Below are 56526 nucleotides of genomic sequence, written 5' to 3' on the forward strand. Positions count from 1 at the left end.
TCAAGGTTTACGTCCTCGACCAGTACCGGATGCCGGTTCCCGTCGGGGTTCCCGGTGAGCTGTACCTGGGCGGAGTCGGGTTGGGCCGAGGCTACCTGCGCCGGCCGGAGCTGACCGTGCGGCGGTTCGTGCCCGACCCCTTCGACCCGGCCGGAGTGCTGTTCCGCACCGGCGACCGGGGCCGCTGGCGCGAGGACGGGGTGCTGGAGTTCTTCGGACGCCTCGACGACCAGGTGAAACTGCGCGGTGTCCGGATCGAGCTGGGTGAGGTCGAGGCCGCCCTGACCGCACACCCCGCCGTCGCGGCGGCAGCAGCGTCTGTTGTGGACGACCGGCTGGTGGCCCATGTGGTTCCGGACGAGGAGACCGCGGGACCCGTGCGGCGATATCTGCGAGTGCGGGCGGACGGCGTGCGGCAGTGCGTTCTTCCGGACGGGACCGCCGTGTTCCAGCTGAACGACGCGGAAACCGCCTACCAGTACGACGAGGTGTTCGTGCGGGAGACGTACCTGCGCCACGGCATCGCGCTTCCCGAGGCCCCGGTGGTCGTGGACGCTGGCGCGAATATCGGGTTGTTCATGGTGTACGTGCACCGGCACTGCCGGGGCGCGGTCGTGCACGCCGTGGAGCCGATGCCCGGCCCGTGCGCGGTGCTACGACTCAACGCCGAGTTGTACGGCTCGACGGAGGTGGCACAGGCCGCGCTGGGGGCGCAACGGGGCGAGGCCGAGTTCACCTACTACCCGGGCGTGTCCATGTTGTCCGGCCGGCACGCCGACGCCGTCGGCGACCGAGCTCGGATGCGGGCGGTGGCACTGCGCACCGCCGGAGACGATGCGCCCGAGCCGACGGCCCTGGAGAACGTGCTGGACGCCCGGACCGTCGCCGAGCGGATCAAGGTTCCGGTCACCACGCTGTCGGATCTGGTCGTCGAGCACGGGATCGAGCGAATCGATCTGCTCAAGGTGGACGTCGAGCGCGCCGAGGTGGACGTGCTGGCCGGCCTGTCCGCGGCACACTGGCCCCGGGTCCGTCAGGTGGTCGCCGAGGTGGATGGCGATGAGCGGGTCGACGCCGTGCGGAAACAGCTGACCGAAGCGGGCTTCGTGATCGAGGTCGAAGCCGCCGTCGAGGCCGGACTGCACATGGTCTTCGCCGTCCGGCCCGACGATCCGGTGATCGACGGGCGCCGACCCGACCGGGTCCCCGCGTCGCGGGAACGTCTGGCCGCTCTGCTGCGTGCGGACCTCGCGCGGCGGGTTCCGTCATCCGTGGTGCCCTCGGCGTTCGTGTTCGTGGACCAGATTCCGCTGACGAAGAACGGCAAGGTGGACCGGCGCGCGCTGGTCGCCGCCAAACCCACTGAAACGCAACGGGTCACGCCGCGGACTCCCACCGAGGAGCGCGTGCTGCGAATCTGGCAGGAACTGCTGGACGGCCCGGCCGGGGTGACCGACGACTTCTTCGAGTCCGGCGGTCACTCGCTGCTCGCGGCCCGTCTGCTGACCATGCTGGAGCGGGAGTTCGAGCTTCGGCTGCCGCTGGCGGAGTTCCTGTCGTCGCCGACCGTGGCCCAGCTCGCTGCCCTGGTGGAAGGTCACAGCGAGGGCGGGGCGAAGGACAGCGCCGACTGCCTGGTGCTGCTGCGCTCGGCGACGTCGACAGAACCCGCGGTGCTGCTGTGCCATGCCTTGGGCGGCAGCATCCTTGTCTATCGCGATGTGCTGCGCCGGTTGCCCGCGGGGCCGGCGGTGTTCGGCCTGCAGGCAGTTGGTCTGGCTGACGGGGCCGAGCCCCACGACGACGTGGCCGCGATGGCGGCACACTATGCCGACGCGGTCGGCACCATGGTGGCGGGACCGGTCCGGCCGGTGGGCTGGTCGGCCGGTGGCGTTGTCGCGCTGGAGGTCGCCCGGCTGCTGGCCGAGCGGGGGATGCAAGTTTACCCGCCCCTGCTGATCGACAGCTATCCGGTCGCCGAGCCCACCGGAACGGCCCAGCGCGCAGCCGACTTCGTGAGTTCGGTTGTCGGACAACATGTTCCGCCGCCACCGTCGGCCAACGTGGTCGAGTGGATCCGCGAAACCGCCGGCGTCACCGAGGATGACAGTGGTGCGCTCCTGCGCCGGTGGCGGGTGTACGACGCGACCGCCTCCGCCGTCGAGGCGCATCGGCCGAGGTACGCCGGTCCGGTGACCCTACTGCGCCCGGAGCGGCCGGGCCGGCTCGACACCGGTTCCGACAACGGATGGAGCAGCCACATCGACGGTCCGGTCGAGGTGTGTCCGGTACCCGGCGATCACTTCTCCGCGCTGGACGCCCTTCCCGGCACCATGCGTTGACCGGCCAGCGGGCGTGGACCGACCCAGCCAGGCCCGCTGGCCGGCGTCGTTACCGCCGAGCGACCAGCCGCGCGATGCCGCTGACGGTCGGCGCCGAGTAGAAAGCCCGGAGCGGCAGGCGGATCCCGAGCCGGCTGGACATCCGTTCCTGGACCTGCGCGCTCAGCAGCGAGCTGCCCCCGAGTTCGAAGAAACTCTGGTCGCGTCCGATCTCGGCATGTCCCAGCACCTCGCGCCAGACATCCGCGATGCGCGCCTCCAGGCCGGGCAGTGGCGGCTCCGCCATGCCTCGTGCCGCGCTCACCAGCCGGGCCAGCGTCGCGCCGTCCGGTCCGGGTAGGACGGCGACGTGTACGGCGTCGACCGGCACGTCGACCACGGCGGCCGCCGCCGCGGCGACCTCGTCCCGGAGTTCCGGCCGGCCGGTGAACGCGACCAGCAATGTGGGAATGGTCGCGTCCTCGGTGAGGGATCGGCCAACGGCCGGATTGGCCGGGTCAAGCCCGATCAGCAGGTGCGGGGCGTCGATGGCCTGCGCCACGAGCAGCGAGCCTAGCCCCCGTTCGGTTGAGATTGGCCGGAAACCGCGCGCGGCGGCAGCGGCCGACGTGGGGGAACCGGTGTTCATGCCGACGCCGCTCCACTGGCTCCAGGCCAGCGAACGCACGCGGCAGCCCGCCGCGGACCACTGCAGGGCGAGTCCGTCGAGGAACCCGTTCGCCGCCGCGTACGCCCCGAAGGCCGAACCCCCGAACCAGCCGTTGACCGAGGAGAACAGCACGACCTCGACGCCGGGACGCTCCGCCACCAGGGCACCCAGGGACAGCGCGCCCTGCACTTTCGCGCGCAGCGCCGCGCGGAACGTGTCGGGTGAGGTACGGGCGACCAGATGTGCGTCGAGGTCGTCCCATTGCTCGCGGACCGAAGCCCCCGCGAGATGGAAGATGCCGGTCAGCCGCCGACCCCAGTGACGTTCCGCGTCGGCGACCGCTGACCGCAACAGCGTCGCGTCCGCGGCGTCGCAGCGCACGTAGCGGACGTCCTCGCTGTCGGCCGGCCCGTCGGACGACCGACCGGTCAGCAGGATCTTCGCGCTATAGGCGACGGCCAGTTGGTGCGCGAGCAGTCGACCGAGACCACCGCCGCCTCCGGTGATGAGCAGCAGGCCGCCTGGACCGAACGCGGGTGCGACCGACTCGGGCACGGGTGCGGGGGCGAGGACGGGCACGCTGCGCTTCCCGTCGCGGTAACAGGCGACGACATCCTCGCCCCATCCGCTGGCAGGGTCCTCGGCATCGGTGAGCAACAGCCTGCTCGACCGCACCGGCCGTTCGTCGGCGATCGTGCGGACCAGGCCGGTCAGCGCGCCGCCGACGGGGGTGTCCGGCCGGCCCAGCACCAGCAGATCCACATCGGAGAGGCCGGCGCCGGCCAGGGCCTGAACCAGACCGACCAGGGAGACCAGCGGCTCCTCCGCGGTGCCGCCGTCGGTCAGGGCCACCGCGTGCACGACGGTGTCGATCCGGCCGTGCTCGGCGATCGCCTGGGCGAGAACGGCCGGATACGGAGAATCGGGCCGTGCGACGACGACCGGTCCGGTCGCCTGCGCGGTGAACTTCGCGGCGACGACCTCGGCGGCGACCACCACGAGCACCCCGGCCGGACCGGCCGCCGGCTCGGGCTTCGCGACCCAGGACGGTGTGAAGAACCAGGGGGGCAGCGTCCGAGGGCCTTCCTCGGCGATCTCCAGTTCCCGCAGCAGGACGTCGAAGTCCCCGGCGCGATAGCGCGCGGCGAGCTTGGCCCGCTGGATCTTGCCAGACGTCGTACGCGGGAACTCCGCGGCGGAGATCGGCAGCACGGCGCGCGGGTCGAGCCCGGTGCGCGTCGCCACCGCAACGCGCACGGACCGCACGGTGTCGCGCTGGTCGTGACCTGGTGAGTCGGGCACATAGAACAACACCAGCTGATCCGTGCCGCGGTCGGCATCGAACACCCCGCAGGCGGCGGCCGAGGCAGGCGCCACTCCGGGCGTCGTGCACACCACCGCCTCGATGTCGTGGCTGAGGTGGTTGACCCCGTTGACGATGATCAAGTCCTTCGCGCGTCCGGCGATAAACAGCCCGCCCTGCCAGAAGAAGGCCAAATCACCGGTCCTGAACCACCCGTCGGGCGTGCGCGTCTCGCGGTTCGCCTCAGGATTCGCGTAGTAGCTGGACAACATGGTCGTGCCGGTGATCTCCAGCGCGCCGATCCGTCCTTCCGGTACCAGCTCGCCACTCGGGTCGACCACACGCATGCGCACGCCGGGCATCGGCCCGCCGACATCGGTCAACCGGACCGTCTGGTCCCCGCCGAACCGCAGATCCCCGCCCAGGGAGTCTTTCGCGACCTCGGCGACGCCGCGGGCCCGGACCACTCCGGACATTCGGGTATGGGTCACGGTCGACGACGTCTCGGACATTCCCCACGACGGCACCATCGCGTCATCCGGCAGGCCGTACGGAGCCAGCAACCGAAGAAACGTGTGCACGGTGTCCGGGTTGACCGGCTCGCCCGCGTTGTAGATGGTGCGCAGGCAGCTCAGGTCCCAGGCCCCCCGCGCGATGTCGTCCCGGTATTCGAGCAGCAGCGTGAAGGCGAAGTTCGGCGCGGCGAGATTCGTGATCCGGTAGCGGTCGATCCAGTCGAGCCAGGCCAACGGGCGGGCCGCGAACATGTCCGGTGTCGCGTTCACCTGTTCGCACGCCAGGAAGACATCGCGGACGTGCGCCATCACACAGCCCATCACGTGGTCCATGGGCATCGAGCACAAGGTGACCTCGTCCGGGCCGAGCTGATTCACCGTGATGTCGCCGAAGGTCCGTGCGACGATCGAGGAGTTGTTGTGCTGGACGCACTTGGGCATCCCGGTGCTGCCGGAGGTGAGCAGGTTGAGCACCGGGACGTCGGCGCCGGACTCGAAAAGAACCGCCGGTTCCGTGGGAGACAGCTGCCGCACCTCGACGACGTCGGCCTCGGCGCCCCATGCTTCGGTGAGTGAACCAGCCAGCGCCGGCACGTCGGTCGCGATGAGCGGTCGTCCGAGAAACTCCCAGATGTTGTGCAGCTTCTCGGCATTGGGGCCGCTGTCGGGATTCGCGACGGCCGCGACCGGCGTCGGAATGAGCCCGCCCAGGACGCACGCCCAGAAAGTGATCACGAACTCGCGATTGGCGACGAACTGGAACACGACCTCGTTGCCCGGCCGCGCCCCCCATGCCTGGAGGCCACCGAGGACCTGCCGGGCGGCGTCGAGGAGTTCCGGATAGCCAAGGCGATCAGCGTCGCCGTTGGGTAGCAGAAAGGTGATTCCCTTGTGCGGCGCGAGGAGTGCGGCCCGCTCGAGCGCCGCGCCTACGGTGCGCGGGAAGTCCGCCGGCAGCTCGGCCGCACCGCCGTCCAGGAACGCAAGCGGCCGTTGGGTGGAGTCATCGCCATCGGATGGCGCAGGCGCGGAAGCGGGAATCGGTTCCGCTGAAATGGAAACGGTGTTGGTCAGCTCATCGAGATGCCGGCCCTGCAGCGGCCGGGGCCGCCTCCAGGGAACGGCTGTCGCAGAGGCAACCCCATTGATTCGGGTGACCGCAGCTTCCGCAAGTCGTGCGGCGTCAACGTGCGACATACCACCCCCCAATTCCGGCGCTCGCTACGTTTCGTGGCAACCCAGCCAAAATCTGAGAATAACGGGAAGTAGTCCGAGGTGCTACCCTCTGGAGTCATGTCGACCGGGGGAGGCACGTTGTCGCGCCGCGGGGATTTTCGGCTCTTCTGGTCCAGCCAGACCATCTCCAGTCTCGGTTCGTCGTTCACCACGTTCGCGCTGCCGCTGTTGGTGTTCAAGCTGACCGGTTCGGCGGTGGGCCTTGCGCTGACGACGGTGACCGGTTTCCTGCCATACCTCGTGTTCGGTCTGGTGATCGGCGCCTGGGTCGACCGGTTGGACCGCCGGAAGACCATGATCTGCGCCGATCTCGGCCGCCTGGTGTTGATCGGCACGATTCCAGCCTTCGCCTGGCTCGGCATTCTGCATCTGCCATGGGTCTATCTGGCCGCCTTCCTCAACACCACGCTGTGGATCATCTGCACTGCCGCGGAATCGGCGGCGATACCAAGCCTGGTGAGCAAACCGGGACTCATGGCGGCCAACGGACGGCTGCAGGGCAGCTACGCCGCCGCGCAGGTGCTCGGCCCGCTGCTCGCGGGCGCACTCATCGGCAATGGCATACCGGTGACGGCCGTTTTCCTTGCCGACTCGGTATCGTTCGGCATCTCCGCGGCGATCATGGCGTTCGTGCGGACGCCGTTCAACCCCGAGCGCGCGGCTCGCCGCGGCTCCAGGGTCCTGGCGGACGTGCGAGCCGGCTTGGCCTATGTGTTCGCGAATCCGGTGCTGCGTGGCGTGGCGCTGGTGGCGGCCCTGTTCAACCTGCTCGGCGCGACGACCTGGTCGCAGCTGGTGTTGTTCGCGCATACCCGGCTGAACGCCAGCGACAGCCGGATCAGTCTGTTGTTCGCGGGAGCTTCGGCGGGTACCGCGCTGCTGCTGTTGGCGGCGGGCCGGCTGAACCGCCGGTTCTCCTTCCTCAGTATGACCCTCGGCGCCCTGGTGGTATGGAGCTGTCTCGTCCTTGTGCTCGCGCTGTCCACCGACTTCTGGATCGCCGCCGGGGCGTGGGCGGCGGCCGCGGGACTGCCGTCGCTCTATGCGGTCCGCACTCTGGCGCTGCGGCAGGAGATCGTGCCCGAGTACTTCCTGGCCCGGGTGCAGACCGTCGCGCAGGTGCTGGCCTGGTCGGCCCAGCCGCTGGGCGCGTTGCTCGGCGCCTGGGCGATTCAGGTGACGGGTCACATCGCGATCGTGTACGCCGTCTGCGCGAGTCTCGTGTTGCTCGTGGCGTTGATCTACTGGCGTCCGCTCGGGCGTGCGGCGCGAAGGATCCAGACCCAGGGTTCAGCCGACCTGGACGAGCAGCCCACTGTCCAGCAGACCGGGGGAACGGGACAGCCCAGCAGTGGCTAATACGTATTAGCGCTGCGCTTGTCTGAAATCGGACAAAATTTCGCGGTCGCCGTGAGTGCCCGGGTCAGACGGCTGTACCCCGAACAGGCCGACCGCATTGGCGTCGACTGGAATCGCCGCGACTACGCTGCCGACGATTTCGCCGGCGGGACCCCGGTCAATCAAGCACTATCTGCCGCGAACACCTGTCTCTACGGCGCCGTGCATGCGGTCGTCGTCGCCCTCGGCTGCGCGCCCGGACTCGGGTTCGTCCACACCGGACACATTCGATCGTTCGTGTTTGACATCGCAGACCTCTACAAGGCCGAACTGACCATCCCCGTCGCGTTCGATATCGCGGCTGCGGAATACGCCGACATCGGCGCCGAGACCCAGCGCGCGTTTCGTGACCGCCTACGCGGCAACACCTTCCTCGACCGCTGTGTCCGCGACGTCAAGCACCTGCTTACACCCGCTGATGCCGAACCAGAGAGGAGGACGAGAGCGATGCGGATGTCGTCCAGTTATGGGACTACGACGGCACTCCATTGCCAAGCGGGACATCGTATGAGGAACAATCGTGACGGTGATCGTGGTTGCCGCCTGCCCGGTGGGACTCCGCAGCCATCTCACACGCTGGATGCTGGAAGCCTCCCCGGGCGTCTTCGTGGGAACGATCAATCAACGCGTACGCGCACTCATGTGGATGCGCGTTTTCGACACGGTCAAAACCGGACGCGCCATCATGGTCTACCACGCGTCGAACGAGCAGGGGCTCGCGTTTCGCAGGTGCTCCCCGTGCAAGCGGGGGGATTCCAGTCAAGGAGGCGATCTAGTAATCGTAATTATTCGATTACCTCTGTCAAGCAGGCGTGCTTGATCGAAGTTTCCTCCTTGGTGCGCTCCAGAAATTCGCTCGCTATCTGCTGCGCAGTCTCGGAAATATAGCTCCCCTTTCGACTTGACGACCACTAACAGGCCACGGGCACGAAGTGTTCGTGACGCGTGTCGAACCGTGCCGAGTGCGACTCCGTATTCCAAGGAGAACCGTTGTTCGGCCGGAAGTGCCTTCCGGGACGCGAAGCTGATCGGCAAGGACGAGTCGCTCCGGCTGGTCCAGCGTGCCTCACGCGTGGGCGCCGGCTGGGCGATCACCGTCGATCTTCCGGCGACCCGCAAGGCCATGGATGTGATCAAGCATCGGGATGCGCTGGCGGTGGACGAGGTGCAGCTGATCGTTGAGCGAGTGCGGGGGAGCGGCGGACACGCCGGGCGAGTGTTCCTCTGGGTCGCTGACGTGGATCCCTACTCCGGTCCGCCGCGCCGGACGCCGTTGCTCGACGTCGAGTGGTGGGACGCCTGGCGGGCAGTGCCGTTCGGCCGAGATGCCCGGCAGCGCCGGATCGATCTTCCGTTGGTGTGGACCTCCCTCCTGATCGGAGCGATTCCCCGACAGGGCAAGACAATGGCGGCGCGCCTCGCCGCTGCAGGCCTGATCCTGGACCCACACACGCGGCTGTATGTAGTCGACGGCAAGGGCGGTAAGGACTGGAAGGCCGTCGAAAATGTGGCGCACCGGTTCGTCTACGGCGACAAGCTGCACCATGTCGAGCAGGTGCGTGACTACCTCGTTGAGCTGGTTGCGGAAGTGCAGGCTCGGTATGCGCGGATGTCCGCTTTGGACGACGAGATCCGCCCCGAATCGAAGATCACTCCGGCGATCTCGCGAGACCTCGGATTGAACATGCCGATCACGGCTGTGGTGATCGATGAGGTCCAGGTCTTCTTGGAGAACCCCGAAAAGATTCTGGTGGGCGGGAAGAAGACGACGCTCGGTGAGTACATTGTGGACCTTCTCGCGTACCTCGCCTGTAAGGGGCCGGCGGCCGGGATCGTGGTCGTTCTTGCCACGCAGCGACCGGACTCACAGACGATCCCCTCGCGGCTTCGGTCGGTGCTGGGCTCGCGGTTCGCGTTGCGGGTGATGGACTGGCGTGACTCGAACATCGTGCTCGGGGAGCAGATGAATACCCGCGGCTACGACGCATCCGCACTGCTACCGCGACACAAGGGTGTCGAGATCTTGCGCCCAGACGGTGATATGGACGCGGGAGCAGACTCGCTGGCGGTCACGGTGTGGACGGACTACCTCGCGAACGCTGAATGGCAGGAGATTTGCGCGCGAGGGCGAACGCTTCGGGAGTCGGCCAGAACGCTGTCGGGGCACGCAGCCGGCGATGACGCGGCGCGCGCGATCGACTCGGCGGCCGTGGTGGTGGCGATCGGAACGAGCGAACGTCCCGTCGATCTGCCTGAGCCGTTGGCCTCGGTCGTGGAGTACCTCGGTGACGAGATCGACGAGCGTGACTTCGTGCCCACGGCCGAGCTGGTCGACGCGCTGGAGGTCGAGCCGACCGCGTTCGGACAGCAGATGGGTGAGCTGGGGTGCCGGCCGGTGCGGCAGTACGTCCCAGCAGAGGACGGTGAGGTTCGGCGCGTCCGCGGGTACCTGGTCGATCAGATCAAGGCCGCCGTTGATGAAATCAGCACATCATGAACGGGCAAGACGAGCCTGTCACGGTGCGCGTTCCGAGCGAGCTACCTGTCCTTACGCCGGAGGTTTGCCGCATACTACTGGACATACTGATCGAGCTGACCGAGGTTCCGGTCCTGGATGGACCTCGGGAGAGGGGGTCTGATGAGTGTTGAAATCGACAGCGACCCGTGGGCCACGCTGGACGAGCTGCTCGGCGTCGACGTCGCCGAACCGGTGGACGAGGGGATCGGCCCGGTGGGGTTCTACGGGCGTTGCTCGACCGAGGACAACCAGGACCCGGAGACCTCTCACGGCTGGCAGTTGGGCAACGCCCAAAAGTTCGTCGAGCCTCTCGGCGGGCGCATCGTCGCGGACTACTTCGACGTTGGTTAGTCCCGATCTGCGCCGTGGGAGCGGCGCGGGGAGGCGGCTCCGACTCCTGGCCGCGCTGAAGGACCCTGGCCGCGGATGGAACGCTCTCGTCGTCGGGGAGGGGACGCAGTGCTGGTTTGGGAATCAGTTCTCGTTGATCGCGCCGAAGTTCGCCGCATACGGGGTCGATCTGTGGGTGCCGGAGCTGGGCGGGAAGTTCGATCCGCGGAACCCGTCGCACGGCGATGGACGCCCCGGTGATCAACGAGGGGCGGCATCAGGGCGGCCGCCCGCCGTACGGGTACATGGTGGTCGATGGCGGGCAGCACCCGAACCCGCGGAAGGCGGCAGTAGGATATCGACTGCGGGTCCTGGCGATCGACGAGGCAGCGGCCGAAGTGGTCCGGCGCATCTGCGGAGTACCTGGCGGGCAAGGGTGATCGGGCGATTGCGAACGGTTTGAACCGTGATGGCATCGCCTGTCCATCGGCGCGGCGGCCGGAACAGAACCGGCACCGGTTGGGCGATGGCTGGCAGGGCAACGCAGTTCGAGTGATTCTGGAGAATCCGCGGTACACGGGGTATGCGTTCTTCGGCCGGTGGACGAAACAGGAAACGCTGTTGGACCCGGAAGACGTGTCGGCCGGTCATGTTGTGCGGTTCCGGCGGTCGGAGGCCGAGCGAGTCGTCCGGTCCCGAGTCCCGGCGCATCCGGCGATCATCTCGGTGGAGACGTTCACGGAGGTGCAACTGCTGCGTCGGTCGCGGGCGGCTGGCGGTCTGGATGCTCGCCGGAAGCCGGAGCGCGGTCCGAAAAGGACCAAGAAGGTCTACGCGCTGCGAGGTCGGGTGCGGTGCGGATACTGCACGCGGCGGATGGAAGGCACGCCGCGCGAGAGTCGGATCTACTACTGCTGTGCGGCGCGGACCATGGTTCCGAACTCGCCAGCCTTGGAGGGGCATCCCAAGAACGTGTACCTGCCCGAGAGCGCTGTGATCGAGCCGGTGAACGTGTGGCTGGGCGAGGTGTTCGACCGGGACAACCGGGACCAGACGGTGGAGGCGCTGATTGCGTCCCAAGGTGGGGCGGCCGAGTCGGGCGTGCGTGAGGCGGCACAGAAGCGGCTCGACGCGGCGGAGGCGAAGTTGAGGAGGCTCCGGTCAGCGATCGAGGCGGGAGTTGATCCGGTGGCTCTGGTGGAGTCGATCAATGACCGCGCAAGCGCAGCGTGTCGCCGCGCGAGCCGAGCTGGACGGGACGCCCGCGCCAAACCTGCTGGCGCCCGCCGAGGTACACGCCATGATCGACTCATTCGGCGATGTGGGCCGGGAGCTGAACAGAGCCGAGCCGGAGAAGCTCCAGCAGCTCTACGAGAAGCTGGACTTAGAGATGGTCTACCAACATGAAGAACGGGCGGTGGATGTCTCCATCCGTCCCGCCCGTAGGGTTTGTGCCGGTGTCCGAGGGGGGACTTGAACCCCCACGCCCGTTAAGGGCACTAGCACCTCAAGCTAGCGCGTCTGCCATTCCGCCACTCGGACTTGCTGGGAAACAGAGTAACCCACCGAGGAAGCCCGGGCGCCGAGGGGGTGGTGACGAACGGTGAGAGCCAGCTGCGATATAAGCATCGGCCCGTCACGGAATGTGGTCGGCGAAGCCAGCACCACGGGAGAGTTGTGAAATCCAACTGACGAGGGTATACCGGGGAGTAGCTTCTCGAACTCCTAGGAGGGACCATGCGGGACGCGGTCATCGTCGATGCGGTGCGGACACCTATCGGTAAGGGAAAGCCCGGGGGAGCACTCGCCGGCATCCATCCCGTCGACCTGCACGCACACGCCATCCGCGCGCTGGTCGAGCGCACCGGCATCGAACCGGCGCTCATCGACGACGTGATCAGTGGTGCGGTCGGGCAGATCGGCGAGCAGAGTATGAACACGGCCCGCTGGGCGGCCCTCGCGGCGGGACTGCCCGAGTCGGTCCCGGCCGTCACCGTCGACCGCCAGTGCGGCTCGTCCCAGCAGGCGATTCACTTCGCGGCGCAAGGGGTGCTCGCGGGGGCCTACGACATCGTCATCGCCTCGGGGATCGAATCGATGAGCCACGTGCCGATCGGCAGCCAGGCCGCCGGCCAGGACTTCCTCGGCTCGGCAGTCGCCGCACGGTACCCGGAAGGGCTTGTCCCACAAGGGATAAGCGCGGAGCTGATCGCCGACAAGTGGCACCTTTCCCGCACCCAACTCGACGAGTTCGCCGCGGAGAGTCACCGGCGCGCGGCGGCGGCGTGGGCCGACGGGCGGTTCGCGAAGGACGTCGTACCCCTGAACGGCGTGACACAGGACGAATCCGTGCGGCCATCGACGACCGTCGAGGTCCTGGCCGGACTCAAGCCCGCCTTCGAGGCCGACATCTGGCACCAGCGCTTCCCCCAACTGGACTTCAGGGTCACCGCCGGCAACTCCTCGCCGATCAACGACGGCGCCTCCGCGGTCCTGATCACCAGCAGCGAGACGGCACAGCGCCTCGGCCTCACACCGCGCGCCCGGCTGCACAGCTTCGCCGTCGTCGGGGACGACCCGCTGTTCATGCTCACCGGCATCATTCCCGCCACGGCCAAGGTCCTCGACCGCGCCGGACTGTCCTTTTCGGACATCGACGCGTTCGAGGTGAACGAGGCGTTCACGAGCGTCGTCCTGGCGTGGCAGGCGGAAACCGGCGTGGATCTGTCCAAAGTGAACATCAACGGTGGCGCCACGGCGATCGGGCACCCGCTCGGCGCGAGCGGCGGCCGCCTGATGACGACGTTGCTGTCCGTCCTCGAACAGCGCGAAGGACGTTACGGCCTGCAGGTCATGTGCGAGGCCGGTGGTCTCGCGAACGCGACCATCATCGAACGTCTGTAAACGCCGCTGTCGTAGCCGGCAAGCATCACTCCTGGTACTGTACGAAACAGTTTCGTTCACCAAGGAGTGCTGATGCCGCGCGGAACCGCCCGGGAGGACGCGATCCTCACCGCCACCCTCGACGTGCTGGGGGAGGTGGGCTACGACCGGATGACGATGGACGAGATCGCCGCCCGGGCGCGGGCCAGCAAGGCCACGATCTACCGCCACTGGCCCGGAAAACCGGAGCTGGTGGTCGCGGCCGTCCGCAACCGGGCCGGTGGCCCGGCCGCCGCGCCGCCCGACACCGGCGACCTGCGCGAGGACCTGTTGGCCGTGCTGACCGCGATGCGGGCGAGCCTCACCGGGCAGGACTCGGCCCTGATCCTCGGCCTGATGATCGCCATGCGGCGCGACGCGGGGCTGGCCGAGGTCGTGCGAGCCCAGGTCGTCGACGACAAGGGTGAGGTGTTCGGCGCGGTGCTGGACCGGGCGGTCGCGCGCGGCGACCTGCCCGGCGGGACCGATCACACCCTGTTCGTCGAGATCAGCTCGGCGATGCTCTTCTCCCGCCTGTTCATCACCGGCCTCCCGCTCGACGACACGTTCCTGCGGCATCTCGTCGACGAGGTGCTGCTTCCCCTGCTGCGACGGTGCTGAGGAGTTCTCGTGTGGCAGACGATCGTGCTGAGCCTGCTCGCCGGCCTGGTCGGCGGCAACGCGCTGCCGCATTTCCTGCGCGGTATCACGAAACGCCGCTATCCCAACGTGATGGGCAACGGCCCGGTGCCGAACCTCGTCGCCGGGTGGGCCGGGCTCGTGCTGGCCGCGTTGCTCGGCTACTGGGCGGGCCCCGGCGCCCATCCCGCGCCGGCGTTCGCGGGCGTCGCAGTGGGCGTGCTGCTCATCGGCCTGTTCCACGCCGGGCCGGGCGCGTTCGGGCGGCGTGACGAAGGCCCGGGCGCGCCGGGATGAGCCGCCAGAATTCGCGCCCCCCGAATGGGGGTCGTTATGCTCCGGGGAGCCGAATTAAACTCCGGGGGCCTGCGACTTGCGCAGCCAGGAGATGATGTGGTGAGTTCCTCACCGAGCGCAACCGGACCGATCCGGCTGCTTCTCGTCGAAGACCACGCTCAGGTGGCGATGGCGCTGGATGCCGCGTTCGAGACCGTCCCCGACATCGAACTCGTCGCACGCGCCCGGGCCATCGAGGAGGCCGTCTCGGCGACCGGCGAGCACCAGCCCGACGTGGTGCTGCTCGACCGCAGGCTGCCCGACGGCGACGGGATCGACGCCATCGGCCGGCTGCACGAGCAGAGCCCCGACAGCCGCATCCTGGTGTTCACCGGCGGGGCCGACCGCACGGTCGCCGATCGGGTCGCCGCGGCGGGCGGTGCCGGGCTCCTGCTGAAGGCGGGGCTCCTGGAAGACCTCCTCGACACGATCCGGCGGGTCGCGGCCGGCGAGGACTCGTTCGACGTCGACCTGCCGGGACGGCCAGCCCGCCGCTGAAACCCGGCACCAGAGAGGTGCCCCCATGACGACACGTGACACGGCGATCAGACGCGCCAGCGACCCCATCGACGACGGGCGCCTGCAGCAGCTGCTCGACGGGCTGAAAGCCGTCCGCGACGGGGACTTCAGCACCCGCCTGCCGCAGGTCGGGGACGTGCTGCTGGACGAGATCGCCGTCGTGTTCAACGGCATGGTCGACCAGCTCGCGCTGTTCACCTCGGAGGTCACCCGGGTCGCCCGCGAGGTCGGGACCGACGGCAAGCTCGGCGGCCAGGCGTCGGTGCCGGCGGTGTCGGGGACCTGGAAGGACCTCACCGAGTCGGTGAACGCGATGGCGGGCAACCTCACCGCGCAGGTCCGCGACATCGCGAGCGTCGCGACGGCCGTCGCGAAGGGCGATCTGACCCAGAAGATCACCGTGCACGTGAAAGGTGAGCTGCTGGAGCTGAAGAACACCATCAACACGATGGTCGACCAGCTCTCGTCGTTCGCCGACGAGGTCACGCGTGTCGCGCGGGAGGTCGGCAGCGAGGGGCGGCTCGGCGGTCAGGCCGAGGTCCCCGGGGTCGCCGGTACCTGGCGGGATCTGACGACATCGGTGAACTTCATGGCCGGCAACCTCACCGCGCAGGTGCGGTCCATCGCGGAGGTCACCACCGCGGTCGCGAAGGGTGATCTGACGCAGAAGATCACGGTCGACGCCCGCGGCGAGATCCTCGAACTCAAGTCGACCATCAACACCATGGTCGATACGCTGTCGTCGTTCGCGGACGAGGTCACCCGGGTCGCGAAAGAGGTTGGTACAGAAGGGATCCTGGGCGGTCAGGCGCAGGTGCCCGGGGTCGCGGGAACCTGGCGGGACTTGACGACGTCGGTGAACTTCATGGCCGGCAACCTCACCGCCCAGGTCCGCTCCATCGCCCAGGTCGCCACCGCGGTCGCCCGGGGTGACCTGTCCCAGAAGATCACGGTCGACGCGCGCGGCGAGATCCTCGAACTCAAGTCCACGATCAACACCATGGTGGACCAGCTGTCGTCGTTCGCGGACGAGGTCACGCGAGTGGCACGGGAGGTCGGTACGGAAGGCCGGCTCGGTGGTCAGGCGGACGTGAAGGGTGTGTCGGGCACGTGGAAGGGCCTGACGGAGTCGGTGAACGTGATGGCCGACAACCTCACCGACCAGGTCCGTTCCATCGCCGAGGTGACGACCGCGGTCGCGCGGGGCGACCTGACGCAGAAGATCCGGGTGGACGCGCGCGGCGAGATCCTGGAACTCAAGGACACCATCAACACGATGGTCGGCCAGCTGTCGTCGTTCGCGGATGAGGTCACCCGGGTCGCGCGAGAGGTCGGTACGGAAGGCCGCCTCGGCGGTCAGGCGGACGTGAAAGGTGTGTCGGGTACCTGGAAGGGCCTGACCGAGTCGGTGAACGTGATGGCCGACAACCTCACCGACCAGGTCCGCTCGATCGCGTCGGTCGCGACGTCGGTTGCCCGCGGTGACCTGTCGCAGAAGATCACCGTCGAGGCCAAGGGGGAGGTCGCCGGGCTGGCCGACACGATCAACACGATGGTCGACACGCTCTCGGCGTTCGCGGACGAGGTCACGCGTGTCGCGCGCGAGGTGGGTACCGAAGGCATCCTGGGCGGCCAGGCCCGGGTGCCGAACGTCGCCGGTACCTGGAAGAGCCTCACCGACAACGTGAACTCGATGGCGAACAACCTGACCAGCCAGGTGCGGTCCATCGCCCAGGTCACCACCGCGGTCGCCCGCGGCGAGCTGAACCAGAAGATCGACGTCGACGCCCGCGGCGAGATCCTCGAACTGAAGACGACCATCAACACGATGGTCGACACGCTGTCGTCGTTCGCCGCCGAGGTCACCCGCGTCGCCCGCGAAGTCGGGAAGGAAGGCCGGCTCGGCGGGCAGGCCGAGGTCGAAGGCGTGTCCGGCACCTGGAAGCGGCTCACCGAGAACGTCAACGAGCTCGCCGGGAACCTGACCCGCCAGGTCCGCGCGATCGCCGAGGTCGCCAGCGCCGTGGCCACCGGCGACCTGACCCGGTCGATCTCCGTCGAGGCCAAGGGCGAGGTCGCCGAGCTGAGCGACAACATCAACGCGATGGTCCAGTCGCTGCGCGAGACCACGCGCGCCAACGAGGACCAGGACTGGCTGAACAAGAACCTGGCGCGGATCTCCGGGCTGCTGCAGGGGCACCGGGACCTGCGCACCGTCGCGCAGCTGATCATGAACGAGCTGACGCCGCTCGTCGGCGCCCAGCACGGCACGTTCTTCCTGATGGATCCGGGCGAGCCGGTGCTGAAGCTGATCGCCGGGTACGGGCACGCCGCCACCGGCCTGGTCACGTTCGATCTCGGCCAGTCGCTGATCGGGCAGGTGGCCCAGACGAAAATCCCGATCGTGGTGGACGAGACCCCGCCCGCCTACGTCAACATCTCCTCGAGCCTCGGGCAGGCGCCGCCGGTCAACCTGATCGTGCTGCCGATCGTGTTCGAGGACCAGGTGCTCGGCATCATCGAACTGGCGTCGTTCAGCCGGTTCACGCCGGTGCAGCGGGACTTCCTCGAGCAGCTGATGGAGAGCATCGGCGTCAACGTCAACACGATCATCGCCAACGCGCGCACCGACTCGCTGCTGGAGGAGTCGCAGCGGCTGGCGGGTGAGCTGCAGACGCGGTCCGGTGAGCTGCAGGCCCAGCAGTTCAAACTCCAGTCGTCCAACGCGGAGCTGGAGGAGAAGGCCGAGCTGCTGGCCCGGCAGAACCGCGACATCGAGATCAAGAACTTCGAGATCGAGCAGGCGCGGCAGGAGATCGAGGAGCGCGCCCAGCAACTCGCGCTCGCGTCGAAGTACAAGTCCGAGTTCCTCGCGAACATGTCGCACGAGCTGCGGACACCGCTGACGAGCCTGTTGATCCTCGCCGGGGTGCTGGCGCAGAACTCGACGCAGAACCTCACCGCGAAGCAGGTCGAGTTCGCGAAGGTCATCCAGTCCGCGGGTACCGACCTGCTGCAGCTGATCAACGACATCCTCGACCTGTCGAAGGTCGAGGCCGGGAAGATGGCCATCCACACCGAGCCGGTGCCGCTGCCGCAGCTGCTGGAGTACGTGCTGACCACGTTCCGGCCGCTGACCGCGGAGAAGGGGCTCGACTTCGACGTCACCGTCGCGTCGGAGGTGCCCGACGAGCTGTCCACCGACGAGCAGCGGCTGCGCCAGGTGCTGCGGAACCTGCTGTCCAACGCGGTGAAGTTCACCGAGCGGGGCCGGGTGGAGCTGCGGGTGCGGGTGGTCGAGAACGGCGAGCGGTGCGTCGAGTTCGCGGTGCTGGACACCGGGATCGGCATCGCGAAGGAGAACCTGGAGACGATCTTCGGCGCGTTCCAGCAGGCCGACGGCACCACGAGCCGCCGCTACGGCGGTACCGGGCTGGGGCTGTCGATCAGCCGGCAGGTCGCGAACCTGCTCGGCGGTGAGCTGCGGGCGGACAGTGAGCTGGGCAAGGGCAGCGCGTTCACCCTGACGCTGCCGGTCACCCCGGTGCTCGTGGCGGGTGTGGGTGAGCCCCGCCCGCGGATCGACGCCGAGCCGCAGCGGCGCGTGCTCGTCGTGGAGGGGCCGGACAACCGGCTGCTTACCCTGCTGGTGCGGGAGTTCGTCGCGGACCTCGCGGACACCGGCGAACCGGTGCACATCGAGTCGGTCACCACCCCGGACGAGGCCGTGGAGGCGCTGGCCGAGCGGGAGCACCGGTGCGTGGTGCTCGACGCGAGCCTGCCCGGCGCGTCGGCGCTGACGTTCCTGCAACGGCTGGGCGACAGTGACCGGGACGACGCGGTGCCGGTGCTGGCGCACCCGACCCGCAAGATCATCCCGGCACAGGAACGGCTGATGGAGGCGCACACCCGTACGCATCTGGTGGAGATGCTGCCGTCGCTGGACAAGCTGCGCGAGCGGTTCCTGTTGCTGCTGGGCGAACCGCACGGGCTCGACCCGGCCATGATCGAACCGCAGCCCACCGCCGAGATCGTGCCCGCCGGCGCGGAGGGCGACGGCCCGCCCGGGCTGGTGGGGCGCAAGGTGCTGCTCGTGGATGACGACGCCCGCAATGTCCTTGCCATCGCGGGGATCCTGGAGCTGCACGGGATGGTGGTCCGGCACGCGCCCAACGGCCGCAAGGGAATCGACGAGCTGCTGGCGAGCCCGGACGTCGACCTGATCCTGATGGACGTGATGATGCCGGAGATGGACGGCTACGCCACCACGGCCGCGATCCGGGAGATGCCGCGGTTCGACCGGCTGCCGATCATCATGGTCACGGCCAAGGCGATGGCGGGGGACCGGGAGAAGAGCCTGGCCTCGGGCGCGAGCGACTACGTGACGAAACCGGTCGCCCCGGACGAGCTGCTGACGTGCATCGGCCGCTGGCTGGCCGCGTGACCGGAATTCCCCGGCGGGGCCGGCCGTTGTACGACTAGTCGTTTCCCAGGCGCTAGGAGAATGCAGTGGCAACGGTCGAGCTGACCAAGGAGAACTTCGACGAGACGGTCGGGCAGGACGGGATGGTGCTCGTCGACTTCTGGGCGTCCTGGTGCGGGCCGTGCCGGATGTTCGCCCCGGTGTACGAGAAGTCGTCCGACAAGCACGAGGACGTCGTGTTCGGCAAGGTCGACACCGAAGCCCAGCAGGAGCTGGCGTCCGCGTTCGGCATCTCGTCCATCCCGACCCTGATGATCGTCCGTGACGGCGTGGTGCTCTACGCGCAGCCGGGCGCGCTGCCCGAGCCGGCGCTCGAAGAGCTGATCGGGAAGGCCCGCGAGGTCGATATGGACCAGGTTCGGGCCGAAGTGGCCAAGCAGCAGCAGTCCTGACGCTGCCGGTCGTGCTTGCGGTGTAGACAGGGGACACAGCGCAGGCACGACCCGAGGGGCTTTGGGAATGGCGACGATGCTGGCCGGACGGCTGGAGATCAACCCGCGCAAGTTCGTCGTCCGCGAGGTGCCCGTTCCCGAGCCCGGCCAGGGTGAGGTGCGGATCAAGGTCAAGGCCGCGGGGGTGTGCCTGTCCGATGTGCACCTGATCGACGGCAGCCTCTCCCCACTTTTCCTCGACGGGCCGGAAGTGACGCTGGGGCACGAGGTCGCCGGTGTCATCGACGCGATCGGCTGTGGCGTGCCGGACAGCTGGCAGGAGGGGCAGCGGGTCGCGCTGCAGGCGGGGGAACGGTGCGGGCGCTGCGAGAACTGCGTGCGCTTCCGCGACTCGTGCTTGCAGGTGCGCACCCGCGGCGTCGACTACGACGGCGGCTGGGCGGAGTACGCGCTCGCCAGCCAGCACACGCTCGTCCCGCTGCCCGATGACCTGCCGTTCGACCAGGCGGCGATCGTGCCGGACGCGGTGTCCACGCCGTGGGGTGCGATCAGCGGGACGGCGCAGGCGAAACCCGGCCGTCCCGCGGGAGTCTGGGGTGTGGGCGGGCTCGGCGCGCACGCCGTGCAGCTGCTGCGGCTGATCGGCGCCGCGCCGATCATCGCGGTCGATCCTCTTGCGGTGGCCCGGGAACGGGCGCTGGAGTTCGGTGCCGACGCCGCGTTCGACTCGGCCGAGGAGGACCTGGTCGCGAAGGTGTTCGCCACGACCGGCGGCGGGCTGCGCACCGCGTTCGACATGGCCGGGGTGGCCGCGGTGCGCGAGCAGGCCGTCAGGTGTCTCACCGCCGGTGGCAAGCTCGTGCTCGTCGGCCTGACGCCGCAGCCGCTGACGATCAAGCACAGCATCCCGCTGAGCTTTCTGCACCAGCAGATCCTCGGGCACTACGGGTCGGGGCCTGGTGATGTCGAGCTGCTCATCGAGCTGGCGCGGCACCACCGCATCGAGTGGAGCCGGTCGATCAGCGGTCACCTGCCGCTGGCCGAGGCCGCGGAAGCCGTGGATCGCCTGACCCGCAAGGAAGGCGACCCGATCCGCCTCATCCTCGAGCCGTAGATACTGGTCAGGCGGCGGTGAACATCTCGACGACGGTGCGCGGGGCGTCGGCGGTGAAGATCAGGTCGAGTCCTTGCACGGAGCCGGCGGCTGCTTCCGCCGCGCGGGCGAACATCGGCTCTTCGTAGGCGGCCAGCGCGGCCTCGGTGTCCCCGGGATGCTGGGCGAGCGCGAGGCCGAGCTCGGCGCCGTCGGTCAGGGCGATGTTCGCGCCCTCCCCGGCGAACGGCGACATCAGGTGCGCGGCATCACCGAGCAGCGTGACGCCCGGGACGCGGTCCCAGCGGTGCCCGACCGGCAGCGCGTGGATCGGGCGCGGGGTCAGTGTGCCGTCGGCGTCGCTGATGAGCGCCCGCAGATGCCCGGCCCAGCCGTCGAATTGCCGGAGCACGGCGGCCTTCGCCGCGGCGGCGTCGGTGAAGTCGATGCCGGCGAGCCAGTCCTCGCCGACACGAACCGCGGCCGCGGCGTGGACGCTGCCGTCGGGCTCGCGATGCCCGAGGAATCCCTTGTTGTCGCCGAGGACGAAGAACATGCCGTTGCCGGCGACCTCGGCGGCGCCCGGGTGCCGCGTGTCGGCGTCAACGAGATCGAGCTCCACAAAGGACACTCCGGCATATGCGGGTACCGAGGTGGACACCAGCGGCCGGATCCGGGACCAGGCCCCGTCCGCGCCGATCAAGAGATCCGTCGTGAACGAGGTGCCGTCGGCGAGGGTGACCTCGTGGTGCCCGTCCACCGGGCGCGCGCCGGTCACCTTGGCGCCCCAGCGGACCATGCCACCGGGCAGCGATCCGAGCAGCAGGTCCCGCAGCCGGCCGCGTTCGATCTCCGGGCGGCCGCCGGTGCCGTCGTCCTCCTCGCTGAGCTGGACGACGCCGTGCTCGTCGAGGATGCGCAGCGCTTCGCCGCCGGCGTAGACCCGCGCCCGGAACTCGTCGTACAGGCCAGCGGCCCGCAGCGCGGCCTGGCCGGTCTCTTCGTGAATGTCGAGCAGGCCGCCCTGGGCGCGGGCGGTGGGCGAATCCGACAGCTCGAAGACGGCGGCCTCGATGCCGTGCACGTGCAGGACGCGCGCCAGCGTGAGGCCGCCGAGCCCGCCGCCGATGATCGCGATGGGGTGGTGGTTCATGGTCAACTCCTTGGGGTGTAGGCGATTCCGTTGATCAGGACGCGGAAGCCCCAGCTCAGGCGTTCCGCCGGGGCGCCGGACAGCAGGTCGGTGCCGACCGCGGCGATGTGGGGATGGGTCGATGACACGTCGCGAAGGACCTGGCCGAAGGCGCTCCAGTCCTCTTCGGGCGCTTCGTCGTTGTCACGCGCGTGCTCCGCGGCGGTCGACGTGCCGAGTTGCAGCAGGATGTCCACGCCCCAGGCCGCCTGCGCGGGCGGGACACCGCCCTCGTCGAGCAGCGCGAGCACGGCCTCCACGAGTTCGAAGTAGTGCGTGCCGCTGGGGCGCGCGACCAGCGCGGAGCGGGCCAGACCGGGGTGGTCGAACAGGACAGCGGTGTAGGACGCGAGGACTTCGATGAGGCGTTCGCGCCAGTCACCCGTGGCCCGCGCCGGGCTCAGGTCGACCGTCCCGAGCAGCTCGTCGAGCACGGCCGCGTGCAGCTCGTCGGTGTTGGCGAAGTAGACGTACAGCGAGGCGGGCCCGGTGTCGAGTTCCTGCGCCAGGCGGCGCATGGTCACCTTCTTCAAACCTTCGGCCCGCATGATCCCGACCGCGCAGGCGACGATGCCGTCGCTGGTTAGGGCCGGTTTGGCGGGCCGCTCGCGGCGGCTTCGGGAGGCTGTCATGTCACCACTGTAGCGAACATGTTCGTTACGAACAAGTTCGACACGAACGTGTTCGTACCAGTCGGATGTCCTAGGCTGTCCCCAGGCTCTTCCTGGCTGACCACGGACTTCCCCGGAGGCGACCATGATCGTGCTGGCCCACCTCAGTGACACCCATCTCGACGGCAGGGAGCAGCGGGCCGAGCGGACCAGGAGGGTGCTCGACTACGTCAACACGCTCCCGGGGCCGGTCACCGCTGTCCTGGCCACCGGCGACCTCGCCGACCACGGCACGCACACCGAGTACGAAGAGGTGCGCAAGGCGCTGATCTCGCCGCACCCGCTGTTCACCTGCCCCGGCAACCACGACAAGCGCGAGCCTTACCGCTCCGTGCTGCTCGGCGAGCAGGCCGGCGGCGGCCCGATCAACCGGGTGCACCGCCTGGACGGGGCGGTGTTCGCGATGTGCGACTCGTCGATCCCCGGCCGCGACGACGGGTTCCTCGACGACGAAACCCTCGCCTGGCTCGACGACGTCCTGGCCGCCACGGACGCGGACACCCCGGTCTTCGTGTGCTTCCACCATCCGCCGGTCCGGCTGTACAGCCCGTACCTCGACGAGATCCGGCTACACGGCGAGGACCGCCTCGCGATGCTCATCCGGCGCTACCCCCAGGTCGCCGCCGTCCTTTGTGGACACGCGCACACGGCGGCGGCGAGCACGTTCGCCGGGCGGCCGCTGCGGGTCGCGCCCGGCGTCGTGTCCACTCTCAAACTGCCGTGGGAGCACGGCGACCTGCTCGACTACGACCAGCCGCCGGCCATCGCCTTCCACGTGCTGGACGACGAGCGGCGGCTGACCACGCACTACCGCGTCATCCCCGGGTCGCGCTGAACAGCCACATCCCCCGGTCCGGTCCGGCCGCCCCGCAGAAGTCCGGCCGGGGGCGGCCGTGCCGGACCAGTTCCGCGTCGACGTCGGTGACCTCGGCCGTCCAGCCGTGGCGCGCGACCCACGCCGCGGGCTCGGCGCCCGGCCCGGGCCGCATCAGGTTGGCCATCATCATCGCCGAGATGCGTTCGGCCTCGTCGGTCGCGAGGGAGGTCAAGGTGGGCTCGTCGATGACGTGCGGCGGGTAGTCGGCGACCAGCCACGCCCGGTCGCGTGACTGCTCGCTGATCCTGGCCAGCAGCCGGTCGCTGTCCTCGGTGGCGAAGTACATCAGCAGGCCCTCGGCCACCCAGATCACCGGCGCGTCCGGGGTGAACCCCGCCGCGAGCAGGTCCCCGGCCCAGTCGGCGCGTGGTTCGGCCGCCACCGGCACGCGCCGGCAGGTGGGCTCGGCCCGGTGCCGGGCGAGCACGGAGTCCTTGAAGTCGAGCACCGAGCGGTTGTCCAGCTCGAACACGACGGTGTCGGCGGGCAGGCCCAGCCGGTACGCGCGGGTGTCCATGCTGGCGCCGACGAGCACCACCTGCCGCGCGCCGTCGCGGACCGCGCTCAGCACGTGCTCGTCGAAGAACGGCGTGCGCGCGGCGCAACACGCGGAATACAGCTGCCACAGCGGCGAAATGCGGTCGTCGTCACGCGCCATCCCGATGCGGGGCAGGCCGTCGCCAGCGAACGCGGTGGCCTCGGTGACGAACGGTCGCGCCCACGGGTCGTCGAAAAGCCGGTCGGGCCGCGCGGATTCCTGCGCGCGGGCATAGGCCGTGAGCAGCGCGGTGGCACGCACGCCTTCCGGTGCGCTCACCCGTGCCACACCTCTCGTCCCTGGTTCCGAGTCGGAATCACCGGGGGCACGATAGCGAACGGCGCTCAGCCGGCCGCCTGCCTGCCTTCGGTGAAGAAGGTGACCAGGTCGTCGAGCTCGTGCACGGCACGGGCCGCGCCGAAGGGCGCGGTCCAGAACGGGCCCTGCCGCGGCTGGTGCGGCCCGATGTAGGCGTAGGGCTCGGCGAGGTAGCCGTCGCCGGGGGAGACACCGTAGTTGATCTCGTCGACGGTGATGGCGAGGTCGAAGTGCTCGGGCCACAGCACCGGTTCCTGGCCCGGCGCGAACCGGCGCAACGCCTCGTCCGCGGCCGCGAAGGCGGAGAGCACCGTCCGCAGCGCCGGGGGGTCGAGCATGATCCGGTCGCCGGGCTCGGCGCCCGACCCGTCCTCGTACACCCCGGCCGGCGCGCCGGCCTCGACCCCGGCTGCCGCCGCGACCTCGGCGAAAGTGGCTCCGTTGAGCGGAATCCGCTGATCCCTGGCCGTCAGGTGATCGCCGGCGACGCGCAGCGCGGGTGCGACCGTGGTGCCGAACCCGCCGGGTGTGGCCCGCAGCCGGATCTTGCCGCATGCCCGGTACTGGGGCCCGGCGAGCAGCAGTTCGGCGACTCCGTGCAACGACTTCCGGGTGGCTTCCGTCGCGTTCATCGGACTCCCTTCGCCGCGCTCACCGTAGTCGTCGCGGCGCGCTTCACGGTACGGATGACCGGCGCGGTCTCGACGTGCCCGATCCCGTCGATCGTGGCGATCGTGCCGGACAGGTAGGTGTAGAGCGCGTCGACGTCGCGGCAGACGACGCTGGCGAGCAGGTTCGCCGGGCCGGTGGTGGCCGCGACGAGCGCCACTTCTTCTTGCCCCGCAAGGGCTTCCGCGACCGGCACCAGCTGCGGCTGGCGCACCGAGAGCCACAGCAGCGCCTGCGCGTGGAAACCGAGCGCTGCCGGGGTGAGATCGACGTCGAAGTAGAGCACGCCGTCCCGGCGTAACTGGTGCACCCGCTTGCGTACCGTCGCCTCGGACTGCCCGGCCGCGGCCGCGAGGTCCGCGAACGACGCCCGGCCGTCCTGAGCCAGCTCGGCGAGCAGCCGCTCGTCACCGGTGAGGTCGACCGGTCCGGTGCTGGGGTCCTGCCGCGGGGTCAGGCGGTCGATCTGGTCCTCGCTCAGCGTGGTGGCGCGCCCCTGCCAGCCGACCGGGCCGCCGACGAACGTGCGCAGCAGGCAGTGCGCCGAGACCGCCACGACCCGCGGCGTTCGCGGCAACTCCTGTAGCAGCAACGCATCCGGCGCGTCCGTGGCGCGGGCGCGGGTCACGCACACGATCTCCGTCCCGCCCGAGGTCAGTTGTACCCACGAGGTGTCCGTCCTGGCGGCGAGCGCATGCGCGACCTTGAGCGCGGCGTCCGGTGTCGCGCGCAGGCGCACGAACCACTCGACCTGCCCCACCCGCCGCGGCGCGGTCCGCCCGATCACGCGCAGGCCGTGCTCCTCGCGCAGCCTGCGGTAGCGGCGGGCGACGGTCTGCTGCGACGTGCCGAGTACTTCGGCGACCAGCGTGAACGGCGCCCGGCCGTCCACGTGCAGCGCGTGCACCAGTCCCCGGTCGAGCTCATCCAATGGCATGAATCGAATACTAACGCCGAAACTATGGAGGATTCCAGTCAGAAGTACCCGATTCATGGTCTCCGTTGGCACCGAAACGTAGCTTCGCGGTCATGACCGAAACCCTCTACCGGTGGCGCTGGGCCGCACTGGCCGCGCTGCTGGTCGCCGAGGCCATGAACCTCCTCGACGCGACGATCGTGCAGGTCGCCGCCCCGGTGATCCGGGCCCGGCTGGGCGCGACCGACGCGCAGCTGCAATGGCTGACCGCCGGCTACACGCTGCCGTTCGCGCTGTTGCTGATCACCGGTGGTCGCCTCGGCGACATCCTCGGCCGCCGCCGCGTGTTCGTCGCCGGGATGGCGCTGTTCGTGCTGTGCTCGGGCCTGTGCGCCGCCGCGCCGGACGCCGGGGTGCTGCTCGCGGCGCGGGCGGTGCAGGGGGCGGGGGCGGCGCTGATCATCCCGCAGACCTTCGGTCTCATCCGCGCGATGTTCGCCGGCGCCGAACGCGCCAAGGCCCTGGGCACGATCGGCCCGGTGATGGCGCTGGCCGCGGTGTGCGGGCCGCTGTCCGGCGGCGCGCTCACCGGCGCGTTCGGCTGGCGGTCGGTGTTCCTGGTCAACGTTCCGCTCGGGCTGGCAGTCCTGCTCGCGGCCCCGCTCATCCTCGATGACCGCTCGCCGCGCCGCCCGCGCCTGGACGTCGGCGGGACCGTGCTCGCCGCCGTCGCCACGGGTGCCCTGATCTTCCCGCTGGTGCAGGGAAACGACGCGGGATGGCCGGCGTGGACGTGGCTGTGCCTGGCGGCCGGCGCCGTCCTGTTCGTACTGTTCGCCCGCCGCCAGGTCCGGACCACCGCGGACCCGCTCGTCGAGCGCGGCCTGTTCACCGACCGGGTGTTCCCGGCGTCGCTCGCGGGCTCGGTGTTGTTCTTCGCGGTGATGAACGGGCTGATGTTCGTGCTCGTCGTGTTCCTGCAGTCCGCGGGCGCGAGCGCGTTCCACGCGGGTCTGTCGATGCTGCCGTGGTCGGCGGGTCTCGGCGCCGGTGCGCTGCTCACCGGGGCGGTTCTGTTGCCGCGCTTCGGCTCACGCGTGATCCGCGCCGGGGTGGTGCTCCTGGTGCTCGGGCTTGCCGGGACGGCGGCGATGATCACCGCGCCGGGCGCGGGGCCGGCTTGGTACCTGGCCGCGCCGCTGTTCGTCGCCGGGCTCGGGCTCGGCGTGTTCACGGTGCCGTTCTTCGACAACGCGCTGTCGCGGATCGAGCCGCACGAGACGGGTTCGGCCTCGGGCCTGCTCAACGCGGTGCAGCAACTCGGTGCCACTGCGGGAGTCGCGGTCCTCGGCGCGCTGTTCTTCCAGGCGGGACCACCGGTTCAGGGCGTGCGGCTGGCGCTCGGGGTCGCGGTCGCCTTGTCGGTGGGCGTCTTCGCCCTGACGTACCCGATGCTCTCCCGCACCCGCGTGACTATTCTCTAGCGCCATGGGGCAGCTGCGCGAAATCGTCGACGGTGTGTATGCCTGGGTGCAGCCGGACGGCACGTGGTGGGTGAACAACGCGGGCGCGATCGCGGGCCCCGGCGGTACGGTCCTCGTCGACACGTGCGCCACGGCCGAGCGCACCCGCCGGTTCCTCGGCGCGGTCGCGGACGCCACCGGGGACGACACGCCGCGCTGGGCGGTCAACACGCATCAGCACGGCGATCACACCTACGGCAACAGCCTGTTGCCGGACTCGACGGTGCTGATCGGGCACGAGGCGATGCGCGCCGGGCTCGCGGCCGACCCGATCATCCTCGGCTGCCCGCCGTTCTGGTCACCGGTGCCGGATTGGGGTGCGGTGACCCGCCGCGTGCCCGACACCGTGCTGCGGTCGGAGCTGACGCTCTACAGCGGCGAGCGGCGGGTCGAGTTGCGCCACCCCGGCTACCCGGCGCACACCACCGGCGACGTCGTGGTGTGGCTGCCCGCGGAGCGGGTGCTGTTCAGCGGCGACCTGATCTTCAACGGCCTCACCCCGATGATGGGCATGGGCTCGATCGACGGCGGGCTGCGGTCGCTGGAGTGGCTGGCCTCGTTCGGCGCCGAGCACATCGTGCCCGGGCACGGCCCGCTGCTGACCGGGGCCGAACTGCCGGGCGTACTCGAGCGGCTGGAGCGGTACTACCGGTTCGTGCGGGAGACCGTCGCGGACGGTCGCTCCCGTGGGCTGACCCCGCTCGAAGCCGCGCAGGACCGCGACCTCGGCGAGTTCGCGGACTGGCCCGACAGGGAGCGGCTCGTGCTCAACATCCACCGCGAGTACGCCCTCGCCGACGGCACGGACGGCAACCTCCTCGAAGCGTTCACCGACGCCGTCACCTGGAACCACGGGCCGCTCGCCACATCGGTCAACGAACCAGCGAGCTGAACCGGCCGGCCCGCGCGACGAACGTCTTCACGGCGGCCGTCAGGTCGTGGCGCGCCTCGGCCTCGTGGCGGATGAACCCGGCGAGCAGTTCACCCATCGCCAGCAGGGTCGCCGCGGGAGGCGGGCCCGCGTCGAGCATCTCCTGCGCGTACACCCGCAACGTTTGGCTCTGCACCTCACCGTCCTGGAAGGCGCCGAGGACATCCTGCAGCCGCTTGAGATCCTTCAGCACACTCCGGTACACCGCCGGATCGCACACCGGCCGGAACACCTCCAGCGCGTAGCGCAATTCCTTGCAGCGCTTGCGCAGATCGTGCACCTGCTCGGCGGGCGACTCGGGGGTGAGGGCCTTCGCCCGGCTCTTCACGTGTTTGGCCAGGCGCCGCAACCGATCCGTGGCCAGCTCGCCGACCGTGGTCTTCGCCCGGCCGGACTCGGCCACCGTGGTCAGCGTCGCGCGCCAGCCGTCCATCAGCTTGACGAACCGCTGCGCGCGCAGGCCTCGGGCGAGCGTCTTGTGTGCCGTGTCCTGGTGCCGCCGCAGGTGTGCCTCGAACGGGGCGAGGTCTTCGGGTTCGCCGACGGTCAGGGTGCGCGCGAGGGCGTCGAACTCGAGCAGGTACACGTCGAGGTCGCGGCTCGGCGTCGTGAGGTCGCCCAGCTCCTTGAACCTGGGCTTGTACCGCGTGGCGAGCTCGTCGGGCAGCACGTCGCCCGCGATCTTCAGCAGGGACCTGGTGCGCCGCACCGCCACCCGTAGCTCGTGCAGGTACTCGGGGTCGATGTCGTCCACGGTGCCGTCGACGTTCGCGGTGATCGCATCGGCGAACCCCAGCAGCGCGGTCGCCACCGCCGTGTCGGCCGGCATGCCCGGCGTGATCTCGAACCCGGGCTTCTCCTCCGGCAGCTCGCAGGCCCGCAGCAGATCGTCGTACTCGGTGCTGCCGGCGCGCTCGAACTCGCCGGTCCCCAGCAGGATGCGGACGACCTCCTTGCCGTCGCGGCGGCGCCCGGCCGCGGGACGGACCGTCACGCGCGCCAGGGGCCCGGTCCGGACGGGATGGACAGCGGTCGCCTCGGCCCATTCGATCCGGCCGGCCTCCTCGCCCTCGGCGTCGCTCAGCACGATCTCGCGGAACATGGTGCGGCTGCGGACTTTCGGGGCGATCGCACGGACCCACATCGCGTCCGCGACGGCGTCCCGCACCGCGCCTTCGGGCAGCGCCTCGACCCGCGCGGGCCAGGCCGGTGGTTCGGTGAGCTTCACCGAGTGCGGCGCCAGCACGAGCGAACCGGACCCGGACGCGCCTTCGTGGGTCAGGACCAGGCCGCGGCGGCGCAGCCGCCAGTCCACTGTGTCCAGATAGGACGCGGTGCGCACCCGGCGCGGGCCGAAGGTGAGCTTGTAGTGCTCGGTGATCGCGGCCAGTGCGCGCTCCAGCTCGGCGGGTTCGCCGCGGGTCGGGCGTCCCCGCCAGCGCAACGTCAAGTCGGTCGGCACAGCAGCGTTCTCCCGGATCGGCGACAGAATAGATCAGTATAATCAAACCGAAACCATCTGTTCACCTCCGATTCGCCTAGTGAACCGCGACACATCGCGGCATGGCGTAACGGCGGGCGGACGGCGGCGACTACCGGGGTGCGTTGTTCGCTCACCGAGGGGGTTGGCCATGCCGTTGACGCTCATCAAAGGTTCCTACCGGATCGTCGGGGCGTCCCCCGACGGCGACTCGGTCCGCTTCTATCCCGACGACCCGGAGGCGTTCAGCAAGGCGCACCTGCGCGTCCGGCTCAACTCGCGCGGCGGGGTGCAGCTGCGGCTCGACGGCATCGACGCGCTGGAGACCCACTACCAGGCGCAGAACAAGGGCGGCCAGTGGCGCCAGCCCGTAGGCCCGGACGCGGCCGCGAGCCTGTTGTCCCACTTGGGTTTCCGCACCGTCGAGCGGGACGGGGACGGCACCGTGACGGCGGCGACACCGGAGCAGGTGCCCGGGCACATCATGACCCGCTTCGCCGACAAGTACGGGCGCGCGGTGGCGTTCGCGTTCCCCGGGCAGCGGTCCGGGCGGACCGCGGACGGCGGTGACGTGCACCTGGACGTGCGCGGCATGCGCGCCTCGGCCAACTACTCGCTGCTCGAAGCGGGCCTGGTGTACCCGACGTTCTACTCGCTGCTCTACATCGACCTGCGGAACGCGATGTCGAAGGCGGCGGTCGCGGCGCGCGAGGCCGGCAAGGGACTGTGGGCCCAGGACTCCACAGTGGACGGATTCAAGCTCTCCTCACGCAAGCAGCTGCGCGAGGACCTCGTCATCCTGCCGAAGCTGTTCCGCCGCCTGGTCGACTACCTGGGCCTGGACGAGACCGGGGGCGTCTCGCTGGCCGGCTTCGCCAACTACCTCGACACCCGCGACGACCGGCTCGTCGTCGTGTCCACCGGGCAGACGACCGAGTTCGCGACGCTGGTGAAGGTGCGCCGCCAGACGATCCAGCTGACCGTCCCGCCGGAGGACATCGTCTTCGCGGAGGGCTGAGTCAGCACGCGTGCTTGGCGGTCAGGATCCGGTGCAGCGCCTCGTCGACGCGTGCCGCGGGCAGCTCACCGGAGGCCAGTGCGGCCTCCAGCCGGTCGAGCACCGCGTCGACGCTTCCTCCGGACGACCACAGCGCTTGGTCGGCTCCGGCGAGCAGCGCGTGCAGCACGGCGTCGGGCAGCCGGTAGGTGCCGGTGATCGCCTTCATCGCGCCGAGGTCGTCGGTCAGCACCGGGCCGGTGAACCGGTAGTCGGCCCGCAACAGCCGGTACGCCGCGGGGGAGAGCGACGCGGGCTGCCCGTCGGTGAGGCCGGGCACGGTGAGGTGCCCGACCATGACCGCACCGCCGGCGAAGCCCCCGACTGCTAGATAGGGCACGAGATCGTTGGTACGCAAGGAACTCAGCGGTGGTGTGGTGACCGCGCCCGCGTGTGAGTCGCCCTCGGCGTGGCCGTGGCCGGGGAAGTGCTTGAACACCGGGGTGACCCCGGCGTCGCGCAGTCCGGTGGCGAAGGCGAGGCCGTAGTCGCGTGCCTTCGCCGGGTCACTGGAGAACGAGCGGTCGCCGATCGGGCCGTTGTCGGGCTGCGAGCTGACGTCGACGCTGGGCGCGAAATCCATCGTGACGCCGCGGGCCCGCAGTTGCTGGCCGCGTTTCTGCCCGAGCACCCGCACCTGGTCGACGGTCATCGTCCGGGCCATCACGCGCGCGCTCGGCATCTCCCCGTCGAGCTGGTCGATCCGCTGCACGCGGCCGCCCTCCTCGTCGACGGCGACCGCGACACCCCAGCGGGCGGCCTGCTGGACCGGCGCCAACGCGTTGTCGCGCAACAGGTTCGTCGGGTTGCCGCCGATGAAGATGCCGCCGACCTGTTCGGTGCGCACGAGTGTCTGGGCGGCCGCGGGATCGCTCGGGTTCACCCCGACGAACAGCAGCTGCGCCAGTCGCTGACGGGTGTTCAGCCGCGCGATCACGGAGGCGCACGCGTCGGCGGCCGGCGTCGCGGTACTGGGCGGTGGCTCGGTACTGGCGGCACTGGAGCGGGCGGTGCTCGACGGTGCCGGTGGCGTACTCGCCGGTTGCGGCGTGCTCGCGCACCCGGCGAGCAGGGCGGCGCACGCGACGGCGGTGACGATCCGGGACTTCATGGGCTCCTGACGTCGTGGCGGTGGCGCTCAGAGGGTAACCGCTCACTTTTCGCCCCGGAAACGCCGAGGTGTCCCGCCGGCGACGGGCGGTGAGACAGCTAGTCTTCGGGCATGTCACGCCGACCGCTACCGACCCCGCCCCTGGACCCCACGATCCTGCGCACCCGGCTGGACCGGGCGCGAAAGGCGGCCGCCGGCGCCGGGACCGACGCGCTGCTCATCGCCCCGGGTTCGGATCTGCGCTACCTGCTCGGCGAGGCGGGCGGCTCGTTCGAGCGGCTGACCACCCTGGTGCTGCCGGCCGACGGGGTGCCCGCCCTGGTCGTGCCGAAGCTCGAAGCCCCCGGCTACGCGCACGTGCCGACGGTGGAGCTGGGCGTGGAGCTCATCACCTGGGTCGACGGCGAGGATCCCTACCGCATGGTCGCCGGCAGGCTCGGCCGCGCCGGGCGGGTCGCGGTCAGCGACACCACGATGGCGCTGCACGTGCTCGCGTTCCGGGACGCGTTCGGCGACGCCGAGCAGACCCTGGCCGGGCCCATCGTGCGGGAACTGCGGATGCGCAAGGACACCGCGGAGGTCGACGCCCTGCGCCGCGCCGGTGCCGCCATCGACCGGGTGCACGCCCGGGTGGCCGAGTGGCTCCGGCCCGGCCGGACGGAAGCCGAGGTCGGCGCGGACATCGCGGCGGCGATCGTGGCGGAGGGGCACGCGGTGGCCGAGTTCGTCATCGTCGGCTCCGGCCCCAACGGCGCCAGCCCGCACCACGACGTGTCCGACCGGGTCATCGAGCCCGGCGACGTGGTCGTGGTCGACATCGGCGGCCCGATCCCGGAGGGCTACAACTCCGACTCCACCCGCACCTACGCCGTCGGCGAACCGCGGGACGCGGACGTGACCGGAACGTACGCGGTGCTGCGGGACGCGCAGCACGCGGCGGTCGAGGCGGTGCGCCCGGGCGTCGCGGCGGAGGCGATCGACGCGGCCGCCCGCGAGGTGATCGCCGGCGCGGGTTTCGGCGAGTTCTTCATCCACCGCACGGGTCACGGCATCGGGCTGGACGTGCACGAGGAGCCCTACATCGTCGGCGGCAACACGCTGACGCTGGAGCCGGGGATGGCGTTCAGCGTCGAGCCGGGCATCTACCAGCCGGGACGGTGGGGCGCGCGGATCGAGGACATCGTCGTGGTCACCGAGGACGGGGTCGAGGCGCTCAACAACCGGCCGCACGAGCTCGTCGTGCTCGACGCATGACCGCCGGCACGGGGCCGCTGGAGCCGCTGGACCAGTCGATCGCTCAAGAGCTCGCGGCGGACGGGCGATGCAGCTTCACCGACCTGGCCGAGCGGGTCGGGCTGTCGGTTTCCGCCGTGCACCAACGGGTCCGGCGGCTGGAGCAGCGTGGCGTGATCCGCGGGTACACCGCGCAGCTCGACGGGGAGCTGATCGGGCTGCCGCTGACCGCGCTGATTTCGCTGACCCCGAACGATCCCGCCGCGCCGGACGACTACCCGCAGCGGCTGGAGCACATCACCGAGATCGAGTCCTGCTATTCGGTGGCCGGCGACGAGTCGTACATCCTGCTGGTCCGGGTCGCCTCGCCGCGTGCCCTGGAGGACCTGCTGCGGCGGATCCGCGAGTCGGCGAAGGTCTCCACCCGCACGACGGTCGTGCTCTCGACACCGTTCGAGGGCCGCACGCCGACGCTGTCGTCTTAGTCGTGCCGGGAGTACGATAAAAGGTATGGCAACACGTAAGGTGACACTCTCGCTCGATGTCTCGGCGATCGAGTACGCGGAGCGGGCCGCGAAGGCGCACGGGCTGTCGTTGTCGTCGTGGCTGTCCAAGGCGGCGCGGCGTGAGGCGGTCCGCACCGGGTACCGGGCGCGTCCGGCCGGTGCGGTGGAGAGCCTGGCGCTGGCCGACGAGGCCGAGGTCGCCGCGGCACAGAAGGAGCTGCGTGCGGAGGGGTGAGATCTGGACGTACCACCCGCCGACGCAGCCCATGCGGGCCCGGACCGTCCTGCTGCTGTCCTCGGACGGGGTGAACGAGTCCGAACGGCCATGGCTGCTGGGCACCGAACTGCTCGAACAGGACCCGCAGGACATCCTCGGTGTGCCGCTGGACTCCCGGTTCTGGATCTCGACGTTGTACCTGACCCGCCTCTACCGCGGCTGGCTCACCGAACGCGTCGCCGAGATCGACCAAACCATCCAGGACGAGATCGACGCCGCCCTCCGCGCCGCCCTCGACCTCTGACCGCCGTGTTTGCCCGCTGCGTCGGTGAGTTGGCCGCGCGGGGCGCAAACTCACTGACCGGACTGGCAAACACGCGTGCCCGAGCGTCGGACTCGCCGTCCCCGGTGTCGGACTCGCTGTCGTGAGTGTCGGACTCGCCGGTGGGGCTAGCCGCTGACGGTGGCGGCGGCGTGCAGGTTGCCGTCGGGGCCGGCCAGGCAGGCGGCGGACGGCAGCGCGGTCGCGAGGAACTCGGTGAGGCAGCGGCCGATCTCGGCGTGCCCGTTCGCGTTGGGGTGGAAGGATTCCTGCAGTGCGTGGGTCGCCCGGTCGGCGTCGGTGAGGTCGTTGAGCTGCAGCGTGAGCCGGCTGAACCACTCCCGGCTCGGATCCGGCCCGCCGCTGCACGCCTCGTGCCCGCGGCCGGCGCGGGCAAGGTCCAGGAACCGGGCGCCGGTCTGCGCGGCGGCGCGCGCGATGCCCTGGGAAAGCGCTGTCACACCCTGGTCGCTCACCCACCGCAGGTCCTCTGTCCGAAATGGACAGCCGTTGAGGTTCTGCAGATCCGGCGGGACGTCCGGACCGATCGGTGACGCGTAGGACTGCAGCACCAGCTGATAATCCCCGGGCTCGTAGCCGGCCCGCGCGAGCACCGTCTTGACGTCGGCGACGGCGGAGGCGACCTTCGGCACCATCGCGTTGATCCGGTCCTGCCAACCGGCGCTGATCGAGGTGCTGCACGGCGCGTTCCCCGACAGGAACCACGACTGGAAACACTGCGTCACCAGCGCCGAGAACTGCGGGTCGTCGTTGGCGCCGACCGCGATCACCACGGCCGCGACCCGGTGGTCCTTCACCAGGTTCGCCAGCTGCTCCGCCTGCGAGAGCTCGGTCCACTGCTTGGCGTCGCCCAGCCCGACCTGCGCCGACTTGGCCCCGGAGCAGGCGAGGTTGACCTTCGCGGTGATGCCCGGCACGTGGGTCTCGAACACGGCGGCCTCGGGCGAGCGGTGGCACCAGTCGCCGTTGCTGCCGTTGGTATCCGGGGTGTACGCGCCCGCGCCCTCACCGGAGAGCGTGCTGTCGCCGAGCGTCACGATCGTCAGCGGCCCGACCCCGGGCGGTCCCGGCGGCCGGAGCGGCCCGGGCCGGTTCCCGGGGCCGGAGAACACGAACACCGCGGCGAGCACCGCGACGAAGAGGATGACACCCCCACCGATCCACCACCGATACCGACGCATTGCCGCCAAGTTTACGGAGCCGCCGTGAAGCGGTGATCACGCCGCCGACAGCACCCCGTCGGCCAGCCGCACCCGGCGGTCGGCGATGGCGTGCACGGCGTTGTCGTGGGTGGCGATGACGACCGCCGCGCCTTCATCGGCACACCGTCGCAGCAGCCGCAGCACCGCGGGCGTGCTGCCGGCGTCGAGATGCGCGGTGGGCTCGTCGGTGAGCAGGACCTTCGGCCGCCCGCTGACCGCGCGGGCGAGCGCGACCCGTTGCTGCTGCCCGAAAGACACCTCCGACGGGTAACGGTCGGCGAGCTGCCCGACGCCGAGATCTTCGAGCAGCTCACCCACGCGCTCCTCGACCACGCCGGCGAGGTTTCCACCCGGCCGCAGTCGCAACGGCAGTGCCACGTTCTCGGCCACGGTCAGCTCGTGCGCGAGCCCGAGCGCCTGCGGCAGCACCGCGCACGTGTGCCACGGCGGGGCGCCGTCGATCGGTTCCCCGGCCAGCAGCACCCGGCCCGAGTCAGGGGAGTCGAAACCGCCGAGCAGCGCCAGCAACGCGTTCTTGCCGGAGCCGGACCGGCCGGACACGGTGACCAGCTCGCCGGCTTCGACGGACAGTTCGAGACCGCGCAGGACCTCGACGTCGCCGCTGGGATGGCTGAACCGGCGCCGCAGGTCGGCGGCGTGCACGGCGGGCCCGCTCATGCGAATTCCTCCAGTCGTCCGTCACGCAGGCGCGCGATCCGGGTGCCCAGGTCGATGAGCCGCTCGTCGTGGGACGCGACGAGCACGGCGAAGTCCTGCCCGGCCAAGGAACGCAGGGTGTCCAGGACGAGGTCGGCGGAGGCCTCGTCCAGCTGGGACGTCGGTTCGTCGGCGAGGATCACCGACGAACCCCGCGCGAGCGCGCACCCGAACGCCAGCCGCTGCTGCTGCCCGCCGGACAGCGCCGAAATGTGCCACGACCCGGTGCCGCCGAGTCCCATCCGGTCCAGGATGTCCTCCGGTTCGCAGCGACGGCGTGCCGACTGGGCCGCCGCGCGCAAGTTGTCCGCGACGGTCAGGTAGTCCAGCAGGTTCTCCGGCGGGTTCTGGAACACCAGCCCCAGCTGGTCACGGCGCAGCTTCCGGCGCGCCGAATGCGTGAGCGCGCCGGTATCGGTGCCCTCGAACCGCAGCGTGCCGCGGGCGGGCCGGTCGAACAGGCCGAGCACCCGCAGCAGCGTCGACTTGCCCGAGCCGGACGGCCCGGCGAACACGGTGATACCCGAGCGCGGTACGTCGATGCTCACGTCGTGCAGACCGGTGACCGTACCGGCGGGGGTCCGGTAGTCCACGCCGATCCGGCTCAGCCGGTAGACGGGCTCAGCCACGCAGCAGCTCCGCGGTCCGGGCGGTGCGCACCGAGCGCACCGCGATCCAGCCCGCCAGCAGCACCACCAGGATCCCGGTGACGACGACGGCGAGCACGAACGTCGTCTGGTCCGGCAGTGCCGAGCTCGGCGCGAGCCAGCGCGCGGGGTCGAACCGTGGCACGGCCAGGCTCGCGACGGTGATCCCGCAGCCGGCCCCGGCGAGCGCCGCGAGTCCCGCGAGGGCGCCGAGTTCGATGAGGTGGCTGCCGAACAGGGCGCGCACCCCCAGGCCCATCCGCAGCACGAGCGCCCCGGCGAGCGCGTTCTGCCGCCGCCGGACCTCGACGGCCACGAGCAGCGCCAGCACCGCGACCACCGCGAGTACCCCGCCGAGCAGGCTCACGAACGAGAACGTCCACTCCACGACGTAGAACGGCAGGGCGTCGAGCGCGCCGTCCTTGCCGGCGCGGTCGATCTGGACCAGCCCGGCCGCCGACATCGCCGCGACCACCTGGTCCAGCGGTGCCCGCGACAGCAGTGTCCACTGTGGAATGGCCGCGAGCTGTGCCGGGCTGAGCGCGGTGCGCGACACGACGTAGCCGGGAGCGTTGCCCAGTAAGGGAAACCAGGGCAGGTCGGCGACGGTGACCGCCGGCGGCAGGCCGCCGGGCAGGTTCGCCGGCTGGTCGGGCCGGTGCCCGACCCGGATCGCCGGCAGCCCGCCGGTGACCGGATTTCCCAGCTGTGGCAGCAGGTCCGTGACCTGTTCCCGGAGCGATCCGAGGTACGCGTCGCGGGCGAAGGTCGCCGGATCCACCACGAGCACGATGCTGCCGGTGCCGCTGGTGCGTCCGGCGACGGTGCTGTCCGCGGCGATCGGGGCGGGGAGCGGGGTGCGGCCCAGTCCCACCGCGGTCTCGACGTCGACCCGGCTCGCCCCGCCGACGAGGATGCCGGTCTTGGTGTCGAGCGCGGTGCGCTGACCGCCGGCGATACCGTTGCCCGCGGCGATCGTGCCGATCGCCAGCACGCCGATCACGAGTACCCCGGTGACCGGGGAGCGGGCCACGGCGAGCCGCCGGATCGCCAGTTGCAGCGGCGGTTTCGACCACAGCCGCACCCGGTGCGACGCGCGCAGCAGCAGCCAGACCACGCGCGCGCCGACGAGACCGACGGTCAGCACCACGAACACCGGGTAGGTCAGGGCGAGCGGGTTGACCTGCGGCAGCGGGGCGCCCGAGCGGGACGACGCGCCGTATCCGGCCAGCTGCGTCCAGCCGAGGACGGCGATGCCCGCGGTCACCAGCTCCCACGGGAACAGCGCGAGCAGCCGCCCGCGCCGCCGCGGCAGCCGGCCCACCTGGAACTCGCGATGCGCCCGCGCCGCGGCCACGATCGCGAGCAGTGCCAGCGACAGCAGCAGCACTCCGGCGGCGATCCCGGCCGCGGCGAGCTGCGAGCCGAGCCCCACCTCGCCGGGTGGCGCGTACAGCCGCTGGGACAACCGGGCGGCCACGATGCCGAGCACACCGCCGGCGAGCACCGGCAGGCCCAGTTCGGCGACCGCGAGACCGCCCAGTGCCGGGGGTCCGGCGCCGCGCGCGGCGAGCAGGCGGAGCTGGGGACGGCGCCGCTGGTACCACTGGAGCGCGACGACGGCGACCCCGCCACAGCCGACCAGCACGCTGATCGCGGCCAGCGGCAGGATCGAGACGAGCACATTGGACTGTGCCTGCTCCGCGAGCTGGGCCGAGCGTTCGAACGGGGTCTGCGCCGCGACGCTGCCGCCGAGTCCCTGCCGCGCAAGGTCCGCTTCCACGGCCGTGATCAGCTCGCGTGACCGGTCGAGGTCGGCGCGCGCCTGCTGTGGGGTGCGCGGCGGGTCGAGGTAGAAGGACATGGTGAAGTTCGTCAGCGACGGCAGCCGGATCGCGGTGGCGAGGTCGGTGAAGGTCTTCTGGTCGCTGGCGAACGCGATCGTGCTGAGCGGGTCGTTGGCGAAGGTGTAGACGGTCGCGTCGTGCTGCTGGGAGCACCACCAGCGGGGCGGCGGCACGGACAGCGCGTGGTAGACGCCGGCGACCGGCGGCAGCCGCCCGCCCGCCACCGCGTCGCCGGGCTTCACCGGGCTGAACCGGGTCAGGTCGTCGCCCACCCACAGGCCTGGGCCGGTGCCGCGCTGTACCTGCTGGAGGTGGTCGATCCCGCCGTCGCGGTAGCCGATGGTGAACTTGCGCCGCGCGGCCGGGCCGATGTCGGCGTACGCCACGCCGGTGTACATCGCCGCGACCGGCTGCGGGAATCCGTGTGCCGCGGCCTGCCGCCGGACCGTGTCGATCACCGTGGGTGCCTTGTCCGTGGCGAGACCGGCGCGGGAGAACACCGGGCCGTACCAGTCCGGGCAGGCGGTCGCGGCCTGGTAGTCCGTGGCGGCGCCGCCCGCGGCGGAGGCGATCAGCACGGCCGAGGTCGCGAGGAAGCACGAGAGGAGCGCGGTCACCCCGGCGATGACCATGGTGAGCTTGCTCGACAGCGCGGCGAGAGGCGCCCGCGCCCATGGCAAGGAGATCCCCCTCGGCTCTCGCATGAGCTGGCACGCTACCCGGGAAGTGTTTCCCTACGGTGACTTTTCGCGTGTTTGCCGGTCCGCGCCGGGGGAACCCGCCGGTGGGAGTGTGAGTGCGACTGGGAAGGGACACGGGGTATGTCCGCCGAGGCCATCCAGATCACCGAGTTCACCGACGTCACGGGGATCACCGAAACCGCCAAGACCACAGAGACGGCTGAAACCGCTGAAACGACTGAGCTTCTGCTCAACACGCGGACCGCGCTCTGCCGGTTCTGCGACCGGCCCGGCGCCGAGGGCCTGCATCGCGCGCCGGGGCCGTTCGGTCCGATCTGCCCGGACTGTCTCGACGCGGGCCGGGAGCTGTGCCGGGACGGACGGGAACGCGTCCTCGGGGTGAACCTCGCCCGGCTGGTCACCGCGCCCGGCATCCGCTGTGAGTTCTGCGACCGGGACGAGCGCCACGCGCTCCTGTGGCATGCCCGGCCGTTGCCGCGAATGCGCCGCCTGCCGGGCGAATCCGTGATCTGCGCCGACTGCCTCGCCCGCGGCGCGCAACTGCTCGCCCGCGTTTCCGCCCTGTGCGGCGGCTGAAATTCTGTAAGGTCGGCAGCGAACTTAACACCCATCACACTCCACTCCCGAGGGAGGGCGCATGGTGTCGGCGAGCGGCACCTGGCTGTTACTCGCGGTGCCGGCCGCGCTGGTCGGTGCGGCGTGCATGGGGCTCGCGAGCGCAGCGCAGGCCCGCGCGACCAAAGAGGTGGCGGTCAGCCGGATCCTGGACCCCGGTCTGCTGCGCGGGCTCGCGCACCGGCCGCTGTGGCTGATCGGCATGGTCGCCACCTGCGCGGGGCTCGCCCTGCAGCTGGTCTCGCTGGCGTTCGCCCCGCTGCTGGTGGTGCAGCCGCTGCTGATCACCTCGCTGATGTTCGCGAACGTCATCTCCTCGCGGCTCGAGCGCCGCCCGCTCGACCGCGTCATGGTCACCGGTTCGCTGATCTGCGTCGCCGGGCTGGCCGCGTTCCTCCTGGTCGCCCAGCCGAGCGGGGACGCCACGGGTTTCTCGCCGGCGACCCATCCGCTGCCGCTGGCGTTCGTGCTCGCGACGCTGACCATCGTGGCGCTGGTGGTGGCCGTGCTGTTCCACGGTTCCGTGCGGGTGCTGGGCCTCGCCGTCGCGACCGGCGTGCTGTACGGCGTGACCGCGGGCCTGATGAAAGCGGTCGCCGGGGAGGCCCGCGAAGGCATCACCCAGCCGTTCACGCACTGGACCCTGTACCTGGTGTGCATCATCGGGCCGCTGGGTTTCCTGCTCAGCCAGAACACCTTCCAGCAGGGCCGGTTCCTCACCCCGGCGCTGGCCGTGATGACCGTGCTCGACCCGCTCGTCGGGGTCGCCATCGGGGTGTGGTGGCTGGGGGAGACCGCCAACAGCACGATCCCGGCGCTCGCCGGCGAGGCGATGGCGGGCGCGGTGATCCTGGTGGGCATCATGCTGCTGGCGAGCCGCGCGGAACATCTCACCCGCGACCAGACGGCTACGGGCAAGGACGCCCCGCTGGACGCTTCGGAAGCTTCGGAAGGGACCGCATGAAGAAGGTGCTGGTCGTCTCGGCGGCCATGGGTGAGGGACACAACGCGACCGGCCGCGCACTGGAGGACGCGGTCGGGCGGCTGTGGCCCGGGGCGAATGTCGGCTGGCTCGACACGCTCGACGTGATGGGTTTTGGCATCGGCCCGCTGTTCCGCTGGATCTACATCTCTAATGTGCAGCGCACGCCGTGGCTGTACGAGTTCTTCTATAACGCGCTCTGGAAGTACCGGTGGTTCGCCACCGCTTCGAAGCGGTTCGTCGCCGTGTGGGTCGGTTTGCTGCTGGGTCGCAAGGTCCGCGAGTTCGCGCCGGACCTGGTGCTGTCCACGTACCCGCTCGGCTCGGCCGGGCTGGAATGGCTGCGCCGTCACCATCGTCTGGACGCGCCCACCGGGGCGTGGGTCTCGGACTTCGCGCCGCATCCGTTCTGGGTCTACGCCGGCCTGGACCTGAACCTCGTGATGCATGAGAAAGCCGTGACACCGGCACTGAAATGCGTGCCCGAGGCGAAGGTCGCGGTATCCGCGCCGCCGGTCCGCACCACCTTCCGGCCCGGTGACCGGCTGACCGCCCGCCAGCACCTCGGCCTGCCGCTGGAGTCGTTCGTGGCGCTCGTGTCGTGCGGCTCACTGGGTTTCGGCAGTGTCGAGGACGCCGCGCGAGAACTGCTGAGCGCGCATCCCGACGTCGCGCCCGTGGTGGTGTGCGGCCGCAACGAGCAGCTGAAACGGCGGCTGCAACCCCTCGCCGACGCCGACCCACGACTGCGGGTCCTCGGCTGGACCGACGAGATGGCCGCCTACACCATCGCCTCCGACGTCGTGGTCACCAACGCGGGCGGCGCCACCGGCCTGGAGGCGCTCGCGTGCGGCCGCCCGGTCCTGATGCACCGGCCGATCGCCGCGCACGGCCGCGCGAACGCGCGGCTGATGGCCGAGGCCGGGCTCGCGATCGTGTGCGAGACCGACGGCGAGCTGGGTGACGCGGTGCGTGGGCTCATCGCGAAACCCGAACGCTGGAAGGCGATGGCCGAAGCGGCGACGCGCCACTGCGACAGCACCGGCGCCCTCGAGGACGGGTTGCGCTCGCTCGCCGGCTTGAGTCCGGCCGCGCCCGAAGGGAGTGCGGCGCGCTGAGCGCCGCCCGGCGCGGGAAGCCCGCCGATTCCCTAGGCTGAACGACATGCCCAGGGCGAACGACCAGGTCGAGGCGCTGCTGCGGGAGTACGCCGACCTCCTCGCGATCACCGGCGGCGACGCCTTCAAGGCGCGCGCCTACGAGAAGGCCGCCCGCGCGGTTGCCGGCCACCACGAGGACATCTCGGCCGTCGACCCGAAGCGGCTGCGCGCGATCCCCGGTATCGGCCGCTCGATCGCCGACAAGATCGCCGAGTACCTCGAACACGGCAGGATCGCCGTCATCGACGAGTCCCGCGCGCGCATCCCGGCCGGTGTCCGCGAGCTGATCGAGATCCCGACGCTCGGCCCGAAGAAAGCCCTGCTGCTGTACCAGGAGCTGGGCATCTCCTCGATCGACCAGCTCGTCGACGCCATCGGGCAGGAGAAACTGAACGGGCTCAAGGGATTCGGGCCGAAGACCGCGGAGAACATCCTGCACGGCGTGGACCTGCTGCGGCAGTCCGGCGGCCGGGTACTGATCGACGTCGCGATGGACCTGGCCGAGGAGATCGTCACCCGTCTGTCCACAGTGGATGGTTGCGAACGGTGCGCCTGCGCGGGATCGCTGCGCCGCTTCCGCGAGACGATCGGGGACGTCGACGTGCTCGTCGCCGCCGAGGACTCCGCACCGATCATGGCGGCCTTCCGCGAGCTGGACCTGGTCGACGAGGTCATTGTGAGCGGCGAGAAGAAGACCTCCATCCGCACCGCCAAGGGACTGCAGGTCGACCTGCGGGTGGTGCCGCTGGAGTCGTGGGGTGCGGCGCTGCAGTACTTCACCGGTTCGCAGGCACACAACATCCGTACCCGCGAAATCGCCGTGCACGCCAAGCTGAAGCTGTCCGAGTACGGCCTGTTCGATGTCGAATCCGGCGAGCTGATCGTGTCCCGCACCGAGGAAGAGGTCTACGAGCGGCTCGGGCTGCCGTGGATCCCGCCGCCGCTGCGCGAGGACCGCGGCGAGATCGAGGCCGCGCTCCGCGGCGAACTGCCGGATCTGGTGCGGCAGCAGGACTTGCGCGGTGACCTGCACACCCACACGAACCTCACCGACGGGATCGCGTCGCTGGAGGAGATGCTGCAGACCGCGGCCGCCCGCGGCTACAGCTACTACGCGATCACCGACCACGCCCCGGATCTGGTTATCCAGCGGATGACCGACGAGAAGATGCTCGCCCAGCGGGAACGGGTGCGCGAACTGGACCGCCAGTACCGCGGCATGCGGTTGTTGCACGGCACCGAGCTGAACATCGACCCGGACGGCAACGTGGACTGGCCGGCCGAGTTCCTCGCCGGCTTCGACATGTGTGTCGCGTCGGTGCATTCGGCGTTCACCCAGTCCCGCGCGGACACCACCCGCCGGCTCGTCCGCGCCTGCGAGAACCCGCACGTCAACATCCTCGGCCACCTCACCGGGCGCCAGATCGGGCACCGCGCGCCGATCGACGCCGACTTCGACGAGGTGTTCCGGGCCTGCGCCCGCACCGGCACCGCGCTGGAGGTCAACTCGTTCCCCGACCGGCTCGACGTGCGCGACGAGCACATCCTGCACGCCAAGCGGTACGGGGTGAAGTTCTCGATCGACAGCGACGCGCACTCGACGCGCGACCTGGCGCAGATCCGTTACGGCGTCGGCACGGCGCAGCGCGGCTGGCTCACCGCGGACGACGTGATCAACACCTGGCCGCTCACCCGGCTGAAGAAGTTCCTGCGGAAGCCCAGTGCGCGGGACGCGTGAGCGGGGGAGACAGCCGGGTCGCCGCGTCCCCGTTGGCCGCGGTGATCTGGGACTGGGTAAGGAAAAGACTCCCGGTGAGGTCCGCCCCGCGCAGGTCGGCACCCCGGAAGTCGGCGCCGATGACGTCCGCGTCCCGCAGATCGGCGTTCCGCAGGTCCGCGCCGATGAGGTAGGCACCGCGCAACGACGCGCCGCGCAGCCGGGCACCGGCGAGCTTGGCCCCGATGAGATCGGCGCCGCGGTGGTTCTGCTGCCCCGGGACGCGCGCCCTGGCCAGCTCACTCGCCCGCAGCAGCAACTCGTTGACCTCCCGCCGCAGGTCCTCGACGTCCACCGTCAGCAGGTCGTCCGGGCCTTGCGCGGTCAGGGTTTCGATATCATCGGCGGCGTACCGCAGCTCGGCCCGGATCGGCTCCGCTGCCGGCAACGCGAGCGCGTCGGTCAGGTAGCGGAGCAGCTCGTGCAGCGCACGCATGACCGGGAACACCGCGAACATCCGCCGGGCGGTTTCCGGATCCTGGCGCCAATCCCGCCCGCCGAAGGTGACCTGCGAGACCTGCTGCCCCGCGCCGAAACAGTCGAACACCGTGCACCCGGCGAAACCCCGCTCACGCAGCCGGCTGTGGATCCCGCACCGGAAGTCCTGCCGGAGGTTCACGCACGGTGTGCCCGCGGGCTTGTCGAGCGCGAAATCGGCGGACGCCGCGAACGGCAGGGCCACGCAGCACAGCCCGAAACAGGACGCGCAGTCGGGGGACAGGGACATGATCCTCTTCTTCTCACTCCGCGGCGGACAACGCCAGCCGCGCGGACCAGTCCAGCTGGCGTGCCAGCTCCTGCACGGACACCGGTGGCGGGTCTTGCATCGGGGGCTGGTGGGCGGAGATCCGGGCGCTCGACAGCGTGTTGTGCTCGACGCGCGGCCGGCGCAGCTGCTCGTAGACCTCCAGCGGATTCGCCGTGTCCCGCATGGCTTTCCCGAGCACGACGGCATCCTCCAAGGCCATCGACGCGCCCTGCCCGGTCGCGGGCGAGGCGGCATGCGCGGCGTCACCGATCAGCAGCATCCGGTCGGTGCGCCACCGCGGCACGTCCGCCAGGTCGCGCGCGTTCGTGGCCAGTACCGGACCCCGGGTGGCGGCGACGATGTCCGCACACGGCGTGTCGTCGTTGCGTACCAACGAAAGCAGCTGCTCGCGCCAGCGCGGATCGGGTCCCGCCGCGGCCGGCAGCTCGTCGCCGTCCACGCGCGCGAACCAGTACGTCTCGCCGCCGGGGGAGACGGTGAAGCCGAACGCGACCGAGCCCCGCACCATCACGATCCGCGCCTGCTCGCACGGCGGCCGGGACTGCGTGCTGTAGCCGTAGAACACCTGCTGCCCGGCGTACCGCGGCTGCGTGCCGGGCGAGACCAGCGTGCGCACCGTGGAGTTGAGCCCGTCCGCGCCGATCAGCAGGTCCCCGCGGGCGATCCCGCTGTCGGTGAACCGGGCCGTCACCCCGTCGGCGTCCTCGGTCGCCGACGCGAGCCGTTTCCCGTGGTGCAGCGGGATTCCCCGGCGCTCCACCTCGGCCTGCAGCACCCGGCTCAGCTCCGCGCGGCGCAGGCACCGGTAGTCGGTCAGCTCCCGCACCTGGCCCGCGAACTCCAAGGTACGCAAGGGAAATCCGGCCCGACCGACCGCTTTGGCGGCGCCGAGCTGGGCCAGTGCCGCCATGCCGCCCGAGGCCAGGGTCAGGAACGCCCCGATGTCCTCCCCGCTGTCCGGATGCCCCTCGTAGACCACCGGGTCGAAACCCGCGCGCCGCAACGCCAGCGCGGTGGCGGCGCCCGCAATGCCCCCACCGATGATCAGAACCCGCTCCGTCATCCGTTACCCCCCAGGCGACACGATAGGCCAGCCGGGCTCGGCCGCGCTCGGTTTCCCGCCACATCCGCCCAGCCTGCGGGACGGCGATCAGCGGGGCTGCCGGTCCCACCAGCGCCGGCCGGCCTCCGGCAGGGTCGCGATCGGGTCGTAGTACGGGTAGCGGCGCGCCAGCGCGTCCGGGTCCTCGTGCTCGATGCCGGTGCGGTAGTTCTTCGTCCAGTAGGAGATGCCGCGCTCGCGGTCGTACTCGGCGAGCTGGTGCACCCACCGCTTGCCGACATAGGGCACGTCGCACACGATGCGCGGGGTCGCGTAACCTGGCAGATAGCCCATGATCGCGTGCTGTAGCTCCTGTGCCTGCCAGACCGCGACCCGCCAGTGCTCGGCGTTCGGGATCATGTCGCACATGTAGAAGTAGTACGGCAGGATGTTCGCCTCGCCCTGCAAGGCGAAACACAGGTCCAGCAGCTCCGCCGGGGTCGCGTTGACGCCGCGCATCAGCACGCCCTGGTTCCGCACGTCCCGCACCCCGACCTCCAGCGCGGTGCGCGCCGCCTGCGCCACCAGCGGGGTGACCGACTGGGCGTGGTTGACGTGGGTGTGGATCGCGAGGTTCACCCCGCGCCGCCGCGCGGTGCCCGCGACCCGTGCCAGGCCCTCGACGATCTTCGGCTGCAACCAGTGCTGCGGCAGCCCGGCGAGCGCCTTCGTCGCCAGCCGGATGTCGCGGACCGTCTCGATGTCGAGCAGCCGCATCAGGAACGACTCGAGCTGGTGCCACGGCACGTTCGCCACGTCGCCGCCGGAAACCACGACGTCCCGCACACCCGGCGTCCGCCGCAGGTAGCCGATCATCGCGTCCTGCCGGTCGACGGGCTTCAGCTCCAGCTTGTGCTTGGCGACCTGCTCGGTGGAGTTCCCGACCAGGTCCATCCGGGTGCAGTGCCCGCAGTACTGCGGGCAGGTGGACAGCAGCTCGGCCAGCACCTTGGTGGGGTAGCGGTGGGTGAGCCCCTCGACCACCCACATCTCCGCCTCGTGCAACGAATCCCGCGCCGAATGCGGGTGACTGGGCCACCGCGGGTCGCGATCGCTGCGCACCGGCAGCATGTACCGGCGGACCGGGTCGGCGTAGAACGCGTCCGTCGAGTCGACCGACATCGTGTTGAGCATCTGCGGCGGCAGCAGCATCGACATGGTCGCCAGCTCCCGCTGGTCGGCGGCCAGATCCTCGAAGAACCGCTCGCCCACGAGATCCCCGAGGACCGCGCGCAGCTGTTTGATGTTGCGCAGGCAGTGCACCCGCTGCCACTGCGCGTCTCGCCATTGCGCCTCGGTGACGTCCCGCCAGCCGGGGAAGCGCCGCCAGTCCGGTTCGACCAGCTCCTTCCGGGCGTACGCATAGGGCTGGCCCAGGGTGTCGGCAGGTGAGACAGTTTCCTGGATCGCAGTCATCTGTACTCCTTGTCGGCATGATCTCGTGAAAATCTTCGGTAATCATGACAATATCGCGTAAATATTTCCGTCGCATGTCATGGGGCAGACTCGACACGTGAACGACACGACGCTTCTGGTCGGCGGCCGGATCCACTCCCCGAGCTCGCCCGACGCGACCGCGATGGCGGTCGCCGGGGACACCGTGGTCTGGGTCGGGCAGGACGGCCCCGGCCGCGCCCTGCACCCCGGTGCCGAGATCGTCGAACTCGACGGCGCGTTCGTCGCGCCCGGGTTCGTCGACGCCCACGTCCACGCCACTGCCACCGGCCTGCACCTGGCGGGCCTCGACCTCACCGGCGTGCGCGGCGCCGCCGACCTGCTCGCCGCCGTCCGCGCCGCGGTCCGGCCCGGCGAGGTGCTCATCGCGCACGGCTGGGACGAGTCCGCCTGGGCCGATCCGCGACTGCCGAGCCGCGCCGACATCGACGACGCGTCCGGCGGCGCCGCCGTCTACCTCAGCCGCGTCGACGTGCACTCGGCCCTGGTCTCGAGCGCGCTGGTCGACCTCGCCCCCGAAACCGCCGGATCCGACGGCTGGACCGAGGACGGCCCGCTCACCAGGGACGCCCACCACCGCGTCCGCACCGCGATGCAAGCGGCGATCACCCCCGACCAGCGACGCCGCGCACAGGACGCGTTCCTACGCCGGGCAGCCGAAAACGGCATCGTCAGCGTCCACGAATGCGCCGGGCCCGACATCTCCGGCGAGGCCGACCTCGCCGCCCTCCTGCGGCTCGCCGCCGAGCCCGGACGGCCCGAGGTGATCGGCTACTGGGGCGAGACCGGCGCGTTCGACCTCGCCCGTCGGCACGGCTTGCGCGGCCTGGCCGGAGACCTGTTCGTCGATGGCGCCCTCGGCTCGCGCACCGCCGCCCTGCACGAGCCCTACACCGACCGCCCCGACAGCACCGGCGCCCGCTACCTCGACGCCGAAACCATCGCCGCGCATGTCGCCGCCTGCACCGAAGCCGGGCTCCAGGCGGGCTTCCACGTGATCGGCGACGCCGGGGTCGCCGAGGTCGTCCGCGGCTTCCAGTTCGCCGAGAAGGCTGTCGGCCAGCGTGCGCTCGCCGGCGCCAAGCACCGCCTCGAACACCTGGAGATGGTCACCCCCGAGCAGGCCGGGCAACTCGCCGGCTGGGCCGTGACCGGCTCGATGCAGCCCCAGTTCGACGCTCTGTGGGGCGGCGAGAACGGCATGTACGCCCGGCGTCTCGGCGACCGGGCCGCCGGGCTGAACCCGTTCGCGACCCTTGCCGCGCAAGGGGTTCTGCTCGCGTTCGGCTCGGACAGCCCGGTCACCACGCTCGATCCGTGGGCCGCCGTCCGCGCCGCCGTCCGGCACCACACCCCGGGCGCCGGCCTGTCCGCACGCGCCGCGTTCAACGCCCACACCCGCGGCGGCCACCGTGCGGCGGGCGTCAACGACGGCATGACCGGCAGCCTCGCGCCCGGCGCACCCGCGCACTACGCGATCTGGGACGCCGCCGAGCTCGTCGTCGCCGCGCCGGACTCGCGCGTGCAGCGGTGGTCGACCGATCCGCGCTCCGGGGTGCCCGCGCTGCCGCCGCTGGATCCGGACATTCCGCTGCCGACCTGCCTGCGCACCGTCCGCGGCGGGCAGGTGCTCTACGACGCGTTCACATCCGCGGCTTAGAGTTGTGGATCGTGGCCGTAACCGCGCCGGAGTCCACGGCGACCGAAACCTCTGAGAAACGCCGCCGCCGGGCCTGGCGCCCGTGGCTCCTGCGCCTCGCGCTCGCGATCGCCTCGGGGTTCGTGTTCTACCTGTCCTTCGCGCCGCGCCCGCTGTGGTGGCTCGCGCCGATCGGGTTTGCGGGGCTCGCGTTCGCCCTGCGCGGGCGGCGGCTGTGGGGCGGGCTGGGCTACGGGTTCGCCTTCGGCCTCGCCTTCTACCTGCCGCTGCTGTTGTGGCTGCAGGACTTCCTCGGCGTCGAGTTCGGGCCGTGGCCGTGGCTCGGCCTGTCCGTGGCGCTCGCCGCGTACCTCGGCATCGGCGCCGCGCTGGGCACGCTCGTCGCACGCCTGCCCGGCGGCCCGGTGTGGATGAGCATGATCATCATCGCCACCGAGACACCCCGCGCGTGGTGGCCGTTCGGCGGGTTCCCCTGGGGCCGGGTCGCGTTCAGCCAGCCCGACGGCGCGTTCACGCCACTCGCCTCGATCGGCGGCGCGCCGCTCGTCGGGTTCGCGGTGGTGCTGACCGGATTCGCCGTGCCGTCACTGGTGGCCCGGCTGCGCCGCCGCGAGTGGCGCGGCTCGATCCTGCCCGCGGCCGGTGTGATCGTGCCGGTCGTCGCGGGGCTCGCGCTGTGGCCGACGATCGGCACCGGCGCCGAGACCGGCAGCCTCACCGTCGCGACCGTGCAGGGCAACGCCCCCGACGTCGGCATCGAACTCATGCAGGAACAGGACACCCTCCGGGCGAACCACCTCGCCCAGAGCGAGCGGCTGGCCCAGCAGATCCGCACCGGCGCGGTGCCCAAACCCGACCTCGTGATCTGGCCGGAGAGCGTCACCGAACTGCGGGGGCCGGACCCGATGCTCGACCAGGCCGTCGCCGACCTCGGCGCGCCGACCCTGATCGGCACCGTCTACCGGGCCGACGGCACCGGCCAGACACAGAACAGCCTCGTCGTCTGGGACCCGAAGACCGGCCCGGGGGAGCGGTACTCCAAGCAGTCGCTCGTGCCGTTCTCCGAGTACATCCCGGCGCGCGCGGTGGCCCAGTTCGTCACGCCTTTCCTCAACGGCTTCTACGACATGACGCCCGGCGACGCACCCGCGGTCCTCGACGTCGCGGGCACCAAGGTCGCCACCCCGATCTGCTACGAGATCGCCTACGACTACGTCGCCCGCGGCGGCGTGAACCAGGGCGCCCAGCTGATCGTGCTGCCGACCAACACCGCCTGGTTCGGCAAGAGCGGGATGAGCTCCCAGCAGCTCGCGATCGCGCGGCTGCGCGCCGTCGAACACGGCCGCGCCGTGGTGGTCTCGGCCACCAGCGGAATCAGCGCCATCGTCGAGCCCGATGGCACGATTCAGCAGTCGACCAGCGAATTCACCGCCGCATCCCTGGTCGGGCGCGTGCCGTTACGGGACACGACTACGCTGTCGGATCGACTCGGTGCGTGGACGGAGTACGGCCAGGTCGGGGCCGCGCTGGCCGCGGTGCTCACCGGCCTCGTGCTCCGGTTGCGCGCCAGGCGCCCCGGCGCCGAGGACACGCGAGCAACCGTGGCGGGATGAGGACTCCCGCCGAGGGAGGACACGGATGGCGCAGGCGCCACGGGCAGCACAGCCGATCGAGCCGGTTCTGGTGGTGATCCCGACCTACAACGAGCGCGACAACCTCGCGCCGATCATGCGCAGGCTGCACGAAAGCCTGCCCGCGGCGCACGCGCTCGTCGTCGACGACGGGAGCCCCGACGGGACCGGTGAGCTCGCCGACAAGCTGGCCGCCGACGACAAGCGGGTTCACGTCATGCACCGCACCGAAAAGGCAGGCCTGGGTGCGGCCTACATCGCGGGGTTCCGGTGGGGGCTGGAACGCGACTACGCGACGATCGTGGAGATGGACGCGGACGGCTCGCACGCGCCCGAGGACCTGCCGCGGATGCTCGCCGCGCTCGAGGACGCCGACCTGGTGCTCGGCTCGCGGTACGTGCCCGGTGGCAGCGTCGTCAACTGGCCCAAGCGGCGGGAGTACCTCTCGCGCGGGGCGAACCTGTACTCACGGCTCGCGCTCGGCGGCAAGATCACCGAGTACACCGCCGGCTTCCGTGCCTACCGCCGCGCGGTGCTGGAGAAGCTGCCGCTCGACGAGATCGCGTCCACCGGCTACTGCTTCCAGATCGACCTCGCGTGGCGCACCCTGCGGACCGGCTTCGAGATCGTCGAGGTGCCGATCACGTTCACCGAGCGCGAGATCGGCGAGTCGAAGATGAGCGGCTCGATCATCCGCGAGGCGATGATCCGGGTCGGCATCTGGGGTGTTCAGCACCGCCTCGGCCAGCTCCGCCGCCTCCTGCGCCGCGGCTAACCGCGCTGGCTGGGGGGGGAACATGACGAAACGTTGGGGTCCGCTGGTCACGGGTGTCGCGGCGGTGTGCGGCGTGCTCACCGCCTGCTCGTCCGGCGCGTCCGCGCCGGCCAGTCCGGCACCGCGGCCTGCTGCCACAAGCGAGATCAGCCCGTGTGCCTTCTTCACCGGCGACGAGCTGAAGGACTACGAGCTCCATGACCCGATGCCGATGGCCTCGCCGCCAGGCTGCCTGTGGCAGGGCAGCAAGTTCTTCAAGCAGGCGAGCACCGCACTGACCTTGACGCTCCTCGACAGATCCGCCGACGAGGAAGTGAAGACCCTCACTTCGTCGTCCGGCGAGCTGATCTCCGAGCGGCCACCCGTCAACGGCCGCCGGGTCTGGCGGGACACGACACCGGGCACCGACGTCAAGTGTGGCCTGCTCTTCGCCGTCGACACGACCTCGGCCGCGACGGTGAAGCTTTCGGAATACCTCGGCATCTCCGGCGTCCGGCCCACGCAGCAGAACCTCTGCGACGGCCTCGACGAGCTCGCTCCGCGGATCGAGGCGAAACTGCCCGCGGTCACCACCTGACGAGCCCGGACATACGACAGGCCCCCGCGGCGGGAGGACGCGGGGGCCTGTTCGTTTCGGTGGCGTGAGCCAGCTACGCCGAGCGGGACGTCCGGCGGCCCTTGAGCTCGGCCAGACGTTCGTTCAGCAGATCCTCGAGCTCCGGGATCGAACGCCGCTCGAGCAGCATGTCCCAGTGCGTACGCGGCGGCTTGACCTTCTTCTGCTCGGGCTGTCCGCCGTTGACGATCTCGGACTCGCTGCCGTGCAGGCGGCACTCCCACACGGACGGGATCTCCGCGTCGTCGGAGAAGGGCACCTCGAACTCGTGGTTCTTCGGGCACGCGTACCGCACCGTGCGACGCGGGGCGAGATCGTGGTTCCGGTCGGTCTCGTAGCTGACCGCTCCCAGCCGGCTTCCACGGAGTACACGGTCGGCCATGATGACGTCCTTTCAGTCGGCTCCGATGGTTAAGAGCCAGGGTGTTGCTCACCCTATGCAACGACCCCCGCCCACCGCGAATTCCCGGCGGGCCATGGTGTCGCTCACGATGAGCGGGGCTCACCCCTCCACAACAGCTTCCACCAGGGGGACACCGTTCGCGCCGCTAAGTGACGCGCTTTAGCCGTTCTTTCTGCGATTATCCCCCAGTCGGGCTATTGGGTGACGGCAAAAGCGGAAGGGGCGTGCGTCACGTCAGGCGCAGCTGGCCCCGCTGCTCGGAGGCCGGGCCGAGATCGCCGAGACGGAAGTGGCGACGGCACAGTACTTGGTAACGCAACGTAGTGAAATCAGGCTTCACCGGTGATGATGTTGCAGCTTCAACGATGTCCGCGACCACCACCGTGTCGCCCTCCCGCAGCACCTCGCCGTCCCGGACCCGCGCGTTGAACCGGCCCGGCGCGCCACACCAGCACAGCACGTCCACCTGCACCGGCTGCAGTTCGTCGGCCAGCTCGAACAGCCGCCGGGCACCGGGGAACAGGTGGCTCTGGAAGTCCGTCGCGATACCGAAGCAGTACACATCGAGGCGGACTTCGTCGGCCAGCTCCGCGAGCTGCTCGACCTGCGCGGGGGAGAGGAACTGCGCCTCGTCGACCACCAGGTAGTCCACGTGCTGGCCGGCCTCCCACTGGTGCCGGATCAGCTGCCGGAGATCGGTGTCCGCGCCGACTTCGAGTGCCTTGCGGGTGATGCCGATGCGGCTGGTGATCTGCGGCGCGCCGGACCGGTCGTGCCTGACGAGCAGCAGCCCGCGCCGGCCCTGGCGAGCGTGGTTGTGGTCGATCTGCAGCGCGAGCGTCGACTTCCCGCAGTCCATCGGGCCGTAGCAGAACCGGAGCAGACCGCGGACCGGTGGCCGCCGGGTGCCCGGGACGGGGGACAGGGCGTCGGTGGGATCTTCGGTGAAGGACGAGGTCACGATGCCCGACCCTAGCTCTCGCCTGTTCGGGTGAATTGAGCGGAGATCAACACCGAGCGTGCCGATGAACCAGTGTGCCGCGAGGTCCAGCTGTTTTCCCGCGCCGACCGGCTGTTCTCGGCACCATCTGGCGTGTCGCTCAGCCCAGTGAAGCGTGGTCTGTGTGATTCTGATGGGTTTGATGTGACAGTTGTGGCTTATGGTGCGGAAACTTACTGTGCTGGCATGACGAAGCACCGATACAGACGGGCGGGCGTCCGAGTTCTCCTGATCGCGCTCGTCGCGGGCACCCTCCAGTTGCTCACCAGTACGGCCGCGTCCGCCGACCCCGCCGCGTCGACCTGGCTGAAGCTGCGCATGTGCGAGTCCAGCAACCGCTACACCGTCAACACCGGCACCGGCTACTACGGCGCCTACCAGTTCGACCTGCCCACGTGGCGCAGCGTCGGCGGCACGGGCCGCCCCGACCAGGCCAGCCGCGCGGAGCAGGACTACCGCGCGCTGTACCTGTACCGGATGCGCGGCTGGCAGCCGTGGGAATGCGCGGGCATGCTCGGCCTGAGCGCCGACGGGGACGCCCGCAGCAAGCGGATCCCGAGCTACGCCGAGGCGGCCTACATCGGCGGCGGCCCGGCGCCCGCACCCACGCCACCTCCGGTTTCGGCGGCGGTCCGGCCGGCGTGGCCCGGTCTGGTCTACGCGTACGGCGACTGCGCCCCGGCGCTGCGGACCTTCCAGCTACGGATGAACGCTTTCGGCTACGGCTTCGAGGGCACCGGCTGCTACTACCAGAAGACCCAGCAGGCCGTGCTCGACCTGCAGCGCGCGAACGCCATCAACGACTCCGGGCGGCTAGGCCCGAAGACGTGGAAAGCCGCCTGGGACGGCAAACCGCCGCGCTAACCCCATTCGCCGCGGTCGCGCAGGACGTCGCGCAGCAGGTCCGGCCGGTCGGTGACGATGCCGTGCACGCCGAGGTCCAGCAGCCGGCGCATCTCGGCCTCGTCGTTGATCGTCCAGACGTGCACCTCGACCCCGGCCCGCCCGGCGATGCGCAGGAACGAGCGGTCGACGACGGTCAGCGGGCCCTGCCGCACCGGCACCTGCGCCATCGCGCCCTGGTGCGCGAAACCCAAGGGGAGCCAGGGAGCCCAGCCGTTGGCCCACAGCGCCGTGACCGAGCGGGGGCCCATCGCGGTGAGCATCTTCGGCCCGGCGAGCCGGCGGATCCGGGCGAGCCGGGCGTCGGAGAACGACGCGGCCGCGACGCGGTCGTGCGCGCCCATCCGTTCGATCAGCTCGACGAAGGGGACCGTGGCGCTGTTGGCCTTCACGTCGACGTTGAACCGGGCCTCCGGCAGCTCCTCCAGCACGTCCTCGAGCCGGGCGATCGGCTCGCGCCCGCCGACCTTGGCGTCCTTGACCACCGACCAGGGCTGCGCGGCGATCGCCCCGTGCCCGTCGGTGGTGCGGTCGAGCGACCCGTCGTGGCACACCACGACGACCCCGTCGGACGTCGCGTGCACGTCGGTCTCCACGTACTGGTAGCCCTCCGCGACGGCGCGGCGGAACGAGGACAGCGAGTTCTCCATCCCGTCGAGCTCGTCCCGATGCCAGCCGCGGTGGGCGAACGCTCGGGGGAAGGCGCCGGTGAGGTACGGGTGAGTGCTCTGCACGCGACCAGTCTGCGGCATCGGCGTGGCCGCCGCGTGAGCGATCGGTGGCCGGTTAGGGTCGTGCGCGTGAGCAAGACGGTCGACCTGCTGGCGGGCATCCCGCGCAATCTCGCGCCGCAACACTGTGGCTGGTGCGGGCGCCGGCTGGAGATCGCCGCCGGCAAGGGACGCCGGCGGCGATACTGCGCGCAGTCGTGCCGGCAGCGGGCGTACGAGCGGCGGACCGCTGTACAGCGCAGCGGCCTGCCGGACGACGCGGTGATCCTGTCGGACACGGAGCTGGCGGCGCTGCAGGACCGGCTGTTCCAGCTTCGGTGCGCCGCCGAGGACGTCGTGACCGCCGCCGACGACGGTGCGGCGTCTGAGGAACTGCGGCGGATGGCGCTGGAGCTCGCGCACTCGGCGCGGGAACTCGAACGTCTGCGCTGAACCGCGTCAACGGGTACCCGCATCGGCGCACGTAGAACGCGGCGAGCTCGTGTGGGTTCTTCGTGTAGACGTCGATCTTGCGCACGGTGCTGTCCTCGACCTCGTGGATCTCGACCATGGTCAGCGGGAACCGCCAGTGCGGACGGCCTGAAGCTGCTCGCCAGCTGGTCCGTCACGACCGGGCAGGAGCAGGACGCCGAACCCACGACCAAACCGCCGGCCCAGCAGCCCTGACAGCCCTCCCCTGGACTGTTTCCAGTGCGCCGATAATGTACATTATGTTAAGTAGATGCGCAGGAGCACTGATTTCAGGCTGAGGTCCCCTGGACGACGGTGGCCGCGTCGTCCTCCGATGTGTGCACCTGTGCGGTCAGGCCCGCGGCGCTGAAGGTCGCCATCGCGGTCTCCGCCTGGCGGTCGCTCGTCTCGACGAACACGTGCCCACCGGCGGCCAACCACCGCGGAGCCTCTTGTGCGACCCGGCGGAGCACGTCGAGGCCGTCGGCGCCGCCGTCGAGCGCGACCGGTGGCTCGTGCAGGCGGGCCTCGGGCGGCAGGGTCGCGATCGCTTCGCGCGGAACGTATGGCACGTTCGCGAGCAGGATGTTCACTCTTCCCCGCAGCCGGTGCGGCAGCGGCGCGAACAGGTCGCCTTCGAACACCTCGCCGGGCACGTTCCGCCGGGCGCAGCGCACCGCCGCGGGGTCCACGTCGGCGGCATACAGGTCGACCGGTACCGCCGCGGCCAGCGCGGTGCCGAGTGCGCCCGACCCGCAGCACAGGTCGACGACGACCGCTCGCGGGGCAGTCACCCGGATCGCTTGCCGCACAAGGAACTCCGTGCGGCGGCGCGGGACGAAGACCCCGGGTTCGACCGCGATCCGCAGCCCGCGGAACTCCGCCCAGCCGAGCACGTACTCCAGCGGCTCGCCCGCGACCCTGCGCGCGACAAGGGCGGCGAGTTCGGTGAGATCCGTCGTGGCGGCGAGCAGCAGTGCCGCTTCGTCCTCGGCGAAGACACAACCCGCGTTGCGCAGGGTGGTGACGACATCAGACATGGAACGCCTTTCGTGACGGCGCTCCCCTAGCTCGGGAGAGTCGGGAGCGCCCGGCTGAGACCAGCGAAAATGGGGCTCACCTCCTC

General features: G+C 70.5%; 49 protein-coding genes, 1 tRNA gene and 2 pseudogenes (1 of these 52 running past the window's edge). 32 read left to right on the plus strand and 20 right to left on the minus strand.

Going from position 1 to position 56526, the window contains the following annotated elements; translation table 11 throughout:
* Positions 1-2342, plus strand: partial view of a non-ribosomal peptide synthetase gene (locus LOZ83_RS20205; RefSeq protein WP_236792414.1) — the 3' end only. 3991 nt of this gene lie to the left of the window's left edge; only the last 2342 of its 6333 coding nucleotides appear in the window; its start codon lies beyond the left edge, outside the window; it ends in the stop codon at positions 2340-2342.
* Between the two features lie 49 nt (positions 2343-2391).
* Here LOZ83_RS20205 and LOZ83_RS20210 read toward each other — a convergent pair whose 3' ends face one another.
* A complete protein-coding gene (locus LOZ83_RS20210) occupies positions 2392-6006 on the minus strand; it encodes an SDR family NAD(P)-dependent oxidoreductase (RefSeq protein WP_236792415.1) in 3615 nt (1204 codons plus the stop codon).
* A 96-nt stretch (positions 6007-6102) separates the two neighbouring features.
* On the opposite strand from LOZ83_RS20210, the gene LOZ83_RS20215 reads away from it, so the two are divergent.
* From LOZ83_RS20215 to LOZ83_RS20240, 6 genes and pseudogenes are all read left to right on the plus strand, one after another.
* Positions 6103-7404: an MFS transporter gene (locus LOZ83_RS20215; protein ID WP_236792416.1), complete on the plus strand. Its 1302-nt coding sequence runs from the start codon at positions 6103-6105 to the stop codon at positions 7402-7404.
* 619 nt (positions 7405-8023) lie between these two features.
* Positions 8024-8263: a type I-E CRISPR-associated endoribonuclease Cas2 gene (locus tag LOZ83_RS20220; protein WP_236793495.1), complete on the plus strand. Its 240-nt coding sequence runs from the start codon at positions 8024-8026 to the stop codon at positions 8261-8263.
* Positions 8264-8449: 186 nt separating this feature from the next.
* Positions 8450-9940: pseudogene (locus LOZ83_RS20225) on the plus strand (FtsK/SpoIIIE domain-containing protein); the annotation flags it as partial.
* A 141-nt stretch (positions 9941-10081) separates the two neighbouring features.
* Entirely contained in the window at positions 10082-10312 is a 231-nt protein-coding gene (locus LOZ83_RS20230) for a hypothetical protein (RefSeq protein ID WP_236792417.1), read from the plus strand.
* 438 nt (positions 10313-10750) lie between these two features.
* A pseudogene (locus tag LOZ83_RS20235) lies at positions 10751-11179 on the plus strand (recombinase family protein); the annotation flags it as partial.
* A gap of 322 nt (positions 11180-11501) precedes the next feature.
* On the plus strand, positions 11502-11768 hold the full coding sequence (locus LOZ83_RS20240; protein ID WP_236793556.1) for a hypothetical protein: 267 nt from the start codon (positions 11502-11504) through the stop codon (positions 11766-11768).
* Here LOZ83_RS20240 and LOZ83_RS20245 read toward each other — a convergent pair.
* Positions 11750-11833 (minus strand) — tRNA-Leu (locus LOZ83_RS20245). The two genes, LOZ83_RS20240 and LOZ83_RS20245, sit on opposite strands and share 19 nt — an antisense overlap.
* 195 nt (positions 11834-12028) lie before the next feature.
* Here LOZ83_RS20245 and LOZ83_RS20250 point away from each other — a divergent pair.
* The 7 genes from LOZ83_RS20250 to LOZ83_RS20280 all read left to right on the plus strand — a co-directional run bounded on the left by LOZ83_RS20250 (position 12029) and on the right by LOZ83_RS20280 (position 20696).
* Complete coding sequence (locus LOZ83_RS20250; RefSeq protein WP_236792418.1) at positions 12029-13195, plus strand: thiolase family protein; 1167 nt, start codon at positions 12029-12031, stop codon at positions 13193-13195.
* A 72-nt stretch (positions 13196-13267) separates the two neighbouring features.
* Positions 13268-13834 (plus strand): TetR/AcrR family transcriptional regulator, encoded by a 567-nt coding sequence (locus LOZ83_RS20255; protein WP_236792419.1) that lies wholly within the window; start codon positions 13268-13270, stop codon positions 13832-13834.
* Positions 13835-13843: 9 nt separating this feature from the next.
* On the plus strand, positions 13844-14149 hold the full coding sequence (locus LOZ83_RS20260) for a hypothetical protein (RefSeq protein WP_236792420.1): 306 nt from the start codon (positions 13844-13846) through the stop codon (positions 14147-14149).
* A gap of 99 nt (positions 14150-14248) precedes the next feature.
* Positions 14249-14686, plus strand: a complete 438-nt coding sequence (locus LOZ83_RS20265; protein ID WP_236792421.1) for a response regulator transcription factor — start codon at positions 14249-14251, stop codon at positions 14684-14686.
* A 25-nt stretch (positions 14687-14711) separates the two neighbouring features.
* Positions 14712-19151, plus strand: coding sequence for a HAMP domain-containing protein (locus LOZ83_RS20270; RefSeq protein ID WP_236792422.1), 4440 nt, complete (start codon positions 14712-14714; stop codon positions 19149-19151).
* Between the two features lie 65 nt (positions 19152-19216).
* The gene (gene trxA, locus LOZ83_RS20275) at positions 19217-19582 is read left to right on the plus strand and encodes a thioredoxin (RefSeq protein WP_236792423.1); all 366 of its coding nucleotides are present in this window, start codon (positions 19217-19219) and stop codon (positions 19580-19582) included.
* 67 nt (positions 19583-19649) lie between these two features.
* Complete coding sequence (locus tag LOZ83_RS20280) at positions 19650-20696, plus strand: zinc-binding dehydrogenase (RefSeq protein WP_236792424.1); 1047 nt, start codon at positions 19650-19652, stop codon at positions 20694-20696.
* 7 nt (positions 20697-20703) lie between these two features.
* On the opposite strand, the gene LOZ83_RS20285 is transcribed toward LOZ83_RS20280, so the two are convergent.
* Positions 20704-21828 (minus strand): NAD(P)/FAD-dependent oxidoreductase, encoded by a 1125-nt coding sequence (locus LOZ83_RS20285; protein ID WP_236792425.1) that lies wholly within the window; start codon positions 21826-21828, stop codon positions 20704-20706.
* 2 nt (positions 21829-21830) lie between these two features.
* Entirely contained in the window at positions 21831-22499 is a 669-nt protein-coding gene (locus LOZ83_RS20290; protein ID WP_236792426.1) for a TetR/AcrR family transcriptional regulator, read from the minus strand.
* A 124-nt stretch (positions 22500-22623) separates the two neighbouring features.
* Between LOZ83_RS20290 and LOZ83_RS20295 the strand changes: the two genes are divergently transcribed.
* Positions 22624-23373, plus strand: a complete 750-nt coding sequence (locus tag LOZ83_RS20295; RefSeq protein ID WP_236792427.1) for a metallophosphoesterase — start codon at positions 22624-22626, stop codon at positions 23371-23373.
* On the opposite strand, the gene LOZ83_RS20300 is transcribed toward LOZ83_RS20295, so the two are convergent.
* The 3 genes from LOZ83_RS20300 to LOZ83_RS20310 form a co-directional block, all read right to left on the minus strand.
* Positions 23354-24232, minus strand: coding sequence for an SAM-dependent methyltransferase (locus LOZ83_RS20300; protein ID WP_236792428.1), 879 nt, complete (start codon positions 24230-24232; stop codon positions 23354-23356). The two genes, LOZ83_RS20295 and LOZ83_RS20300, sit on opposite strands and share 20 nt — an antisense overlap.
* A gap of 65 nt (positions 24233-24297) precedes the next feature.
* Complete coding sequence (locus LOZ83_RS20305; protein WP_236792429.1) at positions 24298-24903, minus strand: hypothetical protein; 606 nt, start codon at positions 24901-24903, stop codon at positions 24298-24300.
* Positions 24900-25877, minus strand: a complete 978-nt coding sequence (locus LOZ83_RS20310; RefSeq protein ID WP_236792430.1) for an Lrp/AsnC family transcriptional regulator — start codon at positions 25875-25877, stop codon at positions 24900-24902. Before LOZ83_RS20310 ends, LOZ83_RS20305 begins: the two co-directional genes overlap by 4 nt.
* A 92-nt stretch (positions 25878-25969) precedes the next feature.
* On the opposite strand from LOZ83_RS20310, the gene LOZ83_RS20315 reads away from it, so the two are divergent.
* Both LOZ83_RS20315 and LOZ83_RS20320 read left to right on the plus strand, forming a co-directional pair.
* Positions 25970-27340 (plus strand): MFS transporter, encoded by a 1371-nt coding sequence (locus LOZ83_RS20315; protein ID WP_236792431.1) that lies wholly within the window; start codon positions 25970-25972, stop codon positions 27338-27340.
* Between the two features lie 4 nt (positions 27341-27344).
* Positions 27345-28271 carry an MBL fold metallo-hydrolase gene (locus LOZ83_RS20320; protein ID WP_236792432.1) on the plus strand — a complete coding sequence of 309 codons (927 nt, stop codon included), beginning with the start codon at positions 27345-27347 and terminating at the stop codon, positions 28269-28271.
* On the opposite strand, the gene LOZ83_RS40465 is transcribed toward LOZ83_RS20320, so the two are convergent.
* Positions 28252-29772, minus strand: coding sequence for a CHAD domain-containing protein (locus LOZ83_RS40465; RefSeq protein WP_236792433.1), 1521 nt, complete (start codon positions 29770-29772; stop codon positions 28252-28254). The two genes, LOZ83_RS20320 and LOZ83_RS40465, sit on opposite strands and share 20 nt — an antisense overlap.
* 169 nt (positions 29773-29941) lie before the next feature.
* Between LOZ83_RS40465 and LOZ83_RS20330 the strand changes: the two genes are divergently transcribed.
* Positions 29942-30808 carry a thermonuclease family protein gene (locus tag LOZ83_RS20330; protein WP_236792434.1) on the plus strand — a complete coding sequence of 289 codons (867 nt, stop codon included), beginning with the start codon at positions 29942-29944 and terminating at the stop codon, positions 30806-30808.
* Position 30809: 1 nt separating this feature from the next.
* Here LOZ83_RS20330 and LOZ83_RS20335 read toward each other — a convergent pair whose 3' ends face one another.
* Complete coding sequence (locus tag LOZ83_RS20335) at positions 30810-31958, minus strand: glycoside hydrolase family 3 N-terminal domain-containing protein (RefSeq protein WP_236792435.1); 1149 nt, start codon at positions 31956-31958, stop codon at positions 30810-30812.
* A 111-nt stretch (positions 31959-32069) separates the two neighbouring features.
* Here LOZ83_RS20335 and LOZ83_RS20340 point away from each other — a divergent pair, with 111 nt between their 5' ends.
* The 4 genes from LOZ83_RS20340 to LOZ83_RS20355 are packed head-to-tail and all read left to right on the plus strand — an operon-like array spanning position 32070 to position 34218.
* Positions 32070-33212, plus strand: coding sequence for a Xaa-Pro peptidase family protein (locus LOZ83_RS20340; RefSeq protein WP_236792436.1), 1143 nt, complete (start codon positions 32070-32072; stop codon positions 33210-33212).
* The gene (locus LOZ83_RS20345) at positions 33209-33676 is read left to right on the plus strand and encodes an Lrp/AsnC family transcriptional regulator (protein ID WP_236792437.1); all 468 of its coding nucleotides are present in this window, start codon (positions 33209-33211) and stop codon (positions 33674-33676) included. The genes LOZ83_RS20340 and LOZ83_RS20345 overlap by 4 nt, the downstream gene beginning before the upstream one ends.
* 25 nt (positions 33677-33701) lie before the next feature.
* Positions 33702-33932, plus strand: a complete 231-nt coding sequence (locus LOZ83_RS20350; RefSeq protein ID WP_236792438.1) for a hypothetical protein — start codon at positions 33702-33704, stop codon at positions 33930-33932.
* The gene (locus tag LOZ83_RS20355) at positions 33919-34218 is read left to right on the plus strand and encodes a hypothetical protein (RefSeq protein WP_236792439.1); all 300 of its coding nucleotides are present in this window, start codon (positions 33919-33921) and stop codon (positions 34216-34218) included. The genes LOZ83_RS20350 and LOZ83_RS20355 overlap by 14 nt, the downstream gene beginning before the upstream one ends.
* Positions 34219-34364: 146 nt before the next feature.
* Here the strand turns inward: LOZ83_RS20355 and LOZ83_RS20360 are convergent, their stop codons facing one another.
* From LOZ83_RS20360 to LOZ83_RS20375, 4 genes are read right to left on the minus strand one after another with little or no spacing between them, the layout of a single operon-like run.
* Entirely contained in the window at positions 34365-35438 is a 1074-nt protein-coding gene (locus LOZ83_RS20360) for a GDSL-type esterase/lipase family protein (protein WP_236792440.1), read from the minus strand.
* Positions 35439-35474: 36 nt separating this feature from the next.
* Positions 35475-36137 carry an ABC transporter ATP-binding protein gene (locus LOZ83_RS20365; protein ID WP_236792441.1) on the minus strand — a complete coding sequence of 221 codons (663 nt, stop codon included), beginning with the start codon at positions 36135-36137 and terminating at the stop codon, positions 35475-35477.
* Positions 36134-36805, minus strand: a complete 672-nt coding sequence (locus LOZ83_RS20370; protein WP_236792442.1) for an ABC transporter ATP-binding protein — start codon at positions 36803-36805, stop codon at positions 36134-36136. Before LOZ83_RS20370 ends, LOZ83_RS20365 begins: the two co-directional genes overlap by 4 nt.
* Positions 36798-39374, minus strand: a complete 2577-nt coding sequence (locus LOZ83_RS20375; protein ID WP_236792443.1) for an ABC transporter permease — start codon at positions 39372-39374, stop codon at positions 36798-36800. Before LOZ83_RS20375 ends, LOZ83_RS20370 begins: the two co-directional genes overlap by 8 nt.
* A gap of 117 nt (positions 39375-39491) precedes the next feature.
* On the opposite strand from LOZ83_RS20375, the gene LOZ83_RS20380 reads away from it, so the two are divergent.
* The 4 genes from LOZ83_RS20380 to polX all read left to right on the plus strand — a co-directional run bounded on the left by LOZ83_RS20380 (position 39492) and on the right by polX (position 43866).
* Positions 39492-39947 (plus strand): hypothetical protein, encoded by a 456-nt coding sequence (locus tag LOZ83_RS20380; protein ID WP_236792444.1) that lies wholly within the window; start codon positions 39492-39494, stop codon positions 39945-39947.
* Between the two features lie 61 nt (positions 39948-40008).
* Complete coding sequence (locus LOZ83_RS20385) at positions 40009-40950, plus strand: DMT family transporter (protein WP_236792445.1); 942 nt, start codon at positions 40009-40011, stop codon at positions 40948-40950.
* Positions 40947-42086 (plus strand): glycosyltransferase, encoded by a 1140-nt coding sequence (locus LOZ83_RS20390; RefSeq protein ID WP_236792446.1) that lies wholly within the window; start codon positions 40947-40949, stop codon positions 42084-42086. Before LOZ83_RS20385 ends, LOZ83_RS20390 begins: the two co-directional genes overlap by 4 nt.
* A gap of 46 nt (positions 42087-42132) precedes the next feature.
* Entirely contained in the window at positions 42133-43866 is a 1734-nt protein-coding gene (polX, locus tag LOZ83_RS20395; RefSeq protein WP_236792447.1) for a DNA polymerase/3'-5' exonuclease PolX, read from the plus strand.
* Here polX and LOZ83_RS20400 read toward each other — a convergent pair.
* The 3 genes from LOZ83_RS20400 to LOZ83_RS20410 all read right to left on the minus strand — a co-directional run bounded on the left by LOZ83_RS20400 (position 43817) and on the right by LOZ83_RS20410 (position 47192).
* Positions 43817-44632: a pentapeptide repeat-containing protein gene (locus LOZ83_RS20400; protein WP_236792448.1), complete on the minus strand. Its 816-nt coding sequence runs from the start codon at positions 44630-44632 to the stop codon at positions 43817-43819. The genes polX and LOZ83_RS20400 overlap by 50 nt on opposite strands.
* A 13-nt stretch (positions 44633-44645) precedes the next feature.
* Positions 44646-45737, minus strand: coding sequence for an NAD(P)/FAD-dependent oxidoreductase (locus LOZ83_RS20405; protein ID WP_236792449.1), 1092 nt, complete (start codon positions 45735-45737; stop codon positions 44646-44648).
* 87 nt (positions 45738-45824) lie between these two features.
* A complete protein-coding gene (locus LOZ83_RS20410) occupies positions 45825-47192 on the minus strand; it encodes a KamA family radical SAM protein (protein WP_236792450.1) in 1368 nt (455 codons plus the stop codon).
* A 79-nt stretch (positions 47193-47271) separates the two neighbouring features.
* Here LOZ83_RS20410 and LOZ83_RS20415 point away from each other — a divergent pair, with 79 nt between their 5' ends.
* The 4 genes from LOZ83_RS20415 to LOZ83_RS20430 are packed head-to-tail and all read left to right on the plus strand — an operon-like array spanning position 47272 to position 51874.
* Positions 47272-48891, plus strand: a complete 1620-nt coding sequence (locus LOZ83_RS20415; protein WP_236792451.1) for an amidohydrolase — start codon at positions 47272-47274, stop codon at positions 48889-48891.
* 11 nt (positions 48892-48902) lie between these two features.
* Positions 48903-50504, plus strand: a complete 1602-nt coding sequence (lnt, locus tag LOZ83_RS20420) for an apolipoprotein N-acyltransferase (RefSeq protein ID WP_236792452.1) — start codon at positions 48903-48905, stop codon at positions 50502-50504.
* A gap of 25 nt (positions 50505-50529) precedes the next feature.
* Positions 50530-51297 carry a polyprenol monophosphomannose synthase gene (locus tag LOZ83_RS20425; RefSeq protein ID WP_236792453.1) on the plus strand — a complete coding sequence of 256 codons (768 nt, stop codon included), beginning with the start codon at positions 50530-50532 and terminating at the stop codon, positions 51295-51297.
* 22 nt (positions 51298-51319) lie between these two features.
* Entirely contained in the window at positions 51320-51874 is a 555-nt protein-coding gene (locus LOZ83_RS20430) for a DUF3558 family protein (protein ID WP_236792454.1), read from the plus strand.
* Between the two features lie 73 nt (positions 51875-51947).
* Here LOZ83_RS20430 and LOZ83_RS20435 read toward each other — a convergent pair whose 3' ends face one another.
* Positions 51948-52295 carry an RNA polymerase-binding protein RbpA gene (locus tag LOZ83_RS20435; protein ID WP_139098457.1) on the minus strand — a complete coding sequence of 116 codons (348 nt, stop codon included), beginning with the start codon at positions 52293-52295 and terminating at the stop codon, positions 51948-51950.
* A gap of 250 nt (positions 52296-52545) precedes the next feature.
* Positions 52546-53277, minus strand: a complete 732-nt coding sequence (locus LOZ83_RS20440) for a thymidine kinase (RefSeq protein WP_308190252.1) — start codon at positions 53275-53277, stop codon at positions 52546-52548.
* 225 nt (positions 53278-53502) lie between these two features.
* Between LOZ83_RS20440 and LOZ83_RS20445 the strand changes: the two genes are divergently transcribed.
* Complete coding sequence (locus tag LOZ83_RS20445; RefSeq protein ID WP_236792455.1) at positions 53503-54180, plus strand: transglycosylase family protein; 678 nt, start codon at positions 53503-53505, stop codon at positions 54178-54180.
* On the opposite strand, the gene LOZ83_RS20450 is transcribed toward LOZ83_RS20445, so the two are convergent.
* Positions 54177-54971 carry a glycerophosphodiester phosphodiesterase gene (locus LOZ83_RS20450; RefSeq protein ID WP_255824511.1) on the minus strand — a complete coding sequence of 265 codons (795 nt, stop codon included), beginning with the start codon at positions 54969-54971 and terminating at the stop codon, positions 54177-54179. The genes LOZ83_RS20445 and LOZ83_RS20450 overlap by 4 nt on opposite strands.
* Before the next feature lie 48 nt (positions 54972-55019).
* Between LOZ83_RS20450 and LOZ83_RS20455 the strand changes: the two genes are divergently transcribed.
* Positions 55020-55382 (plus strand): hypothetical protein, encoded by a 363-nt coding sequence (locus tag LOZ83_RS20455; RefSeq protein WP_236792457.1) that lies wholly within the window; start codon positions 55020-55022, stop codon positions 55380-55382.
* Between the two features lie 308 nt (positions 55383-55690).
* Here the strand turns inward: LOZ83_RS20455 and LOZ83_RS20460 are convergent, their stop codons facing one another.
* Positions 55691-56440 carry a putative protein N(5)-glutamine methyltransferase gene (locus LOZ83_RS20460; RefSeq protein WP_236792458.1) on the minus strand — a complete coding sequence of 250 codons (750 nt, stop codon included), beginning with the start codon at positions 56438-56440 and terminating at the stop codon, positions 55691-55693.
* Between the last annotated feature and the right edge of the window lie 86 nt (positions 56441-56526).

The organism is Amycolatopsis sp. GM8, assembly GCF_021653975.1.
Lineage (GTDB): Bacteria > Actinomycetota > Actinomycetes > Mycobacteriales > Pseudonocardiaceae > Amycolatopsis_E.

Bases quoted from the DNA above. Each gene is read 5' to 3' on its own strand.
- LOZ83_RS20230 (WP_236792417.1), top strand. From the start codon at position 10,082: ATGAGTGTTGAAATCGACAGCGACCCGTGGGCCACGCTGGACGAGCTG.
- LOZ83_RS20365 (WP_236792441.1), bottom strand. From the start codon at position 36,137: ATGAGCGGGCCCGCCGTGCACGCCGCCGACCTGCGGCGCCGGTTCAGC.
- LOZ83_RS20340 (WP_236792436.1), top strand. From the start codon at position 32,070: ATGTCACGCCGACCGCTACCGACCCCGCCCCTGGACCCCACGATCCTG.
- LOZ83_RS20280 (WP_236792424.1), top strand. From the start codon at position 19,650: ATGGCGACGATGCTGGCCGGACGGCTGGAGATCAACCCGCGCAAGTTC.
- LOZ83_RS20255 (WP_236792419.1), top strand. From the start codon at position 13,268: ATGCCGCGCGGAACCGCCCGGGAGGACGCGATCCTCACCGCCACCCTC.
- LOZ83_RS20460 (WP_236792458.1), bottom strand. From the start codon at position 56,440: ATGTCTGATGTCGTCACCACCCTGCGCAACGCGGGTTGTGTCTTCGCC.
- LOZ83_RS20350 (WP_236792438.1), top strand. From the start codon at position 33,702: ATGGCAACACGTAAGGTGACACTCTCGCTCGATGTCTCGGCGATCGAG.
- LOZ83_RS20210 (WP_236792415.1), bottom strand. From the start codon at position 6,006: ATGTCGCACGTTGACGCCGCACGACTTGCGGAAGCTGCGGTCACCCGA.
- LOZ83_RS20270 (WP_236792422.1), top strand. From the start codon at position 14,712: ATGACGACACGTGACACGGCGATCAGACGCGCCAGCGACCCCATCGAC.
- LOZ83_RS20380 (WP_236792444.1), top strand. From the start codon at position 39,492: ATGTCCGCCGAGGCCATCCAGATCACCGAGTTCACCGACGTCACGGGG.
- LOZ83_RS20405 (WP_236792449.1), bottom strand. From the start codon at position 45,737: ATGACGGAGCGGGTTCTGATCATCGGTGGGGGCATTGCGGGCGCCGCC.
- LOZ83_RS20290 (WP_236792426.1), bottom strand. From the start codon at position 22,499: ATGACAGCCTCCCGAAGCCGCCGCGAGCGGCCCGCCAAACCGGCCCTA.
- LOZ83_RS20295 (WP_236792427.1), top strand. From the start codon at position 22,624: ATGATCGTGCTGGCCCACCTCAGTGACACCCATCTCGACGGCAGGGAG.
- LOZ83_RS20360 (WP_236792440.1), bottom strand. From the start codon at position 35,438: ATGCGTCGGTATCGGTGGTGGATCGGTGGGGGTGTCATCCTCTTCGTC.
- LOZ83_RS20315 (WP_236792431.1), top strand. From the start codon at position 25,970: ATGACCGAAACCCTCTACCGGTGGCGCTGGGCCGCACTGGCCGCGCTG.
- LOZ83_RS20385 (WP_236792445.1), top strand. From the start codon at position 40,009: ATGGTGTCGGCGAGCGGCACCTGGCTGTTACTCGCGGTGCCGGCCGCG.
- LOZ83_RS20390 (WP_236792446.1), top strand. From the start codon at position 40,947: ATGAAGAAGGTGCTGGTCGTCTCGGCGGCCATGGGTGAGGGACACAAC.
- LOZ83_RS20415 (WP_236792451.1), top strand. From the start codon at position 47,272: ATGGGGCAGACTCGACACGTGAACGACACGACGCTTCTGGTCGGCGGC.
- LOZ83_RS20435 (WP_139098457.1), bottom strand. From the start codon at position 52,295: ATGGCCGACCGTGTACTCCGTGGAAGCCGGCTGGGAGCGGTCAGCTAC.
- LOZ83_RS20285 (WP_236792425.1), bottom strand. From the start codon at position 21,828: ATGAACCACCACCCCATCGCGATCATCGGCGGCGGGCTCGGCGGCCTC.
- LOZ83_RS20430 (WP_236792454.1), top strand. From the start codon at position 51,320: ATGACGAAACGTTGGGGTCCGCTGGTCACGGGTGTCGCGGCGGTGTGC.
- polX (WP_236792447.1), top strand. From the start codon at position 42,133: ATGCCCAGGGCGAACGACCAGGTCGAGGCGCTGCTGCGGGAGTACGCC.
- LOZ83_RS20410 (WP_236792450.1), bottom strand. From the start codon at position 47,192: ATGACTGCGATCCAGGAAACTGTCTCACCTGCCGACACCCTGGGCCAG.
- LOZ83_RS20220 (WP_236793495.1), top strand. From the start codon at position 8,024: ATGCTGGAAGCCTCCCCGGGCGTCTTCGTGGGAACGATCAATCAACGC.
- LOZ83_RS20305 (WP_236792429.1), bottom strand. From the start codon at position 24,903: ATGAACGCGACGGAAGCCACCCGGAAGTCGTTGCACGGAGTCGCCGAA.
- LOZ83_RS20250 (WP_236792418.1), top strand. From the start codon at position 12,029: ATGCGGGACGCGGTCATCGTCGATGCGGTGCGGACACCTATCGGTAAG.
- LOZ83_RS20400 (WP_236792448.1), bottom strand. From the start codon at position 44,632: ATGTCCCTGTCCCCCGACTGCGCGTCCTGTTTCGGGCTGTGCTGCGTG.
- LOZ83_RS20320 (WP_236792432.1), top strand. From the start codon at position 27,345: ATGGGGCAGCTGCGCGAAATCGTCGACGGTGTGTATGCCTGGGTGCAG.
- LOZ83_RS20345 (WP_236792437.1), top strand. From the start codon at position 33,209: ATGACCGCCGGCACGGGGCCGCTGGAGCCGCTGGACCAGTCGATCGCT.
- LOZ83_RS20240 (WP_236793556.1), top strand. From the start codon at position 11,502: ATGACCGCGCAAGCGCAGCGTGTCGCCGCGCGAGCCGAGCTGGACGGG.
- LOZ83_RS20215 (WP_236792416.1), top strand. From the start codon at position 6,103: ATGTCGACCGGGGGAGGCACGTTGTCGCGCCGCGGGGATTTTCGGCTC.
- LOZ83_RS20450 (WP_255824511.1), bottom strand. From the start codon at position 54,971: ATGCCGCAGACTGGTCGCGTGCAGAGCACTCACCCGTACCTCACCGGC.
- LOZ83_RS20330 (WP_236792434.1), top strand. From the start codon at position 29,942: ATGCCGTTGACGCTCATCAAAGGTTCCTACCGGATCGTCGGGGCGTCC.
- LOZ83_RS20335 (WP_236792435.1), bottom strand. From the start codon at position 31,958: ATGAAGTCCCGGATCGTCACCGCCGTCGCGTGCGCCGCCCTGCTCGCC.
- LOZ83_RS20375 (WP_236792443.1), bottom strand. From the start codon at position 39,374: ATGCGAGAGCCGAGGGGGATCTCCTTGCCATGGGCGCGGGCGCCTCTC.
- LOZ83_RS20310 (WP_236792430.1), bottom strand. From the start codon at position 25,877: ATGCCATTGGATGAGCTCGACCGGGGACTGGTGCACGCGCTGCACGTG.
- LOZ83_RS20425 (WP_236792453.1), top strand. From the start codon at position 50,530: ATGGCGCAGGCGCCACGGGCAGCACAGCCGATCGAGCCGGTTCTGGTG.
- LOZ83_RS20445 (WP_236792455.1), top strand. From the start codon at position 53,503: ATGACGAAGCACCGATACAGACGGGCGGGCGTCCGAGTTCTCCTGATC.